This window comes from Bacteroides sp. AM16-24, assembly GCF_003471885.1.
GTDB lineage: Bacteria > Bacteroidota > Bacteroidia > Bacteroidales > Bacteroidaceae > Bacteroides.
Genome location: NZ_QRKI01000012.1, coordinates 57,672 through 115,342, shown reverse-complemented (window position 1 = coordinate 115,342; position 57,671 = coordinate 57,672). Strand labels below are relative to the sequence as shown.

38 protein-coding genes and 1 pseudogene (1 of these 39 only partly in view) are annotated in these 57,671 nt (G+C 42.3%); 7 read left to right on the top strand and 32 right to left on the bottom strand.

Annotated elements, in window-relative coordinates; genetic code table 11:
* A pseudogene (locus DW182_RS14690) lies at positions 1 to 547 on the top strand (hypothetical protein); it begins 26 nt to the left of the window's first position.
* Positions 548 to 686: 139 nt separating this feature from the next.
* Here the strand turns inward: DW182_RS14690 and DW182_RS14685 are convergent.
* Entirely contained in the window at positions 687 to 2,030 is a 1,344-nt protein-coding gene (locus tag DW182_RS14685) for a sigma-54 dependent transcriptional regulator (RefSeq protein ID WP_118295965.1), read from the bottom strand.
* Between the two features lie 290 nt (positions 2,031 to 2,320).
* On the opposite strand from DW182_RS14685, the gene DW182_RS14680 reads away from it, so the two are divergent.
* Entirely contained in the window at positions 2,321 to 3,658 is a 1,338-nt protein-coding gene (locus tag DW182_RS14680; RefSeq protein ID WP_199678587.1) for an aspartate kinase, read from the top strand.
* 10 nt (positions 3,659 to 3,668) lie between these two features.
* On the opposite strand, the gene DW182_RS14675 is transcribed toward DW182_RS14680, so the two are convergent.
* The 18 genes from DW182_RS14675 to DW182_RS14590 all read right to left on the bottom strand — a co-directional run bounded on the left by DW182_RS14675 (position 3,669) and on the right by DW182_RS14590 (position 32,300).
* On the bottom strand, positions 3,669 to 4,856 hold the full coding sequence (locus tag DW182_RS14675; protein WP_118296005.1) for an AGE family epimerase/isomerase: 1,188 nt from the start codon (positions 4,854 to 4,856) through the stop codon (positions 3,669 to 3,671).
* Between the two features lie 46 nt (positions 4,857 to 4,902).
* Entirely contained in the window at positions 4,903 to 6,288 is a 1,386-nt protein-coding gene (locus DW182_RS14670) for an MFS transporter (RefSeq protein ID WP_118295963.1), read from the bottom strand.
* Positions 6,276 to 7,451, bottom strand: a complete 1,176-nt coding sequence (locus tag DW182_RS14665; protein WP_118295962.1) for a glycosidase — start codon at positions 7,449 to 7,451, stop codon at positions 6,276 to 6,278. The genes DW182_RS14670 and DW182_RS14665 overlap by 13 nt, the downstream gene beginning before the upstream one ends.
* Before the next feature lie 14 nt (positions 7,452 to 7,465).
* Entirely contained in the window at positions 7,466 to 8,578 is a 1,113-nt protein-coding gene (locus tag DW182_RS14660) for a glycoside hydrolase family 26 protein (RefSeq protein ID WP_118295961.1), read from the bottom strand.
* 92 nt (positions 8,579 to 8,670) lie between these two features.
* Entirely contained in the window at positions 8,671 to 9,681 is a 1,011-nt protein-coding gene (locus DW182_RS14655; RefSeq protein WP_118295960.1) for a uroporphyrinogen decarboxylase family protein, read from the bottom strand.
* Positions 9,682 to 9,686: 5 nt separating this feature from the next.
* Positions 9,687 to 10,385 (bottom strand): vitamin B12 dependent-methionine synthase activation domain-containing protein, encoded by a 699-nt coding sequence (locus DW182_RS14650; protein ID WP_021967927.1) that lies wholly within the window; start codon positions 10,383 to 10,385, stop codon positions 9,687 to 9,689.
* 17 nt (positions 10,386 to 10,402) lie between these two features.
* Positions 10,403 to 11,041 (bottom strand): B12-binding domain-containing protein, encoded by a 639-nt coding sequence (locus tag DW182_RS14645; RefSeq protein WP_029429433.1) that lies wholly within the window; start codon positions 11,039 to 11,041, stop codon positions 10,403 to 10,405.
* Between the two features lie 24 nt (positions 11,042 to 11,065).
* The gene (locus DW182_RS14640; RefSeq protein ID WP_118295959.1) at positions 11,066 to 12,322 is read right to left on the bottom strand and encodes a uroporphyrinogen decarboxylase family protein; all 1,257 of its coding nucleotides are present in this window, start codon (positions 12,320 to 12,322) and stop codon (positions 11,066 to 11,068) included.
* Between the two features lie 5 nt (positions 12,323 to 12,327).
* Positions 12,328 to 14,772, bottom strand: coding sequence for a glycoside hydrolase family 3 N-terminal domain-containing protein (locus DW182_RS14635; RefSeq protein ID WP_118295958.1), 2,445 nt, complete (start codon positions 14,770 to 14,772; stop codon positions 12,328 to 12,330).
* The gene (locus tag DW182_RS14630) at positions 14,769 to 16,067 is read right to left on the bottom strand and encodes a cellulase family glycosylhydrolase (RefSeq protein WP_118295957.1); all 1,299 of its coding nucleotides are present in this window, start codon (positions 16,065 to 16,067) and stop codon (positions 14,769 to 14,771) included. Before DW182_RS14630 ends, DW182_RS14635 begins: the two co-directional genes overlap by 4 nt.
* A 28-nt stretch (positions 16,068 to 16,095) precedes the next feature.
* Positions 16,096 to 17,217, bottom strand: coding sequence for a glycoside hydrolase family 26 protein (locus DW182_RS14625; protein ID WP_007660325.1), 1,122 nt, complete (start codon positions 17,215 to 17,217; stop codon positions 16,096 to 16,098).
* Complete coding sequence (locus tag DW182_RS14620) at positions 17,214 to 20,429, bottom strand: carbohydrate-binding protein (protein ID WP_118295956.1); 3,216 nt, start codon at positions 20,427 to 20,429, stop codon at positions 17,214 to 17,216. Before DW182_RS14620 ends, DW182_RS14625 begins: the two co-directional genes overlap by 4 nt.
* Complete coding sequence (locus DW182_RS14615; RefSeq protein ID WP_233564165.1) at positions 20,426 to 22,216, bottom strand: hypothetical protein; 1,791 nt, start codon at positions 22,214 to 22,216, stop codon at positions 20,426 to 20,428. The genes DW182_RS14620 and DW182_RS14615 overlap by 4 nt, the downstream gene beginning before the upstream one ends.
* Before the next feature lie 120 nt (positions 22,217 to 22,336).
* Positions 22,337 to 23,443 carry a glycan-binding surface protein gene (locus DW182_RS14610; RefSeq protein WP_118295955.1) on the bottom strand — a complete coding sequence of 369 codons (1,107 nt, stop codon included), beginning with the start codon at positions 23,441 to 23,443 and terminating at the stop codon, positions 22,337 to 22,339.
* Between the two features lie 33 nt (positions 23,444 to 23,476).
* Positions 23,477 to 25,144: a RagB/SusD family nutrient uptake outer membrane protein gene (locus DW182_RS14605; protein ID WP_118216648.1), complete on the bottom strand. Its 1,668-nt coding sequence runs from the start codon at positions 25,142 to 25,144 to the stop codon at positions 23,477 to 23,479.
* A gap of 25 nt (positions 25,145 to 25,169) precedes the next feature.
* The gene (locus DW182_RS14600) at positions 25,170 to 28,307 is read right to left on the bottom strand and encodes a TonB-dependent receptor (RefSeq protein WP_118295954.1); all 3,138 of its coding nucleotides are present in this window, start codon (positions 28,305 to 28,307) and stop codon (positions 25,170 to 25,172) included.
* 342 nt (positions 28,308 to 28,649) lie between these two features.
* Positions 28,650 to 31,247 (bottom strand): glycoside hydrolase family 3 protein, encoded by a 2,598-nt coding sequence (locus DW182_RS14595; protein WP_118295953.1) that lies wholly within the window; start codon positions 31,245 to 31,247, stop codon positions 28,650 to 28,652.
* Between the two features lie 165 nt (positions 31,248 to 31,412).
* Positions 31,413 to 32,300, bottom strand: coding sequence for a helix-turn-helix domain-containing protein (locus tag DW182_RS14590; protein ID WP_007660335.1), 888 nt, complete (start codon positions 32,298 to 32,300; stop codon positions 31,413 to 31,415).
* Between the two features lie 216 nt (positions 32,301 to 32,516).
* Between DW182_RS14590 and DW182_RS14585 the strand changes: the two genes are divergently transcribed.
* From DW182_RS14585 to DW182_RS14575, 3 genes are all read left to right on the top strand, one after another.
* Positions 32,517 to 33,524 carry an aldo/keto reductase gene (locus tag DW182_RS14585; RefSeq protein ID WP_118295952.1) on the top strand — a complete coding sequence of 336 codons (1,008 nt, stop codon included), beginning with the start codon at positions 32,517 to 32,519 and terminating at the stop codon, positions 33,522 to 33,524.
* A 391-nt stretch (positions 33,525 to 33,915) separates the two neighbouring features.
* Positions 33,916 to 34,548 carry a DUF4136 domain-containing protein gene (locus tag DW182_RS14580; protein ID WP_007660340.1) on the top strand — a complete coding sequence of 211 codons (633 nt, stop codon included), beginning with the start codon at positions 33,916 to 33,918 and terminating at the stop codon, positions 34,546 to 34,548.
* A gap of 40 nt (positions 34,549 to 34,588) precedes the next feature.
* Complete coding sequence (locus tag DW182_RS14575; protein ID WP_117691817.1) at positions 34,589 to 35,218, top strand: outer membrane beta-barrel protein; 630 nt, start codon at positions 34,589 to 34,591, stop codon at positions 35,216 to 35,218.
* 119 nt (positions 35,219 to 35,337) lie between these two features.
* Here the strand turns inward: DW182_RS14575 and DW182_RS14570 are convergent, their stop codons facing one another.
* From DW182_RS14570 to DW182_RS14555, 4 genes are read right to left on the bottom strand one after another with little or no spacing between them, the layout of a single operon-like run.
* Positions 35,338 to 38,487 (bottom strand): glycoside hydrolase family 3 N-terminal domain-containing protein, encoded by a 3,150-nt coding sequence (locus DW182_RS14570; RefSeq protein ID WP_118296003.1) that lies wholly within the window; start codon positions 38,485 to 38,487, stop codon positions 35,338 to 35,340.
* 22 nt (positions 38,488 to 38,509) lie between these two features.
* Positions 38,510 to 41,512: a glycoside hydrolase family 3 N-terminal domain-containing protein gene (locus DW182_RS14565; protein ID WP_118295951.1), complete on the bottom strand. Its 3,003-nt coding sequence runs from the start codon at positions 41,510 to 41,512 to the stop codon at positions 38,510 to 38,512.
* Between the two features lie 29 nt (positions 41,513 to 41,541).
* Positions 41,542 to 42,444 (bottom strand): bifunctional UDP-sugar hydrolase/5'-nucleotidase, encoded by a 903-nt coding sequence (locus DW182_RS14560; protein WP_118295950.1) that lies wholly within the window; start codon positions 42,442 to 42,444, stop codon positions 41,542 to 41,544.
* A 44-nt stretch (positions 42,445 to 42,488) separates the two neighbouring features.
* A complete protein-coding gene (locus DW182_RS14555; protein WP_118295949.1) occupies positions 42,489 to 43,262 on the bottom strand; it encodes a 5'-nucleotidase C-terminal domain-containing protein in 774 nt (257 codons plus the stop codon).
* A gap of 362 nt (positions 43,263 to 43,624) precedes the next feature.
* Here DW182_RS14555 and DW182_RS14550 point away from each other — a divergent pair, with 362 nt between their 5' ends.
* Both DW182_RS14550 and DW182_RS14545 read left to right on the top strand, forming a co-directional pair.
* A complete protein-coding gene (locus DW182_RS14550) occupies positions 43,625 to 44,590 on the top strand; it encodes a GNAT family N-acetyltransferase (protein ID WP_118295948.1) in 966 nt (321 codons plus the stop codon).
* Positions 44,587 to 45,729: a DegT/DnrJ/EryC1/StrS aminotransferase family protein gene (locus DW182_RS14545; RefSeq protein ID WP_118295947.1), complete on the top strand. Its 1,143-nt coding sequence runs from the start codon at positions 44,587 to 44,589 to the stop codon at positions 45,727 to 45,729. Before DW182_RS14550 ends, DW182_RS14545 begins: the two co-directional genes overlap by 4 nt.
* A 108-nt stretch (positions 45,730 to 45,837) precedes the next feature.
* Here DW182_RS14545 and DW182_RS14540 read toward each other — a convergent pair whose 3' ends face one another.
* The 9 genes from DW182_RS14540 to DW182_RS14500 all read right to left on the bottom strand — a co-directional run bounded on the left by DW182_RS14540 (position 45,838) and on the right by DW182_RS14500 (position 57,495).
* Complete coding sequence (locus tag DW182_RS14540; RefSeq protein ID WP_370449817.1) at positions 45,838 to 47,532, bottom strand: glycoside hydrolase family 43 protein; 1,695 nt, start codon at positions 47,530 to 47,532, stop codon at positions 45,838 to 45,840.
* Positions 47,533 to 47,629: 97 nt separating this feature from the next.
* Positions 47,630 to 49,189, bottom strand: a complete 1,560-nt coding sequence (locus tag DW182_RS14535; RefSeq protein ID WP_118295945.1) for a glycoside hydrolase 43 family protein — start codon at positions 49,187 to 49,189, stop codon at positions 47,630 to 47,632.
* A gap of 341 nt (positions 49,190 to 49,530) precedes the next feature.
* Positions 49,531 to 50,628, bottom strand: a complete 1,098-nt coding sequence (locus DW182_RS14530; protein WP_118295944.1) for a glycosyltransferase family 1 protein — start codon at positions 50,626 to 50,628, stop codon at positions 49,531 to 49,533.
* A complete protein-coding gene (locus DW182_RS14525; protein ID WP_118295943.1) occupies positions 50,625 to 51,518 on the bottom strand; it encodes a glycosyltransferase family 2 protein in 894 nt (297 codons plus the stop codon). Before DW182_RS14525 ends, DW182_RS14530 begins: the two co-directional genes overlap by 4 nt.
* A gap of 75 nt (positions 51,519 to 51,593) precedes the next feature.
* The gene (locus DW182_RS14520) at positions 51,594 to 52,922 is read right to left on the bottom strand and encodes a TolC family protein (RefSeq protein ID WP_007660362.1); all 1,329 of its coding nucleotides are present in this window, start codon (positions 52,920 to 52,922) and stop codon (positions 51,594 to 51,596) included.
* A gap of 42 nt (positions 52,923 to 52,964) precedes the next feature.
* Positions 52,965 to 54,065, bottom strand: a complete 1,101-nt coding sequence (locus tag DW182_RS14515; RefSeq protein WP_007660363.1) for an efflux RND transporter periplasmic adaptor subunit — start codon at positions 54,063 to 54,065, stop codon at positions 52,965 to 52,967.
* Positions 54,066 to 54,146: 81 nt separating this feature from the next.
* Positions 54,147 to 55,391, bottom strand: a complete 1,245-nt coding sequence (locus tag DW182_RS14510) for an ABC transporter permease (RefSeq protein ID WP_007660364.1) — start codon at positions 55,389 to 55,391, stop codon at positions 54,147 to 54,149.
* A 27-nt stretch (positions 55,392 to 55,418) separates the two neighbouring features.
* The gene (locus tag DW182_RS14505) at positions 55,419 to 56,678 is read right to left on the bottom strand and encodes an ABC transporter permease (RefSeq protein ID WP_044532659.1); all 1,260 of its coding nucleotides are present in this window, start codon (positions 56,676 to 56,678) and stop codon (positions 55,419 to 55,421) included.
* A 100-nt stretch (positions 56,679 to 56,778) separates the two neighbouring features.
* A complete protein-coding gene (locus DW182_RS14500; protein ID WP_007660366.1) occupies positions 56,779 to 57,495 on the bottom strand; it encodes an ABC transporter ATP-binding protein in 717 nt (238 codons plus the stop codon).
* Between the last annotated feature and the right edge of the window lie 176 nt (positions 57,496 to 57,671).

Sequence of the window (57,671 nt, the reverse complement as noted above, 5' to 3'; positions counted from 1 at the left end):
TAACCTCTTGGCAGAAGCAGCCCATCTCGTTAGAAGAGAAAAAGAAGCAACAGGAAATGCTGAACCGCCAGAGGGATATAAGAGAGGGTAAATTGAAAAGCTGAAAGAGTTTGCCACTCTTAACAACTTATGGATCGACTTTAATACTCTTTCTTTATCTTACCTCAATAAAGGCGGGGAGAATGAAGTTTTCACCGGTAATGAAGATATTGTATTCAAATTGAATAACTTTGAATATGCAGGTGATGACCTTACCAACTTCTTCATCCGAATAGAAGCACATAACCATTTCTTCTACAATGTAGCTTACACTTTAGTAGGTTTTGCCTATAATAGTATGCATGAGTTTTGTGCTGTATTAGTTCAGCCTTATGTTAGGGCAAAGCGAGAAGCTACGGAAGAAGAAATAGCAGATTACATGGAAGCATTAGGCTTTGAGATGGACTATGAAGATGAATACCATAATGAAGAATATGAAGTTTTTGATGCTGTTCCTGATAATGTTCTTTATGGAATAGATAATAAACTAATACCCAAATCAGACTGAGATTAAGGCATATTGAGTGATATATAGCTTTTCCTCCTATTCGTTTATAATATAGTATCTTATCTCTTTCTTGTTAAACAATACAAAGATAGCAATGTTTTTCCGAAAAGCCCGTCTCGGCATGCCCCGAAATGCAAGCCTAAATCTTATATTCCTCCATCTTCCTGTACAGCGTTGTCAAGCCGATTTTCAACAGTCGTGCCGCTTCTGTCTTATTCCCTTTCGTATATTCTAGTACACGGGCAATGTGACGGTGTTCCATAGCCGAAAGCTCGAAGCAGCCGGGCATGCCGTCGTCCGATTGCTCGTAATGGGCATTCTGAATCTCCAACGGTAAATCTGCAATATCCAGACGATCACCTTCGCAAACGATGAGGCTGCGCTCTATCACATTACGCAACTCGCGGATATTCCCTTTCCAGGGTTGTTGTTCCAGTGTACTGAGAAATTCGGGAGTAATCTCATTAATGGCACGCGACAGTTGTGCTGAGAAGTTCCGTATAAACGCCTTTGCCAGCAGGCGGATATCTCCCGTACGCTCGCGCAGCGGCGGCAGGTGTACTTGAAATACGCCAAGCCGATAGAAGAGGTCTTCACGGAAACGCCCTTTGGCTATCTCTTCCGGCAGATTACGGTTGGTTGCCGCAATAATACGCACATTGACGCGTGTCGGTTTCGTATCGCCTATCTTGATATATTCTCCTGTTTCGAGGATACGCAACAACTTGGCTTGCAGTTCAAAAGCCATCTCACCGATCTCATCCAGAAAGATAGTGCCATGGTTCGCCTCCTCAAACAAACCCTTCTTATCTTTCAACGCTCCCGTAAACGAACCTGCCTTATGCCCGAACATCTCACTTTCCAGCAGCTCCTTACTGAACGAGGAACAGTTCACAGCCACAAAGTTCTGCTTTGCCCGCTTACTATTATAATGAATGGCTTGGGCAAATACCTCCTTACCCGTTCCCGTTTCTCCCGTCAGTAACACGGGAACATCGGTCACCGCAACCTTCCGTGCAAGCAATACCGCTTCTTTCAGTGATTTGGATTCTCCCAGAATGGACTCGAACGAATACGTCTGTCCCACTTTCTTTTCAAGCTTTTCCAAACGGACATTCATCCGCGCTTTCTCCATGGCACGGCTGATGAGGGGAATTATCTTATTATTGTCATCTCCCTTTGTGATATAGTCGAAAGCTCCGTTCTTGATGGCTTGTACGCCATCGGGAATATTGCCATGAGCCGTCAGGAGAATGACTTCCACATTGGGAGCCGCCTTTTTGATGGACAGCACCAGATCCACCCCATTTCCATCGGGCAGGAAAACATCACACAAAGCTACGTCGGGGGTTTGGAGTTCCAGTTGTCGTAGGGCAGCCCTGCAATCACCAGCCTGACAAACTTCATATCCTTCTAATTCCATCATACGCGCCAAAAGGGTACGGATTTGTACCTCGTCATCAACGATTAAAATCTTACTCATATCTTATTCGGATAAGTGTTTAAACTGATAATGGTAAAAACAGGGTGTGCAAATATAAAACTTTTCCGGAATACGAGCGGCACATCTTTTGAACTTTTATAATAGAGGAACGGAAAGCAACTGAATCTCCTTTATAGCTTAACTCCATATATACAAGGAGATAAGGATTCAGACAACCTCCACACCTTACGGACAAATCTCTTCCATTTTGATAAAATCACCCTGAAATGGAAAGGAAAAATAAACTTCCGGTAAGCATCATTCAATAAATAACTAAAAAAATGAAAAATATGGAAATCTACAAATTCAATGGAAATTCAACAGCATCCGTAGAAGGAATGCAACATGTTGCCAAACTGATTATGAACAACCAGCCTACGATAGCAATACTATCGGCAGCAGAGGATGTCACTAAACACCTGGACGAAATAGCCGCCTGCTTCTTCAACCGTAATACTGAGGAGGCGCACGAGAAGATCACCCGGCTGGAATTCTACTTCATTGACTTCGCCAATGAGCTCCTCACGGATGATGAAATCAAGCATCAGGCCATCCGGTGCATACTCGATAGTTTCCAGGCTATCTGGAAGTATTGCCTGGAACCCTTTACCTCAACCGACGAAAAAGATATTCTGGCACAAGGAGAACTACTCACCAGTACATTAATGAGTCTTTATCTTCAGGAACAGAAAGTCGATAATGCCATGCTTTGTGCATTCGACTTCATACGCGTAGGTACAAACCGGGAAGTGGATATCGAATACATAGAGCAAAAACTAGATAAGCAGCTGAAACTCTACCCTGGCACTCACCTGTTTATCACCCAGGGAAGTATCTGTAAAAATGCTTTTGGCGAAACCGATTACCTGAAACAAGGCGGCAGCGATTATACGGCGGCCCTCATTGGCGTGGCCTTGCATGCAAAAGAGATAAAGCTATGGACAAACTTTGCCATACGCAACAACGACACATTGGTCATAAAGGACGCTGGTACAATCCGGAACCTCAGCTTCAGCGAGGCAGAACGTCTGATCTATTTCAATCCGCAAATTCTGCATCCGTTCTGTCTTGCTACAGCATGGAAAGGAAACGTTCCTATTCATCTGCTCAATCCGATGAATCCGACGGCGGAAGGAACTTACATCTCCGATAATTTGCAAAATGGGGAAGCTGTAAAAGCTGTTGCAGCAAAGGACTCAGTGGTTTATATTCGCCTTGAGTCAAACCATACACTACGACCTTATCTGTTTATCAGTAAGATTATGGAAATCTTTGCCAAATACCGGACAAATCCCTGCCTGCTGACTTCATCCAATGATAATATATCGATTGTGACGGATAACAAGGAGTTCCTGTCCCGTATTCTGCGTGAACTGAACAGATATGCCCGGATATGGGTAGAGGACCGTATGTCCATTGTTTCGGTTGTGGGTAATATGAAGTCTTCGTGCATCGCCATGGAAAGCCGGATTATTGATGCACTGAAGAATATCCCGTTGAGAATGATTTCGTACGGAAGCGACGAGAATGATGTATCAATTGTGGTCAGGGGAACAGATAAAGCAGAAGTACTCCGGTTGCTCGATGAAAAGTTACTGAAACCGGAGTACTTCGGAAAAGCTTGTTAGAGGAAGATCTCTATGAAAAGCGTTCCATTATTTCCATACACATACGTCCATTATGGTACGGGCATTTCCAAAAACCCGCTTTATCATCGCCGGTATTTACCGTACCATCTGCACGTATACTCCAGTACCATTCACCATTCTGGGGGTCTATCAGATTCTTCTTGATAAATTCCCAGCAACGGAAAGCTTTCTGTAAAGCTACCTCATCATCAAAGTATTGGTAAAGGTTGATGTGTCCTACTACATTTTCAGCCTGTACCCACCAGTGACGGTCTGTATCCGTCCTTTGCTTCGTAAGAAAAGTTTCATAAACCATAGCCCCGTCAGGTGTCAGGCCTTCATCGGCAGCGGCAGCTATAAACTCAACCAATGGTTCCACCTTTTCCAACAGAGCCTCATCTCCCAGCACCAGCGCTGCTTCATGAATCAGCCAGGAAGCTTCAATGTCATGTCCATAGGAAACAATGCGATATTTACTGTTCCAGTTTTCATCAAAGAAAAGCTCCAGGTGTCCGGTCTCAGCATTCAATATCTTATCGATAAAAATCTCTATCAGGTTACGGAGCTGACTTTTCAGCGAATCATTTTTCCATACACGATAAAGATTAGTATAAGGCTCCAGAATATGCAGATGAGTATTCATGGTTTTACATTCATTCTCATCTTTATCGCTCAGACGCATATCGGCAAGTTCACTCCATCCCCGGGTAAAAGCTTCACAATACCCATTCTTTACGGAATCGAAACTATACCTTTCAATATCTTCAAACAGGCGGATAGCATAATCCAAGGCTTCCTTATCACCTGTAGCACGGTGATATTCACTTAAGCCATAAATTACAAATCCGATGGCATATATTTGTTTTTTAGTATCCAACGGATTCCCTTTATAATCAAGTGACCAATAGATACCACCAAATTCTTTATCATAAAAACGATCAATGATGATTCGCTTGGCGCGGGTTGCTATAGTCAGATATTCTTCATTTCTTAACAGGCGGTAAGCAGCCGAAAATGTCCAGAGAATACGTGCATTCAAAATGGCCCCTTTCTCTGCTTCCGGCATCAGGACGCCTGTTCCCGTAATACGGCCATAAAAGCCTCCGTTCACTTCATCTTTCATTCTGTTCATCCAAAACGGAAGGATGTTGTCTACCAACTCTGCTTCCATTTCTTTTCTTATACTCTTGATGTCCATCATTCAATTTGCAATTTAATCATTTACAAATACCGATTATTTCCCGTCACTCATAACTGGCAGCCCGTATCTTCTTCAGTTTTTCATCGACCTCCGCAACGCGTTTCGTCGTCAATGGATAAAAGTATACGACTATCATAGCCAAAACAGCCACGGCAGCCGGTATCCAACTCATCAACAAATTCAGTCCGGTCAATGCTTCTTCTGTCTGTGCTGCTCCCTCCGCTGTATTGTAACCGAATGCAGCCAGAATCCACATGACGGCAGCACCACCAAACGCACCGCCAAACTTCTGTGCCATAGACGAAGAAGAGAAAATGAGTCCTGTTGAAGCCGTTCCGTCTTTCAGTTCAGCATAATCCGAAACATCCGCATACATACTCCATACCAACGGGGATACAATACCTGTGCAAACAGATATGACGACTTGCATAACCAGCATCAACCAAAAACCTAATGGCGTACAAGGCAGGTAAAAGAACAAAATACTTAATACTGCCAAAGCACCCATAGTCGAAATATAAGTGGATTTCTTACCTAATGAACGGGAAAGGGGAACTGCTAATACAACTCCAATCATATTTGAAACTTCTCCGACACTCAGAAACAATCCGGCATAAAACAAGAGTGAAAAGTCACCCAAACTTAAGAATATGCCATCACCTATATAATCTTTGAAAAAGTAGGCAGCTGTAGCACCACGCACCGTGCTGAATAAATTAGAGCACAATGCCGCACCGATAAGCAGCCACCAAGGAATATTAGCGAGTAATGATTTAATATCTTTGCCGATAGAGACCGTAGAGACACTCTTTATGTATTCCCGCGTCATACTGAAACAAAGCAAGAATATAACGAAACAGAATACAGCAATCACAATCATGGAATACTGCCAACTTACGGTCAGCGAACCCGTCATTTCCTTAAACCAAGCACATAACGGTTCCCAGGCAAACAAAGCAATAAAACTACCACCATAGGCAAAGAACATCCGGTAAGAAGAAAAAACAGTCTTCGTGTCCGAATCATCCGTCATTACCCCCAACATAGCTCCGTATGGAACATTGATAGCTGTATAAACCGTCATCATCAGCATATAAGTGATATATGCCCAGACAAGTTTACCCGTTGCGCCAAAGTCAGGAGTTGTGAACAGCAACACACCGCAAACAGCAAACGGAAGAGAAATCCACAGTAAATAAGGACGGTATTTTCCCCAACGGGTTTGTGTCCTGTCTGCTATCACTCCCATCATCGGATCAGATACAGCATCCCAGATGCGTGTCGCCAACAACAAAACCCCAGTATCTGCTAAACTCAAACCATATATATTTGAATAAAATATGGGCAGATAGTAGGAGAATATCTTCCAAAACATAGAGGAAGACATATCACCAAAACCGTAACCTATTTTCTCTTTTAGTGTCGCCATATCTTCAGATTCTTATCAATGAGTTTCTTCAGAGTCTCTACGGAGGCGAAAGAAGACAAACCGTCAGCCGGCGTGTTCATACAGTAATCGACCAACTTATCCACTGTGGAAGTAGCCACATGCATCCGTGTATCCGAAGAAGCATAATAGATAAGCACCTTACCATCTTCATCGGCAATCCAACCGTTAGCAAAAAGTACGTTACTTACATCACCGATCCGCTCTTCTCCCACAGGTGCCATGAAGTAACCACCGGGAGCGGCAATAAGTTTTGTCGGATCATCCAAGGCAGTCATATACATATAAAGTACATAACGTAATCCGGCAGCACAAGCACGTACCCCATGAGCAAGATGCAACCAACCTTTCGACGTTTTTACCGGATGAGGTCCTTCGCCATTCTTCACTTCCTTAATGGTATGGTAATAGCGGTAATCTATAATCTTTTCCTCTTTCACTTCTGCATGGGTCATGTCGTCCACCAAAGCCCAACCAATACCGCCACCGCTTCCGGCATTGATAAATCCATCTTGCGGACGAGTATAGAGAGCATATTTACCATCTACAAATTCCGGATGAAGCACAACATTACGTTGCTGGCTTTTGGATTTCAGATCTGGCAAGCGCTCCCAATTCTTCAAATCTTTTGTACGGGCAATGCCGGCCGTAGCAGTAGCTGAAGATAAATCACCCAAAGGTGCATTATCATCATGGCGTTCGGCGCAGAAGATACCATAAATCCAGCCATCTTCATGGGCTGTGAGACGCATGTCATAAATATTGGTAGCCGGAATCAAGTCCTCAGGCATAGTTACGGGATAATCCCAAAAGCGGAAATTATCGATTCCATTCGGACTTTCCGCAATCGCAAAAAATGATTTCCGGTCGGCACCTTCCACACGTATCATCATCAAGTATTTACCATTCCACTTTATAGCACCTGAATTAAGGGTTGCATTAATGCCAATACGCTCCATCAGATAAGGGTTGGAATCTTCATTCAAATCATATCGCCAAAAGACAGGTGCATGTGCCGCCGTCACTACCGGATATTTGTAACGTGTGAAAATACCGTTTCCACCCTCTACCGGCTCATTCTTTCTTGTTATCAGCTCTTCGTGTTCCTGAAAGAGTCTCTTTACCTTATCACTAAAAGTTTCCATATTGATATTTTTTCTTATTTATATAAAGAGTTTACATCTGCCGCAAACAAGGTTTTAGGATGCTTATAGAATTCTACAAAATCATCAGTTGAAATCTGTCCCGGATAAGGGGCATAGAAATGAGTAACACGCTCGCGGGCATTGCGCCATACCAACACATAAGCTATCGGATATTTCTCAATGGCAGGTAGCAAAGTTCCGGTCCACCATTTCGAATCGGGAATACCCTCATATCCGGTTTCAGTGATAGCAATTACTTTATTGTGTGCTTTACCGATACTATCTATAATGGCAAGCGATTTTTCAAGATTAGCAATATAACTATCACGATCAAATTGATAAGTATCGAAGCCGATTACATCAACCAGTTCATCTCCCGGATAACGATTCAGGTATTGTACAGTATCTTGTGGCTCGGAACCGGGGGAGTAAGCATAAAGAGCATTATTCACACCATCTTCACGAAGAATATCCACCGTCATTTGCCAAAGTGCTTTATATTCTTCGGGAGTACAGAGCTTCTCACCCCACCAGAACCAGCTACCTGTATGCTCGTGCCACGGTCGGAAAAGTACGGGGACTTTTACTCCATCCTCTGTCTGCAGAGAATTAATAAAGGCAGAAACTTTACTTACCCAGCCGGTGAATTTCTCATGATTACTTCCTCCAGAAAGAACAGACTTCACCACTGTTGTATCTGATACATCCCATGAGTCTCCACCTGTCAGAGGATTACGTAAGTGCCAGCTCAAAGAAGACATTCCTCCTCTTTTATATTGGTTCAGTATTTCTTGACGAATCTTACTGAACGGAACATTATCCAGACTCACTGTATCACCCAGTTCTATATGTCCCAGATCGAAACTGATAACAGCGGGATAATCTCCGCACACGCTTTTTACGTCGGAGCGTCCCTCTTCACCATCCCAGCCTATACCATAGTTAGTATCATCATGATGTCCGAACATAATCCCTTTAGATGATACTTTTTTAAGGTTAGCAAGTAAATTCTCCGTTTCTGTTGTACGCATAGAAGACGAACTAAAATTTGACTGTTTCTGACCCGGTCCACATGCTACAAGAGCAGTAGTGGCCAATGTTAACGCAATCCCTTTAAGCTTATTCATTTTTATTCTATTTAGGTTCCCATTTATTTTACACGACAAAGATAGCTGACTGTAAACGGATAAACTGATACAATTTTATCTCTTTTTTGTCTTTATCTGCCACACTCATTATTATATCTCTCCACTGCCTGATAAAAAGCTTCAATATTGGCAAATGGAACTTCCGGAGGGGTATCACAACCACTTGAAATTACAAAATTCGGATATGAAGATGTGCGATTCAGAAGCTCCTCTGTCTGACGGGCAACTACTTCCGGCGAGGCCATCTTGAAAATACCAACCGGATCCAGATTACCCATAACCAATACATCTGCAGGACAAACTTTCAGCGCTTCTACCATATCAGCCTTATTTCCAAAATGATATCCTTTAGCACCGGTTTTCAACATGGCAGGAGTACAATGTCCTGTATTACCACAGTTATGAAGAATCACTGCAAACAAATCATCTTGTACCTCTTCAATGATCTGCTTTACATATAATGAAGAATACTGAAAACAATCTTCATCAGAAAGTAATCCCGCCGCTGGCTCTGCCATTACGACTCCGGCCACTCCTGTTGCCTTTATTGCCAGACAATAACTAAGAAGGAATTCCGTGCATTTTTCAAGTAATAAAGTAGCAGTCTGAGGTTCAGTATATATCGCCATCATTATTTCAGTCATATCAAACAACCGTCCGGCAAGTGAATAAGGACCTATACAACCGGCAAAGACAGGTTTATTTATTCCGGCAGCAGCCATAGCATTCGCCTTCAGATACTGGGGAACTCTGGCACTATCCAAAGAAGGAATCTGTAATGCGTTCACCTCTTCAAATGAGGTCAACAAACGGCCTGTAACCGTAGGAACCTCATGTTCACTCATACAGAGTTGACTCCCAAAAGCTTCAGCTTCTACAGTCAGGTCCATAATGGCAGTACATGCCATAGCCTGGGGAAAGCGCTCATTCAAAGCATGAATAGCTTGGAAATGAACTTCGCCATCAGTCACGGCATCCAGTACTTTCTTACCTAATAATTCAATACCCGGATGAGTCATGATAGGCATAGACAAACTTTTATCAGAAGTAATTATATCTTCAATCCATTTTGATATATTCATGGTAATCACTTTTTTAATTTGTTTCTATTCTTATAGCAGTCTGCTTTGCCACAAAGCTCACAGCCATATTTACGTTTCACGATTCTCTCACCTACAGCAATTACTCCACTTACCGATTTAATGGGAGACATTAGAGAGGACTCACTCAAACGAACTCCACAAGGTTGTTCCGGCAGTAAAGAAAATAAAAACTTTTGCTGTGTCACATGCCAACCGCAATATCCCGGACTATACGGATGACTTACACCATATCCCAGTGGCAAAACATAGTTTTCAACTTTACTACACACTTCGCGTACAACTGCCTCCGCAATTGCAGAGCCCAAGGAATCAAGCAAAAACTCCTGCAAAATATCACCGGAAGATTTTACTTCATGCTGGAACTGTTCGAACTCCTGTCCAGCAGTAGCTATAAACAGTACATATCGGTCAGCATCCAACAAATAGGGAGTAATAACTGCACCGGTATGTAGCTCCATACCATCTATGCCTATATGATTTTTAGTTGCCGGGCTGGCTTCAAAAAAAGCATAAAGGCAACGTGGACGACATCGAACAGCAATCTCTTTTTTCAAAAGATCAAGTTGCTTTAGCATCTCTTCATCCGGGACATAACCAACTCCCATTGAAAGATAAATATCTTCCGAATTAAGTTGAAGTGCATTCCAAGGTAGCTCGTATTGATAAATCTCCCTATTCATCATAAGATTCTTTTCAAAAATTAATTTGCAGCAATGAGTTTCTTGGCCATTACAACAGCAGCGTTGGCATTACTGGTATATGCATCGGCACCTATTGCTTTTGCAAAAGCATCATTCACAGGAGCTCCTCCAACCATAATCTTCACCTTTCCTTTCAATTCGGAAGCTTCAACGGCTGCAACTACTTCCTTCATATAGTTCATGGTCGTGGTAAGTAGAGCCGACATACAAATAATATCCGCCTTATTCTCCAGAGCAGCACTGATAAATTTATCACTCGACACATCAACTCCCAGATTAATAACTTCAAAGCCACACCCTTCAAACATGGAAGCTACAAGATTCTTACCGATATCATGCAGATCTCCTTTTACAGTACCTATCACAATCTTACCAATATAAGAATCGACTTGTCCCTGCATCAAAGGTTTCAGGACATCCAAAGCACCACGCATGGCACGGGCACTCATCAGAAGATTCGGAACAAAAACTTTACCAGCCTCAAAACGACTTCCGATTTCCTCCATCGCTTTAATCATGTATTGGTTTATAATTTCATGAGGAGTCATTCCTTCTTCAACTGCTATTTTGGTTACTTTTACTGCATCTTCCAGTTTACCTACCAAAATTGCATCATATAATTCATTCAGATTATTCATCATTACTTTTCTATATTTAGGTTATTAATTTCTAAGACTTTTCAAAGTATCAAATAAAGCAACTACATTTTCAATCGGAACATTAGCCTGTATATTATGCACTGCATTAAAAATAAAACCTCCATCACGCCCCAGGATCTCACACTGTCCTATCACATGACGACGGATTTCATCGGGAGTACCAAAGGGCAATATTTGTTGCGTATCGATTCCCCCACCCCAAAAAGTGAGTTGAGAACCAAACTCTTCCTTCAGCCTATGTGAATCCATATCTTTGGCATTAATCTGTACCGGATTGATAATATCGAACCCCGCCTCTATCAAACCCGGAAGGATAGGAATAATAGCCCCACATGAATGTTTGAAAACTTTCCATGTAGTATGCTGATGTATCCAGTCATTCATACGACGATAATGAGGCAACCAAAGTTCTTTGAACGTATCAAGAGAGCAGAACTGAGATTCCTGAGAACCGAAATCAGTTCCACAAGTCAGTACAACATCGATTTTATCTCCCAATATATTCCAAAGTTTTTCATAGTTGGCTATCGCGATATCAATCTCTTTCTCAAATACCTGATGGAGATAATCCTGACGCATAGCTGTCGACATATACCATTCTACGACACTACGGATACCTTTCGGTTCTTTCAATCCCATACCCGGAACAAATGCTACATCCCCTAAAGCCGTCCCTCCGAAACTGGCAACTACGGCTTTTCCTGAACCAGACACCTTATCCACTAGTTCTTTATAGTAAGCAAGGTCAGCATCCGTCAACAATGTAAACTCTTCAACATTATCTTCGGGATTCAATTTTTCTTCATCAATAGGTTGCTGTCTTTCAATGGCATTGATAAAATAACATCCTTTGGGCATCACAGCACTGGGAGGATATGTTTTATCACCACCGGCATAAACATAAACATCTCCCTGACTATCCGGCGTAAGATCCATACTCAAAGGAACTAATACACGCTGCCCCCACGGAGTGACCTGTTCATGAAGTTGTGTGGTATCCAGATCAAATATATCCTTCGCTCCACCAATACCTATACAATCTACTCCCAACAGTTCTGCAAGTTCCTCATCAACTTCACCCAACATTTGAAAAGCATCCACTATTTTCACAGGCTTAGACTCCAATCCATAATGATTTCGTAAAGCTTCTACAATACGGCAATGAATACCTGTCACTGCAGTAGAACCAAAATCTACCGGAACATAATCAGTATTCTGATGATTCAGTGCCTGGAGCACTCTATCTCTTGATTTACTCATGATATTTACATTTTAAAAGTATATCTTTTGGTTATCTCAATTTCTTTTTGCTGATAAATTTGTTCAGAAGAACCACCAAGCATCAATGTAAAACGACCGGGTTCTACAGCCCACTCTTCATTTTGCATATAGAGTGCCAGTGATTTCTTATCTAACCGGAATGTTATTTCCTTTGTCTCACCAACTTTCAAATGTATCCGTTGAAATCCACATAACTGCTTAAAAGGAGTAGTAAAGCTGGCCACTTCATCACGAAGATAAAGTTGAACGACCTCATCTCCATCCCGTGAGCCTTCATTCCGTACCTTCACTGAAATATTTACCAGGCAGCTATCTTCTGCTTCTACAACCTCCGCCTTCAAGTCCGAATAATTGAAAGATGTATAGCTGAGTCCATAACCAAAAGGATAGCGAGGTGTACCCTCTTCTTCTATGTATTTACTGCGGTTTCCTTTCCGTTTTGTATTATAATATACCGGAAGCTGTCCCACAGAGCGTGGTACTGAAATAGTCAAGCGCCCGGCTGGATTATAATCACCGAACAATACATCGGCAACTGCATTTCCTCCTTGCATACCCGGATACCAGGCGTCAACGATAGCATCGACTTCTGCTTCAATACCTTCCAGTAATAAGGGGCGCCCTTTAATCAATACCAATACAATAGGTTTATTTAATTTTCCCACTTCTCGTATCAGTTCCCGCTGTCTTCCCAGCAACTCAAGAGTAGAACGATCATAGCCCTCTCCACTCTCCATATCACTGATATGACTATCAGAGACTTTTGCTGCACCCGTTTCTTCATACTTTGAAGAAAAATCACGGGCACTGGAACCACCCATCACCATTACAACCACATCCGACTGCCGGGCTGCTTCTATTGCTTCCTGAAAACCCGATTTAGAAGAATCACGCACAGCACACCCTTTAGCATATATAATATGTGTATCATTGGAAACTTTCTGACGGATACCATCCAATACCGTAACTACCGAAGATTCACTTTGAGGTGCCGTATAATCTCCCAGCATATTGTATATATTATCAGCATTCGGACCAATAACCGCAATAGTCTTCATCTTTTTATTCAAAGGGAGCAACTCATTCTTATTCTTTAATAAAATGATGGATTGACGAGCTACTTCACGAGCCAATTCCAGATGTTCTGTTGATGCCACGACTTGTTCCGGTTCCCGCTCATCAACAAAAGGATGATCAAATAAACCCATATGGAACTTTAGAGCAAGTATCCGGCTGACAGCTTTATTAATCACAACCTCCTGCACATCTCCCCTTTTTACGGCATTTACCAATTGCCCGGCATAAACATTTGTTCCTAAATCACTATCCACACCCGCATTTACAGCTTTCACTGCTGCCTCATAATCCGTATCTGCAACTCCATGTTCCCGAAGCCCTCCGATTGCATAAAGATCAGAAACGACAAAACCTTTAAATTGCCAACGTTCTTTCAATAATCCGGTTAATAAATTAGAATTAGCAGTACAAGGAATACCATCGATTTCATTATAGGAGCTCATCACAGACAATGCTCCGGCAGCAACAGCTTCCCGGAAAGGGGGATAAATAACTTCTTCCATTTCCCGATTACCAACATGAGCACTTCCTCCATTATGTCCGCCTTCTGTCCAGCCATAAGCAGCAAAATGTTTTAAAGTAGCGATTACTTTACCTTTAGTTCTTGGAAACTCACCTTGGAAACCTTTTACTAAAGCAGCCCCCATCACGCCATTGAGATAAGCATCCTCACCATACGTTTCTTCTACCCTGGACCAGCGGGGATCACGGGCCAAATCAAGTACCGGACCATAACCGATATGCGCTCCCTGTGCACTTGCCTCAGTAGCAATAGCACGCCCCATTTTTCTGATTAACTCAGGATTCCAGGTACTGGCCTGCCCAATAGACGTCGGAAATACAGTTGTTCCGATAGCCATGTGTCCATGCGGACACTCTTCTGCCAAAAACAGGGGAATTCCTAAACGCCCATGTTCTATTGCATATTTTTGAAGCATATTTGAAGCCTTGGCTGCCAATGCAGGAGTTAACCCGGTAGTCAACGTACGTTGTGTCCATGGGTCAGCACGCATAAATCCCCAAAGCGAACCAGTGTGATACTCTTCAATCTCCCGAACCAATTGCTCAGTCAGGCGGATTGTATTCCCTTGGCGCTCATACATCGGCCATCCTAAAGAAGTAAGCATCTGGCCGACTTTCTCTTCTAGAGTCATCTGAGAGAGTAAAGCACGGACACGTTCTTCTACTGCAAAAGCAGGATTCTCATAGATATCAAGATGGCCGTTCTTATTCAGATCATAGTAGGATATTCCTGTTTTTTTATCTTTCTTCGGCTTAATATAATCTGCTCCTATTAATTGTCCAGATACCATCAAGCCTAACAAAACTGAGCATATGACTTTCTTTTTCATTTCATCTGAATGATTTGGTTTATTTCATTCACAATATCCGCAACAAGCTTCACTGTAGTGTCGATATCATATACAGAATTCAGCCCCTGTTCTTCTTGTCCCGGATCCCCCATATAGTCGTCTCCTTTTTGCCAGAAAAGATGTTGTGGTTGTGCAAATCCTCCCCAAGCCCAGAAGTTGCATCCTTGAAATACACTTTTTTGTATAGCATGTTCTTTTACTATTTCAAAAATTTCTTCATAGTACCGGTCTCTCAGAACTGTAGAACTCTTCCTATCAAACATCACGCTATCTCTCGGCAGTCCAAATTCTTCAAGAACTAACGGTTTATTCATTTTTTGTGCTTCCGCAACATGTACATCAATATATTCACGAGTATTTGCAATGGCTTTATCCAAGGTTCCCGGAATATCAGTCTTATCTATCCACCCCCAATTATTCGGCCAGATGTGAATCGTTGAATAATCTATATTGATATCCTGATGGAGTTTCACCCACAAACCCAAATCTCCTTCACAACCTGCCATACCTTCCGAACCAACGGAGATCAAGTGATTAGGGTCAATAGACTTAATCAGTGCAGCACATTCAGCTATCCATTTAGCAAAACTCTCCTTATTTTCCTCACCAAACGGACGGGGCTCATTACCTATCTGCCATGCCATGATAGCCGGATCATCACTGTATTTCAGCTTAGTATAGCGGTTGACACGACTCACCACCTGACGTACATGATTCTCAAATAATTTATGGGCTTTCTCTGATTTTGCATACTGGGCAACATAGTTTGAAAAGGCATTCCATCCTGCCACTTTAGGCATAGGTATTTCACCATGACCACTCCAATAGAGGTATTGTGAATATCCTCCGGACCACTCCCAACTGTTATTTAAGAACAGTACGGCGTGCATACCTCTTTTGCCCAACTCCGACAGGAAGAAATCTAAGCCATCAAAAATAGTATCATTATACACACCGGGAGCCGTTTGAAGCGCTGGTTCTGCTTTTGTCATAATTCCATCTATTCCATCTGCGCCAACTAATACACGCAAATTAGTAATACCATTGGCTTTCATGAAATCAAGTTCTTTAAGCAGACGTTCCCGATTACCGCCTTGCCCCTGTGATCCTAATATAGCGGCATACCAAAAATTAGTGCCAATATAATAATACGGTTTATCATTGACAGAGAAACGTCCATCAACAATCTTCACAAAATTATCTGTCTGCGTAGGTGCTTTCACACATGCTCCCAACAGCAGAAGAGTGAAAAAGAGAATACTTATCTGTTTCATGGCTATTTGTTTTTTCTATAATATTATTTCATTTGGTCAGAACATAAAAATCCGGTGCTTCATCAGCAAATAAAATCAAAGAGTCTTCTTTAAACTGATAAAAATCCGATGCAGCAGGATGTCCTTTATAAGGAGCAAAACCTGACCAGGTACACAAATAATTCAACTCTACTCCTTCAAAATATAAAATATTCAGTAGTTGTGAATACCATAAAGAGTCTCTAGTCTGCGTTCCAGTCTCAGTAATAGCAGACAGCTTATTATGTTCCTTGGCATATTTAGTCAGAATGCGAGATTTCAATACGACTAAACTTGTATCTCCACCATCCGGCCTAAAATCCCAATAATTATCCATACCTACTACATCCACATACTCATCTCCCGGATAGCGCTCCAAAAACTCCTTTTCAGTCGTAAATCCACAATCAGGAGAAAATGCATATAAAAAGTTATGTACTTGCAGAGAATCCCTTAAATAGGTGACAGTAAAACGGTAGAGTTCTTTGAACTCTTCTACTGTACAATGGTTCCTTCCCCACCAAAACCAATTTCCATCAAACTCATGCCAAGGTCGAAAAATAATAGGAATCAGTTCACCGGCATGATTCTTAGCATTATGGGCAAAGTCTGCAATAATCTTCAAATCGCTTTTAAATGTTTCATGACGTGATCCGCCAGGAAGAATATGTTTCACCACCTGCGTAGTATCATAGAAATTATTCCCCGTAACCGGATTATAGTAATGCCAGCAAAAAGTGAGCACATTTCCACGCTCATAAGCAGCATAAAATTTACTCTTAATATAATCCAGATTTTTCGTCTCCCAACTGACCGGATTCGTGAAATGCAGAAAATCAAAACTGGCCATGGCCGGATAAGCCCCTGTCACATCATAAGCATCACAACGATTCTGTTCATCACGCCAACGGCTGGTATCCGAATTAAATCCATCCATTTCATAATTGTGTTGCCCATATACTACATACTTTCCGGTCATTTGCTTCAGATTATGAAACAGAATAGCAGTTAAGTCGGTAGCGTGTTTATCCACTAAGCCCAATCTGGTATCTTCCAAAATCCGCTGACGAGAAGAGGTACATGCAGAAACTCCACATAGAGCAATCACTATATAAATATATACTCTTTTCATTTATAATCTATTTTAATGATTTCAGAAGCATTACTTTCCATATCATCACTGCTAACGGCCGTCACACGATAAAAGTAAGTTCCTTTCAAAGAAGTGCCGTCCAAATCTATCCCATTATCATAAAAAGAAGTTGTCTGTCCTCCTACAAATGTTATAAAGGAAGAAGCATCCGTTGCAAAATCAGAAGATTTACTACGATAAATCCGATACATATCCACATCAGGATTTTTTTCCCACTTTAACCGATTACTGGCAGTGAGTCTTACAACCGGAGAAGGTAATTTATTACTTCCACTGCCCGTCACAATAATTGTATGGAGTCGTGCAGGTGCGTCTGCCGGATACATAGCCACATTACGGGAATCAGAGGCAGTAATATAATATTCCATTCCTTGAATAGAAAACTCTTCAGCAGGAACAGTTACCGCAAAAGCAGCTCTTATTCTATGTTTAAACGGTATCTGCTTCCACTCTTTACAACCTATAGTACGATAATGAAGCACAGCAGAAAGATCTTCAACGGAACGATTATCAACCATAGACAGCTTTATGTTAACATCATGTCCCTGAGCAACCGAGGTCACTGGAGAAGGATTTACAATAACAGGAGCCTCATTATCGGCATCACCAGCTAAGCAATAATACGGAATACTAGGAAGACTTCTATTTCCATCCGTATCAATCACATATACTGTATAGGAGGCTTTTCCATTAAATGTATCGACATATTGATTAGCACTGATAGGTAGTGATGCAATTTCCTTACCATCCCGGCACACAACAAAAATGTCTGCTCCCGGTTCTTCATTACGCCATGTCACCAACGCTCCATTTTGCGTTCCTTTAGCAGTAACATGGGAAGGAGCTTTCACTCTTTGGTATTTACGTAATTTATTTATCTTCTCTACGTAATTCTGCTGTACAAAACGGTTCTGTGTACTCATAATATTTCCAAAAGATGAAATGTCATCAATACGGTACAAGAAACTACGAGCCCAACTATCCATTTGACCCGGCAAATCAGTCCATTGGTATTTTTCAAACTCAGAATTTAGTGCAATATGGTGTTTAGCACCTGCAATACGTGCACGTAAATGAGATAATCGTTTCTTCTGCCCTAAATTAGTAACCACAGCCATGCAACTATCAATCGTATTCAATTGCTTTTCAGCCAATTTATTAGCCTGTATTATATCGTTGAAAGGATGAAAACTAACATAAAGAGAATAAATTCCTTTATCTATTTTAACTGGAACAGTCAAGCTTTTCCATGTCTGCCACCCTTCTGTGTTTTTTACATCAATCGAAGCAATAATAGGTCCATCAAGCTTCCCTACCGAAATAGTAATAATACCTCCATTTGAAGCAGAAGCAACTCTGAGGGATATGAAAGAAACATCATCCTTAAAATGAACCTGATCATATTTCAACCAATCACCAGCCATTATATAACCTACACATTCTCCTCCCTCATCACTTGGCGCATTTTTTGTTCCTTTCTTTTCCTGAAAGTTTACTGCATCTATCTTCATAAGTTCACCATGTTTTCCGGCAAAGGATAACGACTGAATATTCATTAAAGGATAAGTATTTACAACCTCATTAAAACCCGGTGTCGCCTGACACTCTGCAAAATCTGTAGCAAATGGTTCATTTTGATTTATAATGGCAGTAATCGGTTTAGCAACAGACTCTCCATAATTTGTTTTAGCATAGTCTCCATAAACTTTTTCCGAAGAGTTCAATTCTTCAGCTTCATACCAAGGTGCTTTACTTATATACCACATTTTAGGAGAAACTGCATCCGTTAAACGCCAAGTTAAAGCATAAAATCCTTTCATATTCTCCGAAGCTTTCTCATAAGCATGAATTGTTTCTGATAAATCCACATTATAAGGATAATAATATTGTGAACTACTCCAATCTCTCTCTAACCATGGACATCCCCAATATTCACGCTCTCCATATATATTCCCCGGTTCAAACGCTGCGGAATAATAAGATATCGGAGCACAAATAACATCTTTCGGTAGGCGAGCAACAGATTCCGCCGTCATTCCCCAACCTGATACAACAATGTGAGTTGACGGTGAAAGCCGCTTCATATCTTCATAAAAACCATCAAAAACCCTCTGCCATTTAGCATAGAAAATAGAATCTTTGCTCCCCTCTGATTGAAAACAGAACAAATAGTCCAAATATGGATATTGCTTGGCTAACTGTGCTGTTTGCGCAGCAATTACACCGCGTTCATCAGCAGATACTTGATATTCAGGAAGAATCACATCAATGTCAAGTCCTAATCCAATCTTTACTCCGCGCTGATGTGCATAATCTATCACCTTACGAAAAACGGTTTCACCTTTTTCTTTTATCTGACTATTAGTCAATGTCTCATTATGAAGTCCATAATCTGCTCCAAAATCATAATCATCATAAATTTCAGAAGCCCCAAAACGGTATTCATTAATATCCCATCCCGGACACAACCAGCCATGTCCTGTTTTTATAGTCGGCATCCACCCTCTGGATAAATAGCCATTATATTCAAAATTATAAAAAGTTTCATTATGCCCGCAAAAACCATTATAATTATGAATCATAATAAAATTCATACGCATTTTTGCCGCTTGATCAATAACATACCTCCAATCATTCCAGGAATAAATAGTAGCTGATTGCGGGAAATTGGTCCATGGAAGAAATCCTCTAATACGCATTTGAGGAGTACGTACATCGCTTATCACAGGAAGGTGACCTCTCATTCTTTTTTCAGGCAAGATATCACCACTCATATAAAAACGCACTCCCAAATGATCCTCGAGTAAGCCATATACTCCATAAAGTAACCCGCAAGGATCTGTTCCGGCAATCAATAAAGTACGACGACCTGCATTCTTTACTGTTTGAAGTATATACCCTTGTTCTCCTGGCTTCTCTTTTAGCTTAAGTATACCTTTCTTTTGCCAATCATCCACTAATGGATTATCTAATGTAGTTAATATAAAATCTGATTTTAGATTTGTCGAGGCTGTCCTCTCGATATTCAAAAGTTTACCGGATAGCTGATAATAGTATCTCTGCAGTTCCGATGCTGCATAGTTTTCTAATGAGGTTCCACTACCTATTTGTAAAATCTGTGCTTGAACAGGTAGAACTAAAACAGCTATCAGGCAATATCCTAATAAATATTTCTTCCAATCTTTCATCATCTCTTCAATTTTGTTTCAAGATAAGACTTCAAATCATTGTATTCTCTCCATAAACGCTGGTTTAAAGAGCTTAACACACCTAATTCTCCACGAGAATGAATTCTTTGCATATAAGTCTCAAACATATCTTTCACCGGAGCCGCTATAAGGCTACGATAAGCCTCTTCATATTCTTCGAACGAACTGGCCGCAACGCCCTGTCTGTCATTCTTCTTAAGAATAAATGCAGGCATCATAGCTTTATCAACCTCTCCCAATAGCAATTCAAAACGGAACATTGCAATGAAACGTTGCAAATTATCTCGCTGGCTGCCCTCTGTTTTTTTCAGTACCTGTTCAGCAGTCCGAATCAAACTTTCCCGCAGTTTCACATTTTGATCATCCAATAATCCCCATTCAGGAGTGAAGGCATAAAATTCTGGTGAGGGGACATTCCATTGTATTTGTTTAATATCCATTTGTGCCAACAGAGGAGCCAATAGTTTTGCAACCTTATTACCCATATCCTCAGTCAGATATTCTTCATATAACTGTTCTACAGTCTTGTTGTCTGTCTTATTTGAAGCAAAATGAGCAAATGTTCTAAAATTAAAACGAGGCTCTTCCGTACGCCAGTGAATAGCAATCACCCCATCCAGATTCTGCTTTGCAGCAAGTTTCACATGATCACGCATCATTTCTACACGTGGTTGAAAATGCCAAAGCTGATGATCTCCCTCTAACCAAGGTACTGCCCACACAGTTCTGTTCTTAGCTATATCAGACAAGAATTCAGGCTGTGGACTTTTTCCTAAATCAGGATTTAAACAACTGAATATGATATCCTTTGGCAGAGCTCTGTCCAGTCCTTTCAATAAGGAAGGTAATTGATGACCGCCTCCCCATCCTCCAAGAATTACTTTTGCATTCGAACCTTTAGATTTCAAATAGTCCGATGTCAATTTCATATATTCAAGTGCCCAAACTCCGACAAAACGGGCTGCACTATCAGCTGCCTCTTTAAAATAACCTTGTCCGGCGTTATATGCTTCAGCAAAAGAAGCATTCTCCAAAGCTTTCTCTATATTCACTCCCATAAATGAGTGTTCATTCAACCATAACCAGACATAATCAATATCAGGATAGGTTTCCAAAACATTATCAAGCGCTGCATAATGTATCTCTATCGCTATCTGACTTTTTGGATTCGGAATCATGTTAGACTCCCCAGGCCAGTAAAAACAGTCGCCCGCTACATTCAAAGAAAAATATTCAGGAGGAATTACTCCAAATTCAAATCCCATTGCCATACGTATACCACGTTCATGAGCCATGCTCAAAACATCACGCATCAACGTCTGCGATTTCTCATAATGCTCTCGTGGAGTAGAAGAAGTTACAGAAGCATCACTACCAAAAGCCTCCGCACCTTCCGGCAAAGAAAATACACGGTCAGTACCGAAAGCATAATCTTTCACTTTCATGGGTAAATACCCCCAACGTGCAGTAAGAGAATTATCAAAACAAGCTTGAGGAAGAATATCCTTATATTCTATCTTGATCATCGGTTCCACATAAGTGGCATAACGTTCACCCCCACCGGTATAATTATGAAATCCAATAAAATTAATACCATATTGCTGACATTCGTCCAGATAATCCCGATAGTCTTCCAAATTCCAGCCCGTAGGACCTGAAAGAAAGTTATGCCAAGGAAGTACTCCTCTAATATTAAATTTCTCTTGTGCCAACAAACTGACAGGTAAACATAATAGAATAAATATATATTGGATTTTTCGTATCATCATTCAAGCTTTTTTAAAGGATAAAAGAGAGGTAGCCCGTTTTTCATAACTGCCTCTCTTTTGAAATTATACTCTCATCTGAAAAACTGTTCTTTTAACCTTATAAAAGGATATAGCCAGTACTTAGTCTTTAGGCACAATACGGAAATTGTCAAAACTGATATCGGTATCTTCTGCATAACTGTTACCCATGATCTGTAGAACACCATCGGCAGGAACACTTCCCTTCCACATTGTACCCAATTCAAGAGTTACTGTCTGCCACTCACCATTTGTATTTAAAGCAAGTCCTGAAGCAAAAGGTTCCCAGTCATAATTTATCTGAGAGAAATAGAAGCGAATCTGACGCTTAGTCAAAGGCTTCAATGTATTCACTTCAAACTTCAGCAAGTAATTATTTTGATTGGCCAGTACTTCCGGGAAATACTCAACAGCAAGTTGTGAGATACCAGTCACTGAATTCCAGTCCCAATCATTTGCATCGCCTTTGGCTATATTGAAGCGGCAATATTGTCCGCTAATAGCTACCGGGGTAGGACCACTACTCAGATATTGTCCACCTCCCCATCCTGTAAATGGGTCATAATCACATAGCATATTGCCCTTTTCTTTATATTTTCCAGGAACCATTACCTCTCCTGCAACCGGACTGACAATTTTAACTTTAGCACCAGCTACAGCATCAGCAGGAAGTTTGAAATATAAAGTATCCTGTACCGCTCTTACAATTTCCATCTCACGGTCACCAAAGTATAACTTACCCGATTCAGTAGTTATCTCATACAGATCAAAATAGTCTCCCACAATTTTCATCATTTCGCCTGCAGGAGTGAATTCATTATACATACCATCAATCCGCAAATCCGGGACAAAGACAGAAAGAGGTGTGGTTACCGTTGCGCTACCAGTTGACAAGGTTATCAGATTATTTACATTTTCAGGAATCACCCTCGGAATAGGAAATGTAATTTCATTGGATGTTATGTATGCCTCTAACATGTCTACCGGAACATCATTCACTAAAATAGATGTAACAGCATTCAACCCAGTACCTTGCACAATAATATATTGTGCAAGATTAGCTTTATCAATAGCTTCCTTACGGTCAGTCACCGTAGACACCTTTGCTACACTTAAGGGAGCAATCGCTTCATCATCATCAGAGCAGGATGAGAATGCACCACACCCTAATATCGCCAAAACTAATAAAGTATATTTTAATGTTTTCATTGTTTCTTCATTTAAGTTTATACAGAATACTCATTACCAACCCGGATTATTAGAGTCAATCTTATCATTGGCATTGACTTCACTAATAGGCAGCGGATAAAGCAAATTACGTTCCAAACGACGTTTAGTAACATTATGCTCATCCATATCAATAGCATTCATTACTCCCAAATAAATACCCCAGCGGAATAAATCGTACCGACGATCTGCTTCATACGCCAACTCGCGGGCACGTTCTTCAAGTACAGCAGAACGGAACTCATTCTGATTCATGCCAGAGAACGGAGTCGCATTTGCACGTGTACGGATTCTATTAACCTGATTATAAGCCTCAGCATCCGGTCCACCATTCAATTCATTCACAGCTTCCGCATAAATCAGCATAATATCCGGCAAACGAAGCAGTGGAAAATGGAAATCACTGTTCTTTTGTTTACGATCTGTCACAAATGTAAATTTAGTCAACTTTGCTAATGTCCAACCTTCGCCTTCCTGATATACTTCCGTACCATCAAATGCATTGCCTTCACTATCATAAACCTCTTTATTGGCTACTTTATCAGCATACCAACGTGGATAATAATTATAAATCACCTTTCCATTAGAAATACCACCAGAAGCATACCGGTGTATAACTCCGTCTACAGCACGCTTATCTTTCTCTTCAAAAAGTAAATACCAGTGGTCACGCATTCCATACCAGTTACCTTCCATCGTACCGTCTTCCTTAAAGATACCTACATAGTCCTGGCAAATCGTATTACCAAAATCAGCATCAGCACTTTTAGCCTGAGCCATCCAGATATGTTCCCCCTTATTACGGTTAGCAATGGACCACACATCCATATATTTATCAAACAAGGTATACTCCTGTATTACTTCCCATGCCTTATCACGTGCCAGCTCATAATACTTTTTCGAATCAAAACTTTCATATCCGGCCACAGTTTGTGCGGTATGCGTAATTGCTTGTGGTTCCGGATTAGAAGGTTTTCCACCTTTAACAACAATGGGTACTCCGGACATTGCCCCTGATGCCATTGTTGCATAAACTTTTGCTAATAGTGCTTTTGCTGCACCACTTGAAGCATGTCCTTCGATAAAACCCGCATCATTTTTAGAATACATATTCTCTGCCTGATCCAGTAGTTCAATAATATGTGCATAAACATCAGCTACGGAAGAACGAGCCTGATGCATATCTTCACCTTCTGATATAGATTTTCTGAAAATAGGTACCGGACCATAATTTCTGACCAGATTAAAATAAGCCCATGCTTTCAGGAAACATAATTGTCCTAAAGCATCTTCCTTACTTTCAGGGGTTAGATTGTTCATTGCAGTAATCTTAGAAGTAGCCAAATTAGCACGATGAATCAAAGTATAACACCCTTGCCACATGTGGTCTATTCCCCAAAATCCCTGCGGATTACCAGCTCCCACATTACCAAATGCCCATGAAGCACCAGAAGCATAGTCACAATCCATATTCGTGAGATATAGATAAGAACCCGGAGCAATAAAATTGGTAATAATGGTATTGTAAGCTCCTGTTACAAGTTGTGAAGCAGCGCTTTCACTGTCTCCCAACTGCTCAGGAGAAACAAAATCGTATGCTTTCTCTTCCAACAGGTTGTCGCAAGAGCATGCAGCCACAGCCGCCCACAACAATATGACTGATTTTAATATAATCTTTTTCATAACTTTCTTTGAATTGAATTAAACGTTAGAATGTACATTGCAAACCGAATGAAAAAGTACGGCTACTTGGATAAGAGAACATATCCACTCCACGACGTGAAGAATCGCTACCGAAAGAGTTTACATCCGGGTCAAACCAACTATAACCGGAGATTGTAAATACATTGCTTACAGAAACATATAGATTCACTGATTCTATCCCTTTAAATGAAGGTATCCATTTATAACCCAAATTAATATTTTTCATTCTGAGGTAAGATCCGTCTTCTACATAACGATCAGACAATTTCATAGTTCTACCATAACCAGCATAAGCTTTCGGCCATTTCGCAATCGCTCTGTTCTCTGGAGTCCACCGGGTATTATACATTTCCTGTGGAATATTACCGATACCGCTCATTGTTACTTCCATCAAGTTAGCATTGAAAATATCACCTCCCACACATCCTTGCAGAAAGAAACTCAAAGAGAAGTTCTTATAAGAGAAATTATGCGTCATACCAAATGTAAAATCAGGATTGGTATCTCCAATAATCTGGCGGTCAGCGTTTGTAATACCGGCTACACCATCAAGGTCCTTATATTTCACTTCACCAATCATAGCTTTACATACAGCATCCGATTCATTGGCATAGAAAGGATCTGATCTCACCTCTGCAATGTTATCATAGAATCCGTCTTCTACAAAACCATAAATTGTACCGATCGGCAATCCATTACGTTGCAAGAAAACATTATCAGCTTTACTCCATCCTTGTGCAAACTGGTCACCGGGAAGTCCACTAATCTTATTACGGTTGAAAGAGATATTTGCATCGAAATCCCAATTAAAATCCTTTGTTGCCACTGCATAGAACTTACCGGAGATTTCAAGCCCCTTATTGGTTACATTACCAAAGTTCGTAGTCATGTTAGAAAAGCCTGTACTTTGAGGAATCTGTATATTCTGCAACAAGTCTGATGTCTTCTTATAATAAAGATCAACTGTTAAGTTTACTCTGTTCTTAAAGAATCCCATATCCACACCCACATTATATTGACTGGTTGTTTCCCATTTTAAATCCGGATTTGCCGGACCTCTCCAGGTTAGGTTGGCAAAACCACTGGCAAGCGCACCATTAATAGGATAATTGGCCACAGTCAAATAGTCGCGTGTAGCATAAGCACCAATAGCCTGATTACCTGTCTGACCATAACTTGCACGTACTTTCAGGTTACTGAAGATATTCAGTCTCTTAATAAATTCTTCTTCCGAGGCACGCCATGCAATAGCACCTGATGCAAAGTTCGACCATTTATTACCAGGAGCAAACTTACTGGAACCATCGCGACGGAAAGAAGCAGTGAACAGATATTTGTTCATTAAACTATAATTGGCACGTCCCAGGAAAGAAACCAAAGAAGTCATGCCGCGCCCACTGGTCGGCTTACCCGGATTAACGGCTGCACTCATATCATAATCTTCTGTTATATCTTGCGGAAAACCGGTGGCAGTCATGGCTTTATTACCATAATCACCTTTTTCATAAGAAAAAGCAATCACTGCATTCAAAGAGTGATTCTTATTAAACTCTTTATTATAAGTAGCCATTGTTTCGAGTACCAGATTCTTTGCCCAGTTATCAGCTTTAGAAGCATAGCCGTTCACCGGGTCCTTACCCTCCACAGTCTCACGGTTATAATACACATTACGTTCGTTTCCATTATAAGAGAAACCTACATTCTGACGAAGTTTTAAATCTTTAATCGGAGTAATTTCCAGATAAGAAGAAGAGAAGAACGTATTAGTAGTCAATTCATCTTTTGCTGCACGCGTATAAACATACGGATTGGAAGAGAACCAGTTCAACTGAGCATTATTCGTTTCATCATCTAAAGGAGCAGTAGCTGGATAAAACAAAGTTCCACGAATAATACCATCACTTACAGAGTTTGTCTTTGCCAACTTATTCAATGAATTAGTGAAACTCATATTAGTTCCGATTTCAATCCACTCATGTACTTTACGAGCTACATTTGCACGGAATGTATAACGCTTATAACCAGAGTTATTTATAATACCCTCCTGGTCCAATATGTTACCGGAAATTGCGTAATACCCTTTATCACTGGAGCCACTGACACTCAAGTTATATTCCTGAGAGAGAGCTGTTTCAAACACTTCATCCTGCCAATTTACACTTGGATACTTACCAGTTCTGTAATCGTCCGGTCCCGGAGAGTATATCGCTTCTCCTGTAGCCGGATCAACAGTGGATGTTCCCGGATAAGGTATTTTTTCATTTGCCCCATCATACTTATTAAACATCTCAGCAGCCTCATTACGATATTTAGCATACGTATAGCCATCCAGCATATCCATCTTCTTCACCACTTTTGAGATTCCGAAATTAGCACTGAAGCTAATATTATCTTTGCCTTTAGCACCACGTTTTGTCGTAATCAGTACAACACCGTTGGCACCACGTGAGCCATAGATAGCCGTAGCAGAAGCATCTTTCAGGATTTCAATAGATTCAATATCTGCCGGATTGATGGCAGAAAGCGGATTGGTCGTTTGAAGCATACCATCCTTACCGGTCCCCGGAGTACCACTGGTTGTGAAAGGAATACCATCCACAATATAAAGCGGTTCCGTAGATGTAGAGAATGAGTTTGCACCACGGATCTGAATACTTACACCTGCTCCCGGAGCACCATCATTCTGATTAACCTGTACACCAGCAATACGCCCCTGCAAGCTTTGATTGATACTGATCGGATTGGTTTTCATCAACTCATCACTCTTAATACTGGTGACCGATCCCGTTAAATCACTCTTCTTCATCGTACCGTAACCAACTACCACGACTTCATCAAGCAATTCCGTATCCTCTGCCATTCTTACATTCAGAGTTCTCTGTCCAGGTTTCAAGGTTATCGTTTGTTCCTTATAACCTATACATGAGAAGACCAGCACATTTTTCCCTTTAGGGACATTCACGCTATACCGACCTTCCGTATCAGCAATGGAACCTATCCCGGCATCCTTAACCAACACATTGGCTCCAATCAATGGAGAACCATCGTTAGCATCAGTAATAGTACCGGTAACGATGGATTCCTGAGCCATCACATGACTACTCATTAAGAGCGTCATCAGAAACAACATAATGTTTTTCATATATAACACTGATTTAAAATAATAAATTCTTCAACGTTGCAAATATAGCTGCCGTCTCCATGATAAACAAGTACAATTTTATCATTAACTAATACTATTCCGACACTATGCAATAAGTATCTGATTAGAAGGCATACCCCATTCAAACACGTTATATAAAACGAGTTGAAGAGTTTTTACCTAATATAGTTAAAAGTTAAATTAATACATTTCAAGAAAAGTATTCCTATATTATATTATCCCAATATAGGAATAAAAAAGTATCATGCCGCAGACTATAAATTATCCATTAAAACAATCCTTTGCCCTAAAAAAAACACCTATATCCTGACTCAACTAACCTTATTCTACCCTTATTTCAAAATTCCTATTTATTCCTTTCGATAGTCCTTCCTGACCACTTCCCACAAACAAGGAATATTTCCCCGGAAGCATCTTCCATATTCCTTCCTGCCATATAGAAAGCTGGCGGGGAGCAATTGTAAAAGTAACCGTTTTACTTTCACCCGGTTTCAGATCCACTCTCGCAAAAGCCACCAATTTCTTTAACGGGAAAGTATAAACCGGAGTATTTTCACGGGAAATATATACCTGAACAACTTCTTCTCCTGCTACATCACTTATATTTTTAATTTCAATAGAACATTGCAAAGTACCATCCGGACGAACCACACCATCACTTTGCAAATGTGTATACTCAAAGTTCGAATAACTTAAACCGTGTCCGAATCCGTAAAGAGGCTTGCTTGACAAATATTGATAGGTACGCCCTTTCCAAATATCATAATCCAAAATATCCGGCAACTGCTCTTCCGATTCATAAATAGTCATCGGTAACTTACCCGATGGATTTTCTGAACCAAACAAAATGCCAGCCAAAGCCTTACCTCCCTCTTGTCCCGGATACCAAGCTTGAAGAATAGCAGGGACATTTTCTGCAGCCCATTTTGAAGTTAACGGATTTCCTGTGTGGAGTATCAAGGCAGTACGAGGATTCACTTTATAGATTTCTTTTAGCAGCAATTCCTGTGTCATAGGTAAATAAATGGAAGGCAGGTCACGATTTTCACGAGCCAACTTTTCATCATTCCCCAAAGCAACCAATACTAAATCCGCCCCGGATACAAATTCTTTCACCTTATCTATTTGATCTGAATTTCCAAAATCAGAAACCAACATACAAGCAGCCGCACCCGTCTTATTTATATATTCTATTTTAACTGGCATTTTTCTGCCTGCCTCAAACGGAACCTCTACAGAATAAAACTGTAAGCCACGAGCATTCCATTTATCCAAAACTAAACGATCATTCAACCAAATACGCACTCCACCATCCGCATACATACCAATAGTATGTTTGCCACTTACCGGAGCTTTCAGATATCCACTCCATCTGACAGAATAATTATTTTTAGTTAAACGTTCATCCGGCGTACCATCTCCCCAGTCAAAACCCACAGTCTTATCAATTCTTGAAAACAAAGGGATATTACCCAGATTGTGCCCACTTATATAGTCAGCAGTAAGTCCCTGGCTCACCCCATCAGAAGCTACCAAATACTCCGAACCAACCGGAGAAATCACGGAAGTGCCTTCCATGTATGAAACCTTCACTTTTTTACCTACTAAATCTTTAACACCCTGAAGCAAAGAAACGTTATGAACAGGTTTCCCACTATATCCGCCCAGATAATTATTATCAGCAAATGGACCGACGATAGCAACAGAACGTATCTTCTTCTTATCTACAGGCAAGAAATCATTGTCATTCTTTAAAAGTACGATGGATTTAACCGCAGCTTCATAAGCTAGCTTCCCAAATTTTTCTCCTGCAAGTAACTTTTTATCATAATGATTATAGGGAACAAGTTCAATAGGGTCGAATTCACCTAATTTAAAACGTGCTGTTAATACACGAGTCAAAGCCTTATCAATAGCTTGTTCTGAAACCAATCCCATCTTTACAGCTGCTACCAGTTTCTCGCGATAGGTTCCCCCACATTCCAAATCACAACCACTATTGATACCTAAAGCAGCAGCTTCCTCCAATGAGTTTACAACCCGGTGCTGCCAGTTCATGACTCCAATAGCTCCACAATCAGAAACAACAAATCCGTCAAATCCCCACTCTTTTCTCAGAACATCTCCTAAAAGCCAGGTTGAGCCACTCGGAGCCACTCCGTTAAAGGCATTATAAGCAGTCATTACAGATTGCGCATCCGCTTCCTTTACGCATGCCTCATAAGCCGGAAAGTAATATTCATACAACTGCTTGGTGGGTATCTGTGAAGAACTGGAGAAACGGTCATTTTCTTGGTTATTGGCAACAAAATGTTTTATTGTAGCAACCGTCTTCAGATAATCGGGATGATCTCCCTGTAATCCCTTCACAAAAGCTACCCCCAAACGGGAAGTCAAATAAGGGTCCTCACCATAAGTTTCCTCATTCCGTCCCCAGCGGGGATCACGAGCCATATTAATAGTAGGAGACCAATAAGTAAGCCCCTTTCCTATTTCCAAATATTTCAGGCGAGCCTCTGTAGAGATGGCAGAAGCTACTTTCTTAATTAATAATGTATCCCAGGTAGAAGCCAGATTAATAGCTTGTGGAAACACAGTCACTTCACCCGCACGAGCCACTCCATGCAGGCATTCATTCCAATAATTATATGAGGGGAGATTCAGGCGCGGTATGCTATCTGTTTCATTAGAAAGCTGAGCCACCTTTTCTTCAAGTGTCATCTTGCTGATGAGATTCTCTACACGTGCAGATATAGGTTGAGATAAATCGCCAATAATTCGCTCCTTCACTCCACGCACTTCCACTTTTCCACTTGCATTGAAAGCCGGACAGTCATCACATCCACCATTGTCCTGGGCCTTCAATGAAATATTTGCTAATATAAATGCTCCAACTAATAAAGACTTTCTCGCTTGCATATTTTCCAATAGATTAGAATATGTTTTTCTATTTGCAAATGTAGCGATATCCTAATACTCCAACTGATATTATTTTATCCTTTCATTGTACAATTCTTCGTTGAGTAGGGAAATACCTCTTTTAAGAGTAAGACAAACGATATGCCAAATACTAAAAGTTCAAAATCAGATCACTATCTTCTTCTTTCTATAATTCTCCCGGAACTCTTTCGGCGAACAATCCTTCTTCCGTTTAAATATCCGGTTGAAATTGGACAAGTTATTAAAACCACAGTCATAACATATCTCAGCAATCGTATGTGCAGAGTCCACCAGTAAACGGGTAGCAAAACCAAGACGGATATCTATGATATAATCAGAAAGCGTCTTCCCCGTACGCAACCGGAAAAAACGGCTGAATGAAACAGGCGTCATGCCTACCATATCCGCCAAAGTATTCAAGCGAATATCCTCCTGATAATGATCGGCAATATACTTCTGCACTCTTTGCACGCGACGACTATCTGAGAAAGTTTCTATTTTAGCAAAAGAAGAACTGGACAATACTTTCGCATCATCATATTGCGATAGCTCATAAAGTATTCTCAAGAAATGCATCACTGCATAAAAACCTTGTTCCTCCGAAGCCAGTCGATCCAACCAATTATATACTTTCATAATGGCCTGCATAGGAAAACTAATACCGCACTGAGCTTTCTCCAGCATACAACGAATACTATCGAACTGGTTCTTATTCATAAAGTTCTTGAAAAACAAGTCGGGCGAGAACTGAATTGTAATCTCACGGATTTCTTTAGAGTCACATTCATGCTGTTCCCACACATGTTCCAACTCTTTGCCGGTTATCAACACCAGATCATAATCTCCGATAACTTCGGCTGAATCTCCTACCACACGGCGGACACCGGCCGCATGCTCTGTAAAGTTGAGTTCAAACTCAGCATGACAATGAATAGGATAAGTAAATTCTGTCTTACGACGATCGGCAATATAAAAACAATCGCGATCGGACAAGGGAGTAATTTCCCTCATGATGTAATTTGAGCTTTCCATATTGACTGGTTAAAAAAGTATCATGTTGCAAATATAATCATTCTTTATTAATACAATAATTAATAAGCCTGATTTTATTTGCAATCTTCACAACGCTCCTATTCCGACATCTTTCACTAAGAAATCCGCTGTGCTTTGCTATACTTTTCGACAGTACAATCTGTTCTTTTCCGATAAAATCACTTACTTTTGTATTCTCACTTAAACTTAATAGCAATGATAAACCCCATTTACTCTCCCGACAGCAGTCGGTACGACAACGGCATGAAGTATCGCCGTTGCGGACGAAGCGGCATATTGCTGCCCGAAATATCATTAGGTTTGTGGCACAACTTCGGCGACGTCAATACTTTCGCTAATTCACAGGCAATGGCACACCACGCTTTCGACAAAGGGATTACCCATTTCGACCTTGCCAACAACTACGGTCCTTCCTACGGTTCAGCAGAAGAAACTTTCGGAATGATCATGAAGAAATCGTTCATGCCTTATCGTGACGAACTGTTCATTTCCACGAAAGCAGGACATGATATGTGGCCCGGCCCTTACGGCGAATGGGGGTCCAGAAAATACTTGATGACCAGCCTTAATCAAAGCCTGCGACGCATGAATCTGGATTATGTGGATATCTTCTATTCACACCGCTACGATCCCGACACTCCGTTGGAAGAGACTCTGCAAACCCTCGTAGATATTGTGCGGCAAGGCAAGGCCCTGTACGTCGGTATCTCAAAATATCCGAAAGCAGCAGCCGAATTTGCCTACCGTTACCTGGCAGAAAGAGATGTGCATTGCCTGCTTTATCAGGGAAGATATAACATTTTCAACCGCGAACCGGAAGAAGAAGGTATCCTGCAACAAGCTAAGGAAAACGGTACAGGCTTCATTGCTTTCTCTCCTCTGGCACAAGGTCTATTGACAAACCGTTACCTGAACGGTATTCCCGACGACTCACGCATTGCCAAAGGTGGGTTCCTGAAAAAAGAGGCATTGACTGACGAAACGCTGAAGAAGATAAAAGCCCTGAACAAAGTTGCCACGCAACGCGGACAAACTCTTGCAGAAATGGCTCTGGCATGGCTGCTGAAAGATGATATGGTTACCTCAGTCATTATCGGAGCAAGCTCTGTAGCACAGTTGGATGACAATCTGCAAAGTATCAAAAATACGAAATTCACAGCAGAAGAATTAGAAAAGATCAATCAGATAGATAATCTGAAATAAACTGATAATAAGGACTTGTTTTATCGTCTACAGGCAGGTAAATCAGTTCCTTTTAAGAGTAACGAGCGTTTCCACGAAAGGGAACGTTCGTTTCCATTAAGGAAAACTCCAGTTTCTACATGAAGAAACAGGCGTTTTTACGTGAAGAAACAGACGTTCCTACGTAAAGAAACAAGCGTTCCCACGGGCAGGAAACTCCAGAACATTAATTTCCAATAAGATACGAACCAGTATTCTATCCCAAAAACTCACTTTCTTAAGACTTTCTTCACCAAGAATACAATTTTAACACACCCCTTTCTGAACCTTTTATTTTTTATCTTGTTCATGTACCAAAAGCCTGAGGTACCAGGGCAGGATTTTTTATATATAACCTAAACATTATAAAAGTATGAAGAAATTAATTCCCCTATTATTGGTGGTCTTAACTTTCGCAGCCTGCGAAAAAGACCCTGACACGGATAAGCTGGACAACAAATATCTGGTTTATACTAATTATGACTCGAAAGCCGATTTCAAAGCTTTCCAAACGTACTACATGCCGGACAGCATTCTTGTCATCGGCGATAAGAAAGAAGCCGAATATTGGAAAGATGAAAGCGCTCAGGAAATTCTGCAAGCCTATGCTACCAATATGAATAACCGTGGCTTTGTCCGCGTAGACGACCGTGAAGAAGCCAACCTCGGTTTACAGGTCAGCTACATCAAGAGCACTTACTATTTTAATGACTACGGACGTCCCGAATGGTGGTGGAACTACCCAGGTTATTGGGATGCACCTTACTGGGGCAACTGGGGCGGATGGTACTATCCGTATGCTGTGACTTATACTTATAGCACGGGGTCATTCATTACCGAGCTCCTAAATCTGGAAGCCACACAAGGCGAAAAAGAAAAGCTGCCCGTACTCTGGACAAGCTATATGAGCGGATTACTTAGCGGTTCCACATCTGTAAATACCAAACTGGCTGTTGAAGGCGTAAACCAAGCTTATGCTCAATCTTCATATCTGACTAATAAATAATTAGTAGTAAGTAGTTAAGTCGTTTAAAACAATAACAAGTATGAAAACAATAAAATATATTTCTATGAGAGTACTGGCGGTTGCCGCTCTGGCTCTCGTCTTCGCCATGCCGGCAAAGGCACAATTGACCGATAACGGTTATGCCAATATCGATTGGCAATTCAACTTCCCCCTGAGCAACCATTTCGCTGATAAAGCCAGCGGATGGGGTATGAGCTTCGAAGGTGGTTACTACGTCACTCCAAACTTTGCTCTCGGTGCTTTCCTTGCTTACCATAGCAACCACGAATACTTCGGACGCCAGACACTTCCGGTAGGTGAAGGTGGTAGCATCAATACCGACCAACAGCATACACTGTTCCAGTTACCTTTCGGTCTGGCAGGTCGTTATACTTTCGACCGCGGTAGCGCTTTCCAGCCTTACGTTGGTGTGAAGGTAGGTCCTCAATACGCTGAAATGAAATCAACTTTCAATGTTTACGAAGCCAACAAGAGTACTTGGGGTTTCTATGTATCACCGGAAATTGGTCTCAACATTTACCCATGGGCTTATGGTCCGGGGTTGCACATTGCCGCTTACTATAGCTATGGCACGAACAAGGGCGACCTGTTCACTTATAGTGTAGACGGTTTAAGCAATTTCGGTCTGCGTCTGGGTATTGCATTCTAACATAATTTGCATTGCAACACAGATAAGTTTGACTGGTATTAATTGATTGTTTCAAGACGTGAAAAAGGGAATAACCGGCCGCGTGAGCGGGGGGCTATTCCCTTTGTTGTAGCTCATAACTATTCCACCGCTTGATACATCACCTCCTGTATTCGTGTACGGATATCCATCTTCATCAGTTTCGTATTCCATACATCCGGATAGATGCGATTGCAAAGGAAGACGTAAACCAGCCCATTCGTCGGATCAACCCAGGCACAAGTACCTGTAAATCCAGTATGCCCATAAACTGTAGCAGGCGCAGCCGTGGCACAAGGACTCTTTGCCGGATTCTGCCGGTCAGGTTTATCGAAGCCCAGACCACGACGACTGATGCGGGATACAGTAGTAGTAAATACACGGCAAGTTTCCGGACTCAAATAACGCTTACCATCCAACTCTCCCCCATTCAACAACATTTGATAAATCTGAGCCACTTCCGTTGCATTGGAGAATAGACCGGCATTTCCTGATACACCGCCTTGGAAAGCTGCCGACTCATCATGCACGAAGCCCTGAAGAACCGTCTTCCGCAAGAATGGATCCACCGAAGAAGGTATGATTTCCGCTTTCGGTATAGGAGTATGCTTACCGGATACAATGCCTGCATACGTTGTTCCTGCTGTAGCAGCGCCCTTTAATGGCAAATATCCCGTACGTTTCAACCCCATCGGAGCATAAAATTCCTGTTCCAGGAAAGCATCCATCGACATGCCCGTACGTGTCTCAACCAACTGCTGCAACAGGATGAAACCTACACAGCTATACCTATAACGGCGATCGCGCAACGGTGCCTTCACAATCGTTTGTTGATAGACTTCTTTAAAGGAACGATTCAGCCATAAGCTATCGGCAACTTGTAAGGTATGCTCTGCCGTCCGCACTTTAGAAGTCAACCCTTTCTGGAACCTAAACTTCGGATTAGCCCAGGTACGAACACCTATCTGCACAGAATGTGCGGCATCCGGTCTTGCTTTGAAAAGAGTTCCTGCATAGCTTTCTTTATCAATGGCTTCCTGATAGAACAACAATGTAGAAGGTAATCCGGATTCATGCAACAGCAATTGGCGGACCGTGATATCTTTTTTATCCGTATCTTGCAGCCAGGGCAGATAATCCGACACACGATCGGTAAGATTCAAACGTCCTTTGTCATACAGCTTCATGACAGCAAGCAATGTTGCCGTAGTCTTTGTCAGCGAAGCCAGATCATAAACATCTGTCGGAGATACCGGTAAAGCAGCGCCGGGGATATTGGTCGTAGAAAGTTTTTTGGCAGAAGTACCCATAACCCCTGGCCAGGTATGTGTTCCAAAAGCCTTATTATACATTTCCTTTCCGTCTTTCAATATCACAATTTGACAACCGGGATAAGCTCCTTCTTTAATGCCTTCTCTCGCTATTTCATCAATGCGAGTCAACAGACGGGAATCCATTCCATGTTCATCGGGCACAAAGTGACGCGGTGTTTTCGGAGTAATGGTCCGTCCGTCCCCCGCCGCAAACAAGTCACTGATACTTGCCGACAGACGTCCGTTTGCCGTTGCATCGGCATACAGTATTCTGGCTACCTGACACTGTACGTCGTCATTCGATGAATGTGCAAGTACTACAGCATTAGCAGCTGATACCGCCCGACGTATCTGCAACATTTGCTTACCGGGTATAAAGAACAGATAAGCTGTTGGAACATCAGGAACAAATTCTCCAAAGAAGGTCTGATAAGGTGACAAGCGGTGTTCCGTCACACAAACAAGGATACGTTTATACTGTGACAGTGAATCACGCAACTGCTTACGTGCAGCCGCCGGCAACTCTTTCTTCAATTGAAAGACGGCGGGTACTCCTTTTAAACCGGCAGGATGGATATATTCGGAGAGTTCTTTCAGGAACGGTTGTATTTCTTTTGCATCACCTACATTGAGCACAGCTATCTCCCGGATATCTGTATCCAACGGAAGCACATCGTTTTTATTCTTCAGTACGGTAATCGCCTCCTGATTCAGACGCCTTATCAGGTCACGAGTGTGTGCTGTATTGATACGGTTACTTAACCCCGAAAGACGCACAAAAGGTTTCTTTGATAATCCAAGAGCATATTTATAAGTAAGTACCTTCCGGCATTTTGCCTCAATCTCCGCCTCCGTCAATTCACCGTTTTTCACAGCATCCAGTATAGCATCCACTTCTTCTTTAATTCGTCTGGGCACAAGCAACAAATCATGCCCCGCTTTCAATGCCTGCAAACAAATACTCGCGTTATTGACAGAAACACCTTTCATAGCCAACGCATCCGTAAATACCAACCCTTGGAACTTCATCTCTTGTGTCAGCAAATCATGCACCACGCTACGGGAAAGTGAAGAAGGCACTCCTCGTTTCGATTCAAGTACCGGTACCTCTAAATGTCCCACCATCATACCGGATAGCCCGGCCTGAATGGCTTTCTTAAACGGATATAACTCCACGCTATCCAAACGTGCACGAGAAAAAGTCAACTTCGGCAACGAATGATGCGAGTCCACATCCGTATCACCATGACCTGGAAAATGCTTGCTCACGGAAAGTACGCCACCGTCTTCCAGACCACGGGCATAAGCTATTACTTTATCGGCCACATTAGCAGGATTTTCCCCAAACGAACGGGTATTGATAACCGGATTCTTCGGGTTGATATTCACATCCGCCACCGGAGCAAAGTTAACCTGCACACCAAGTTCCCGACATTGCCGGGCCATCTCGCGACCATATTCATAAAGCAGACTGTCGTTTTGTATGCAGCCCAGAATCATATTTCGGGGAAATACTGGTGTACCTCGCAAGCGCATGGAAAGTCCCCATTCGCCGTCAAAGGTTATCATCAACGGAACATCTGCCATCTTCTGTGCTTCATTGGTCAGTATCGCCTGGTTTTCCATCAATCCACCGGAAAAAAGCAGGCCGCCCACTTTGTAGCCATCCACAACTTTACGTAGCAAATCCCGGTTTGCCTTATCTTGCTGAGGAGCAATAGTATAAATGAATAATTGTCCGATACGTTCTCTCAGATTCATCCTGTTGAGTACCGAATCCACCCACTGCCGACATCGTTCATCATTGGAAACAGATCGTATCATAATAGGTTCAACAGAAGGTACAGGAGATTGTGGCACCGGCAGATGATGCGCCTGAGCATCAAAGCGGACACAACAACTGTATATCATCAAAAAGAATAGGAATAGTTTTTTCATCATCATTATTTCTATGCCCAGACTATTTCAGGCTTTTATAAATCGCTTCTTGTATATTTGTACGGATATTCATCTCAGTCAGTTTTGTATTCCACACATTGGGGCACAAGCGGTTACTGAGGAAAACATACACCGTCCCATGTTCAGGATCTACCCAAGCACAAGTACCCGTAAAGCCGGTATGTCCGTAAACAGCACCGATAGCCGAAGGAGCACAAGGACTGTTCTTCAAATCCTTCAAGTTAGGTTTGTCAAAGCCTAATCCTCTACGGCTGATAGCAGAGGTCTCCGTAGTGAATAAACGACAAGTCGCCTCACTCAAATAACGTTTGCCATTCCATTCTCCCCCATTCAGCATCATCTGGTATATCTTCGCAACTTCCGTAGCTGTAGAGAACAAACCTGCATTACCGGAAATGCCACCCATACAAGCGGCAGTCTCATCGTGCACATAGCCGCATAAATCCTGACGGCGCAGGAAATCATTTGCGGCCGTAGGCATAATCTCTTGTTTGGAGTACCTTAATAAGGGCAGATACATGGTACGTTGTAACCCCATAGGTGCATAAAACTCTTTAGCCAGATAAAGGTCCATTGGCAACTTAGCTATAGCCTCTACCACCTGCTGCAACAGGATAAAGCCAAGATCACTGTACACATACCGCTTGCTGTCCATATCACACCGGGCAATCTTTTGCAAGATGGTATTCTTAAAACTCTTGTTCAGCCACATTTTGTCAGCTACATGCAAGTTGTAAGCAGATGATTCTTTTTCAGCTACCAAGCCTTTCTTAAACTTAAAGCTTGAACAATAATAGCTATGTTCACTGACCTGCGTGCGATGCCACTCATCCACCCAACTTTGAGCATACGGGCCATGCACCGAATTCGGGTCGATGGCCTCCAGATAGAAACGAATATAAGGAGGCAGACCGGACTCATGAAGAAGCAAATCCTTTATTGTAATATTCTTCTTATTAGTATTCCGCAAGATCGGCAAATACTGGGATGCTTTATCCGTCAGCTTCAACTTACCCGTATCATACAGTTTCATCACGGCAAGCAGTGTTGCAGTAGTCTTCGTCAAAGAAGCAAGGTCGAACATATCTGTAGGGCGTACAGCAGTGGTGTCTTTATCTGAATGAGTACCGAAACACTTATCATATACCGTCTGACCATCTTTCAACACCAGCACCTGACAACCGGGATAGGCTCCGGCAGCCAATCCGCCCTTGACAATCGCATCGATACGGTGCAACTCATTAGACTTCATTCCCAAATCTTCAGGAATAATACGTCCCGGCTTCATCCCCGGAGTAATCACACTTCCCTCACCGGCCTGATAGAGATTACCGATGCTCATGGAAAGCTTTCCCTGAGCAGGGACTTTAGCAAATATCACACCCGCTACATATTGCTGAATATCCGCTTCCGACGAATGTCCCAACACCACAGCACTGGCCTGATTCAAAGCAGGAACTAAAGGTTGCATAGCACGATAGGACGTAAAGAAAGCATATATTATGGGGGCGGGTAAATTCAATCCTGCCAGAAAATCGGCATAAGCAAGTGCATCTGTATCTTTACCTGATATACTGATTACAACCCGACGATAATTCGCCAGTTTGCGTGCCAATTCATGGAGTTCATCTTCACCCATCTCCCCCGTCAAATGAAAACACTCTACAGGAACAGGTGATAATTTCTTCATCTCAGCAATGAAGATGCTGTCTTTACCTTCGACCACACTCAACAGTGCAATCGGAGTGTCGCCGACAGGTGTCAACGGTAATGCTCCAAAATGATTACCCAGCACCGTAACAGCAGCCTGGCGAAGTCGCGTTACCAGTGCCTTGGCTTCATCTGTATGGATACGATAACTCATTCCGCTAACCTGCAACTGCGGACGCGGCTGACGTAAACCCAACAGATATTTATAAGTAAGTATCTTACGACATTTCTCTTCTACAACCTTCTCCGAAAGAACACCGTCTTTCACCGCATTCAGCACCTCCTGCACAGCATTTTCAGTATTATACTGCACCAGCACCATATCATTTCCTGCAAGCAAGGCTTTTGTAGTAACTTGGGGCACAGATGAAACTCCCTTCATATCCAATGCATCCGTAAACACCAATCCCTGAAAGCCCATTTCATTTTTCAATAATCCGGTCACCACATTTCCGGAAAGTGAAGAAGCCGTGATAGCATCCGGTTCCAGCACAGGTACCTGCAGATGACCAACCATTACCCCACCCAAGCCGGCACGTATCATTTCCTTAAAAGGATACAGTTCCACACTATCCAGGCGTTCGCGGTTATAACATAGTGACGGTAATCCTTTATGCGAGTCCACATCCGTATCTCCGTGCCCAGGGAAGTGTTTGCTCACGGACAACACACCGCCACTTTCCAGTCCACGACTATAAGCGACCACCTTTTCAGCCACCTTCTTCGGGTCTTCCCCGAAAGAGCGTACATGAATTACCGGGTTCAGAGGATTGGTATTGACATCCGCATCCGGTGCAAAATTCACATGAACACCCAGCTCACGAAATTCCCGTGCCACTTCACGCCCGTATTCATAAATCAGATGGTTGTCTTCAATACAGCCAAGTGCAGCATTCTTCGGGAAATAAGGCGTACCTTCCAGGCGCATAGAGAGTCCCCACTCACCATCGAAAGTAATCATAACGGGAACTTTAGAATTCTTCTGGGCAATATTCGTCAGTATAGCCTGCTCTTCCGGTGTACCTTCAGCAAACAGCAGACCTCCTATCTTATATTTCTTAACCAGATCGCGTATCTGTTTCTTCTTCTGTTTATCCACTTTGGCAGGAAAGGTGGTAACAATCAACTGTCCTACTTTTTCCTGCAGATTCAAACCGGAATATACAGAATCTACCCACTGTTTGCAACGGGCATCTGCCGCTGAAGGGAGAAAAGATACCTCTGCCTGGGCATGAAGCAATCCTGCGCCCCCCCACAAAAGGGCAACAAACAATAAGAGAATAGGTCTCTTCATTTTTTTTACTATTTAGATGATTGGGATATTTATTCTTCCGCAAGTGTTAGTTTCAACATACCAACATAAATTCCATTTTTCCCGGCATGCATCACTGATACATTCTGGCCGTCTTTATTCAAGTAAACAGCCGGTTCCTTCATAAAGGTATGAGTATGTCCGCCCAGAATGGCATCAATATGGTTCGTTTTCTGTGCCAGTTCTTCGTCACAAGGAGCATTTTTAAGTTGATAACCGAGGTGCGACAAACAAATGACTACATCACAACCTTCCTCATTCTTCAGCAAGTCCGCCATTTTCTGTGCTGCTTCTATCGGATCATTATAAACCACACCTTCACATTTATCAGCCTGCACCAAGCCTTCCATCTTCGGAGCAAGACCAAATACACCTATCTTCAACCCATTGCGGTAAAAGGTAGTATAGGGTTTCACCAAGCCTTCCAGCACTGTACCTGTCACATCATAATTGGAACATACCACCGGGAAATTTGCCATGCGGAACAGACGTGCCATATTTTCCAGGCCGAAATCAAATTCATGATTACCTATTGTCATGGCATCATAGCCCATAAGATTCATCATCTTTACTTCAACTTCTCCCTGAAACAAATTGTAGTAAGGAGTTCCTTGGGAAATATCTCCGCAATCAAACAGTAACAGGTTGGGGTTTATTTTACGCGCTTCCTTAATAAAAGTAGCCCGGCGCACCGTTCCACCCATACCGGCATAGCGGTCGGCAGCATTCACAGCAATGGGTTCAATGCGGCTGTGCGTATCACTTGTTTGCAGAATCACCAGTTGTTTGGTTTTCTGGACAGAATCAGGAGCTACCAAACAGAGAGGCTCTTCAACTATCTCTTTGATCGATTGCTGTGCGGATACCGGAAATAGGCAGTAAACTGCCATTAATAAAAGAATATATCGTTTCATAATTTCTGATTTATAATTTCTGATTATGCTCTTGCAAAGCTGGATTACTCATCTTTCACAGTTATCCTGCCTTCCATACGGGAAGTAATCTTCTTTCCGGCAGCAGTCTGTTGTTCCACATAGTCCATAAACAAGCCACGCAAAGTAGCCCCATCCGGACATTCACGTTTCTCAGCCTGCGGCAGGGCAGTCATACCATCATTTCCGTCTGCCAGGTAATCAATGGTAGCAATTGTATAAAGCTGTTCATCTTCTATCGGACGGCCTGCAACCGTGCCTTCCAATAATTTTCCGTCTTTCGTTATCAGAAGCTGCATCCCACTGACACCTTGGCCGTGACATGCTGCAATATTATTGAACAATTCTTTCAGATAAACTCCTTTCATGGTCAATACACAAAGAGAATTCTCGAAAGGCAATATCTCATAAATATTTTCGCAAGTAATAGGACCTTCAGTCAACACATTACGCAAGCCACCCATATTTATTAATCCCATATCGGCAGGCTTACCCAATACTTGTCCGGCTGCATTACGTAGAACATCCGCTACCAGATTAGAGAGCAGACTTTCGGGTGCTCCTTTGTCCATGCTCACTTCTGCAATACCTACCACACGGAGCATGATGCTGTCAACCTTTGCCTTATAGGGAGCAAGCAATGCCATTGCTTCAGAATCAGGATTTACATCCCAGGTAGAATCAATCGCCACCATCGTACCCTCCGCCTTCGTCACCTTATACGCAGGATGACAAGAGCTTAGCAAGAATACAGCTATCCAAAGTACACCGGGAATAAATTTCAAAGTCATTCTTTTCATTTCGTTTGTTTTTTTAAATTGCTACAAATATAACGAATTGTCTTTCTTATCCCATCCTGACGGGAAGAAAAAGAATGAGCTTTTTCATTTTCAGGCACATTTTTAAGTTTCGAGATATTTTCACGTCAAACAGATTACACTTCTTCAGGCTGTACACGAGATATACTTGCTCCGTACCAAATCCGGGATTTCTTCGGTCAGAGATACTTCTGACTGGAGAAAGTATGGAGCAAGTAGGGTTGAGATACGATTGAGATACGGTTAAGGTACGGTTTATGAACCATCTTCACACTGAATATCCCCAAACATATAATAAACCAACGAAATTTACGTTACTTATCAAGTATTAAACAAGCAGATACATGGGAATAAGCATGGTAACCGATCAAAACTGGCACATAGTCCGCTACTCGGCAGAAGAAAAAGAACACTGGGACCGCTTCGTGCGCCATTCCAAGAACGGTACATTCCTGTTACAACGCGACTATATGGACTATCATGCCGAGCGTTTTCAGGATTGTTCCCTACTGATTTATTGCAATCAGAAATTAACAGCCTTGCTTCCCGGCAACCTTTCCGGTGATTGCTTTTATTCCCATCAGGGACTGACTTATGGAGGAATACTCCTCTCCGCCTCTATTACCTTAGTACAAGCCGAAAGTGCGTTCCGCACCGCCCTGAATTATTTACATACGGAGTGCGGCGTACAATCAGTGGTGTATCGGGCTATTCCGCACATTTATCACCGCTATCCGGCGGAAGAAGATTTATATATCCTCGTTCGTCTGGGCGCACAACTTACAGCACGTAGCATCTCATCCGTAATTCCACTGGACGACCGTCTACCTTTCCGCACCCTGCGCCGTCGCCAACTGAAAAAGGCACAAGCCTGTGCATTGACAATCACAGAAGACGAGGACTTCGCCTCTTTTTGGTCGATATTGGAAGAAAACCTACATGAACGATATTGCGTTGCCCCGGTACATTCACTGGAAGAAATCACCCGACTGCACAAAAACTTTCCCCGTCAGATTTCCCTTTTCCGAGTATGCGACGGAACTGAAACACTGGGCGGTTGCGTAATATACGAAACCGAAAAAGTGGCCCACGTGCAATACATTGCCGCTTCCACACAAGGAAAGAAATGCGGAGCACTCGACCTGCTTTTCCACAAACTGATATACAGCCGCTATGAACAAAAGCGTTACTTCGACTTCGGCATTTCCACCGAACAAGGCGGACAAATATTGAATGAAGGATTACTTTTCCAGAAGGAAGGTTTCGGTGCAAGAGCAATCATGTATGACGTTTACGAATTGAAATTATGATAAAGTATTTAGACCTGCAAAAGATCAATGCTTCCTTTGAGCCTGAACTGTCGGATGCCTTACTACGTGTTTCCCATTCGGGATGGTACCTGTATGGAGAGGCGACGGCTCGTTTTGAGCAAGAATTCGCAGCCTACTGCGGTACAGCTTATTGTATAAGTACAGGAAATGGCCTGGATGCTCTTACATTAATATTTCTTGCTTACCGTGAATTGGGAGTCATGGATGCCGGAGATGAAATAATCGTCCCTGCCAATACATACATCGCAACCATACTCTCTATCATCCGTGCCGGACTGAGACCAGTGCTCTGTGAACCTGCCTTTGAAACATGCAACATAGACCTCACCTATGCAGAATCACTGATTACCCCTCGTACGCGTGCCATATTACCAGTCCATCTATATGGACGTTTAGCCGATGTGCAAGGAATATACGATCTGGCTAACCGCTACGGACTAAAAATCATAGAAGATGCCGCACAGGCACATGGTGCCATCTGGCACAAAGGCTTACCGGGAAAAGGAAGCCCGGTCTTGCGAGCCGGTAATTTAAGTGATGCCGCAGCCTTCAGCTTCTATCCGGCCAAGAACCTGGGTGCCATGGGAGACGGCGGTGCTATAACCACCCATGATGCCGAACTTGCCACCACCGCACGTTCCATTGCCAATTACGGTTCCACAGAAAAATATGTTCATTTGTACCAGGGCATAAACAGCCGATTGGACGAATTGCAGGCAGCAGTTCTTTCCATAAAGTTATCCCGCTTAGATAAAGATAATGCCCGGAGAAGGGAGATAGCACAATCCTATAAAGAAAACATTGACTGGCAACGCTTGGGATTACAAAGTACTGTCCATACGGATTACATCGATGAAGCCAATGTCTTCCACATCTTTCCCGTCTTTTCTCCCCGCCGGGATGAATTGCAACGTTATCTGGCCCAATGCGGCATTTCTACCCAGATTCATTATCCCATTCCACCTCATCGCCAGGAAGCGTTGAGAAAAGAATATGGAATGCAACAACTCCCCATTACAGAACGTATCCATAATGAGGAGTTAAGTCTCCCCATCTCTCCATTACTCACGAATGAAGAGACAGAGTATATAATAAACTGCATCAACGCCTTTATTTAAAGGCGTATGAATATGAATCCTCACTCTCTCAGACAACACTTCCTTTAATACCCAATCACCTTTTCATCATAGAACATCCTATAGTGAAATGATCAGCATACGCATCCTTTAGATTTTCACCTGAGTGTCATTCGCAGAAGTAGCATACAAACCTATCAGACAACCGGTGAAACCGCCTGCCACATTCGTTGAAAGAATATCACCGGGCACGGTATTTCCCAACTGTACGAAGTTGATTCCATCCGTTGAATAATAAAAATCATAGCCATCTCCCTCACCCTTTACTTGCAGTTGAATAGGATTCTTCACATCTACTTTCGCACTTGCAACAAGTCCGGATTTACCTCTTACTGTTCTTTCCAGCACCATATAGAAATCTTTATCCTTTTTTGTCAAGCCAAAGACATAATTGAATTTTTCACTCTGTACGCAAGTGATACCTGCCAGATCTTTCTCTGTCTTCGGGACATACTGCAATGTAGTAGTAAACGAGAAGTTATTATGTTGCTGTCTGTAGAAGAGAGTTGAAGTAGGCTTCACCTCTTTTATGTTCACCGGGAAAGGAGTAATCTGCAATCCTCCGTCTTTCAGTACTGAAATGAACTCTTCACGAGGACCTCTCAAACCAATCCAACGGTAATCCAGTTGTGGAGATGTGAAATTTTCAGTAAAGGTAAAATTGCCATTGGGGAAGTAACCATCTTGTCCGGTTTTGTTCTCTACTCCTTTAGGTGTTTTCAACTTCGGCTCCATCGGTATCAATCCGTTTTCAAAGACAGGGAATTCCCCCGACCAGTCAACCGGCAGGATAAACGTTTCACGGCCAATGTTCACTCTGCCCTTCTCATTCGGACGGATAGCCAGGAATACACCATAATATTTACCATCAGGACCTTCTACCAAATCGGCATGTCCCGCCCAATCTACCATGTTCTTCCGGTTATGATCCAAATATCTCTGACTCAGGATAGGATTATTGGAAGCCGGAATAAAGGGACCTTTCGGACTATCGCTCACAAAGATAACTTCACTATGCCAGTCTCCAGTACCACCTTCAGCACACATCAGATAGTAGCGTCCGTTCTTTTTATAGATATGCGGAGCTTCAATCCAGATAGGCTTCTTGGACAAATCTACACCACCATTCACAATTACCTGATCCGTACCGGGAATCACCTGATCGTTTTCCACATCATACTCCCAGATTTTAATCACACGGTGTCCGTTATAGAGTTCTTCACCACGCTTCGGTCCATCGTTATGAACCACATACGCCTTGCCGTTATCATCAAAAAAGATAGAGGGGTCGATACCGTCAAAATTCAACTTGATAGGATCACTCCATCCTTTGAAAGGATCTTTCGATTTTACAATGATATTCCCGAATCCCCCTGCAAACTGAGTGGTAATCATATAGAAAGTATCATTATTGGGGTTATACTTGATGGCCGGAGCATACACACCGGCACTGATACCCGTATCATGTACCTTCAACTGTGAAGTACGGTCCAGCACATGGCCGATCTGCGTCCAGTTCACCAAATCTTTCGAGTGGAAGATAGGCACACCGGGAAACATGGCAAATGATGAACACACCAGAAAATAGTCATCCCCTTTGCGTGTTATGGAAGGATCGGGATAGCAACCCTGCAGAATAGGGTTATAGAATTCACCGGGCAACAGAGTATTCTCACTGTACACATGATCATTGCCCTGATAGACCACCTGCGAGAATACCGGAACACCCTTCACCTTTTTACCTTTAGCTCCCTGGCTAAATCCTGTTACTGAAAATATTGCCATACAAACTGACAACAAAATGATGCGCTTCCCCACAGAAAGCGTCGATTTCATCTTTCTCATTTCTATATAAATTATCGATTTATAATTACGAATCGCTTTATTTCTTATCGTTGATACGGAAATAGTCAAAGTCCACATACCCCCCGGAAGTCTTGGTAGCATAATTGAATAGTCCGAAACGGTACCCCATAAAATGTGGGAGGGTATAGGCCATTTTAAGCTGACTACCTATTTTAATCCACTTCTTGCCATCCAGGCTATAGTAGAAGTCTGCCATATCTTTCCTATCCGTGAAGTTACATTCGGCTTTCAAGAATACTGTATCCTGGTTCAGTGGCAGACTTTCCACCTCTTCCGGCTTATCAGTCTGCGCACTTACCATTACAATCTTCTTTACCCCGTTTTCATACATTACACCTACGAATCCATATTTTTTCTGAAGAAGTGCAAGACCTGCAAAATCTCCCTCTTTCATATTAGATACATCCATAGAAGTGGTTCCCGAACATACCGGACCAACCGTTCGCTGTGTCAATGTATTTCGTGCAGACAAGAAATCAGCATCCACCCGTCCGGTTTTAAGGCGCAGATACCCCTTTCGTTCACCAACCGACCAAAGAGAATTATCCGGGTTGTGATTCCACTGCCAAACCAGCGGCAAAGCTGCATCTTTTTTCTTGCGTATAAACTCATCCGAAGCTACAATACCCGGTATTAAGCCTTTACTTGCCGGTAGATCCAATGTTTCCGGAACTTTTCCATTTATTCCAAGAACGGGCCAGCCATCTTCCCATTTTACCGGAACAAGGTAAGGAATACGGCCTACCGCACCATTATCACGGAAAAGATAAGCAAACCATCTGCCATCAGGCGTATCTATCAAGCCTCCTTGAGCCACACCTTTATCCTGCAAAGCTACCCTACCCTCCCAAGGGCCATTCATATTATCAGCACGGTGAATAACCACTGTACGCATTCCTCCCCTCGGCCAGGTTATATTAAATAAATAATACTTCCCATTCACCTTAAATAACTGTGAACCCTCGGCGGGCAAACCGACATTATCCCCTGACAGAGCACTGGCATTCTCTATAAAAATACGTTCAGTGCCTTCTTTGATGCCGGATAAATCGGGCTTCAACTCCGCTATATGCAGTTTACCACCTCCCCAGATGATATAAATACGACCATCATCATCAAAGAAAACCGTATGATCATGATAAGAGGGAGTAAATGTGACTGTTTTCCAAGGACCTTTTTCTATATCTTCCGTAGCATATATATAGGTCTTCCCGGTAGTGCTGGAGAATGTCGATACATAATACATATTATTATGATAGCGAATACAGCTTGCCCATGTTCCGCTTCCATACGCATTTTTTCCATTATTCAGGTTCAGCGCATCCACATCTGCCAGAATATCATAGCAATAATTCACCAATTCCCAGTTTACAAGATCTTTCGATTTCATAATGGGGACTCCCGGAGCCATGTGCATGGTCGTACTACTCATATAATAGGTATCTCCTACCCGAATCATCGACATATCGGGTACATCGGCATAAATCACCGGATTTCCGGCTGAGCTTCCCTGGCTCAGAGCTGTGCAACTATACAGGATGGTTACCAGCAAGAAAAGATAAAAACGTCTTTGCATACTATTTCTTTTTTGATATTTCTTTGCTTGTTTCTTTCGCAGGGAAATCTCCCTGCAGCAAATATACAACATAGACATCAAAAGGCACCTACAATCATTTTACACAAACTTTCGCTGATATTACATCTTTCTGCAATAACATTTCATTTTCTTTCACTCATGTTACATCCGAAAGATACAGAAGGTATTCAAGGGCAAATACAGGCTTAAAAAGAAGAAAAAGGTAGGAGGTAATTGTTGCACCATCTGAAATGAAAAGTTTCAAGGCTTGAAATAAACAGTTTCATCGCTTGGAGCAAGCAGTTCCATGCCGTGAAACAAATGATGAGTTATAAAGGGCATTAATGCTGCTCCCAAAAATCGAGGTATTGCCGGGCAACTTTGATACGATCGTGATGTTTGGCTACGTATTCTACACTTTGCGCCGATAATTCCGGAATACGTTCTTTATGAAGAACAATCTCTTCCAGTTTCCGGTAAATGTCCTGTTCATCAGGCAAGACATTGATAATAGGGCGAAGCTCCGTTTCATTTAATATCTCGTAGTTTTCCGGTTCACCGCCTCCCACAACAGTTACTCCTTTTGCCATGGCAAGCAGTGAATTCATAGAAGGAGTATATGAATACAACTGGTCTAACTGGACATCCGCATCATCCATCAACTGTTGATAACGGGCATAAGGCACATCATGCACTTCGGTAATCCGGCAAAGGTCGGGATACTTGCGTTGCACTTCTTGCAACACAGGCAGCATGACATCAGTACCTTTTAAATTACTACGGGCAGATTGAATACCAATAAAGAAATTCAGCTTCTCCGGCACACAGCGAACGCGCGATGTTATCTTCTGCAAATCAATAGGCAAAGGAATAAAGCCCGTTTTCTCAGGGAAGCTAGGTTGATAAGAAACGTAATACTCCCATAAGCAAGCAATAATGCCATTACATGTTTCAGCTATAGCCTGAGTGGCACGAGCTGCCCCACCATAATACCAATCCTGAAGAGTGCTCTGATTAAAAGCTGTATCACGATACCGGCTTCCGATCTTAAAATCCGAATAGTGGAAAACATCTGTTTCCATACAAGCGCGAATATAATAATAATCGGTCCCAAAAGCTCCCAAGAAGACCTTGCCATTATGCCGCTGCAAATAACGGTAAACTGGCAAAGTGCGTTCGCTGCGTAAGCGCAAAAAATAAGGACTGATAATCTGTACAACATCATATTCCCGAAAACTCGGTAGATGGCGCAGTATGCGGAGAATACAGAAAATGCCATCACGCAAACTATCCGTCGGCCGGTCAAGAGCTATGTTGCGCGGGTAATTTCTCCAACCACAACCATCGGAAGCAACACAAACATCGTGCCCTAATGCCCGAAGCCCTTCCGCAAGATTCCAATGCAGCCCGCTAAACTCTCCAAGTAACAATATCTTCATATAGCAAAACGGATATAAACATTAATAACAGGACAAACCAAACAATACTTCCAGGAATACTTTTTAGAAGGCAAAGGCAGTAATCCATTTTGTTTCAGGACAGTCAATTGTTGTTTTATCTCTTTCATACTACATTTATTTCTCCACATCTGACGAATATAATCAATAACAAGAAAATGGATTCGTCTATCCAATGCTTCCAAACGTTCAATAGAAGTGGCAGACTGGCTAAACGCTTTCAATCGAAAAAGCATTTCCCTGAAGGCTAATATTCTCTCACGACACTTTTCATCAGCAGTCATTCCCGTCAAAGAAGACGAGGAACGGTAATAACCATATACTTTATAAGAAGTCACCAACATTTTTCGGGCAAAGAGGTAAGCTTTGGCAACAAACTCTTCATCCTCAAAAAAGCTCGTCTCACTGAAATAAAGAGAAGACGTTTCCAGCAAACTCCGGCGGAAGAAATGCGTCCAAACAACTCCTGTAAAGTTGTTGAGTACCATAAAGTCAGCACCGGATGGGTATTCCACATAAGACAGCGATTGATTTATCAGGTTCTGTCTCTCTAACGAAAAATAGCAAGTTAGCTCCTGAAAACCAAACTTCAGGATATCAGGCGAATACAGTCTCAATAGAGACAAACAAGAAGGCAGTGTATTCGGCAATAAGACATCATCTGCATCTACAAAAAAAAGATACTCACCATGTGCTTGTTGCATTCCATTATTACGCGCTCCTCCCGTAGTCTGACTCTCGTCATCCGCTACAATTATCTCATAGCTTCCCTCTTCCATCCCTTGCCGGCGGATAGAATCAAGACAACGTTGCAGCAGCACCGGGTCTGCCGTACCGTAAAAGGGAATAATTATGCTGATAAAAGGACTCATGCAGCAAATATACAGAAAATCCTCCCCCAGCCCTACAGCCGGAGAAGGATTTTCAAGAGAAAGACACTAAAAAAGTTATTCAATCGGTATTCCTTTATAGAAGTCCAATATCTTTGTACGGAACAGATATTCATATTTAGCCTGCAATTCATCAGATTGGGCTTTCATCAGATTCTGTTTCGCTTCGTTATACTCTACAGCGGTTGCTTTACCATTGTCATACTTTTCACTCATCAGTTTGAAAGACTCTGCACTGGCATTGGTAGCTGTACTACTACTGGTATATTTGCTCTCGGAAGCCAATGCATTGTACCATGCCTGCTGTATTTCCTTATAGAGCGTCTTCTTTACATCGTCCAACTGCAAAGAATAATTCTCCTGCTGCAAGCGGGCAGTACGTACACGATTGCGAGTGGCAAAACGGTTAAAAATAGGCACACTAAGACTGAGTCCTACGTACTTGCTAAAGTTATCCCGCATTTGCTGACTGAAATTACGATCGAGAGTAGAATAATAATTCGTACCAAGACTACCATTCAGATTCAATTTAGGATAAAAAGCACTCTGAGCAATACGAATACTGTGTTCACTGCCTTCCAGACGATATTTTGCAGCCTGAACAGCAGCTTTACTTGTCAATGCCGTCTGATAAACCTCATCCGGCGGAGTAAGAGGAAGCAGGTCCAATTTTACCGCAGGAGCTGATAAAGAAAACCCTTCCGGAGTTTCCAGCTCTATAAGCTGGCTAAGATCAAGTAAAGCAAGCTGGTAGTTATTATCTGCCTGCACAGCTTTCATCTCATCTTGTGCCACGCGGGCCTTAGCCTCAGCAACCTCGGCAGGAGATGCTTTACCCAGTTCGGCAAGACGTGCAATACGTGCCAACTGTTCTTTACTCAATGCCACCTGACTGATGGCTACCTGATATAGCTCCTGATCGAATAGCACCTGCAAATACGCAGAAGCAATATTAATGGAAATATCCTCCTTAGCCTTTTCCAAATCCGCAATAGCGGCTTTCAGATTCAATTTAGACAAAGCATACTGATTGGGAATTTCCAGACCGGAAAATAAGGGAACACTGGCAGACACAGACATATTGGTGCTGTTACTACTTGTATTGACATAAACCGTAGAATAATCACCAGTGGCTTCATTCTTTACAGCCGTTTGCGTACGTCCCCAGTTCCAGCTTTGCCCGGCACTACCATTCAGATTCGGTAGGCGTGCCCATTTAGCCGTGTTCACACTCACGGCACTTTGTTCCGCAGCATTGGCAGTCCGGCGGATGCTAATATTATGTTCTATAGCGTAGTCGATGCACTGGCGCAGCGTCCAGCCCTCCTGAGCCTGTACTGAAACAGCAAAGACGGCCATGCATCCCATTATTAAGTTCTTCTTCATAATCTGTTATTATTGAATTATACAAGGTTACTCCAACGGTTTTTATTTATCCTTCTTTTCTGCACCACGTACTTTAGACTTACCGTCTACACCGTCTTTGATAACAATCTTGATACCATCGCTCATGCCAACTTTCACTTCTTTACGTTCAAACTTCTGGGTAGGCACACTATCCGTCATCACATATACGAATGTGCTGTCCCCACTGAATTCGATTGTACTCTCAGGCAAGGTAAGTGCCTGCTGTGCACGTTCCAGTACAATTTCCGCATTAGCAGAATAACCCGAACGGATCATCACCGTATCCGGTACCTGGATAGCCGCTTTTATTTCAAACTGATTGGCACCATTCTCCTCCACTCCCTTCGGAGAAATATATTCCAGTATAGCATCGAATGAAAGATTCTGCAAAGCGCCGATTGTCAGCTTCACCGGCATTCCTTCATGCACACGTCCTACTTCCGTTTCGTCAATCTTACCTCTAAAGATGAGATCGTTCATGTTAGCAACCGTAGCGATTGTAGTACCATCATTGAATGTATTACTCATAATTACCGAGTTACCGGCCTTTACTGGTACATCCAGAATCAAGCCGTCGATTGTAGAACGGATCAGCGTACTTGAAAAAGAAGCACTGTTCTTTGTAATACCCTCCTTCACAATTTCCAGATTATCCTTAGCTGTTTGCAACTCCTCACGTGCCTGTTTCACACTAACCTCAGCTTTTTCATAGTCCTCACGGCTAACCAGCTTGTCCTCAAACAATTTCTCTACACGAGCGAAGTCAGTTTCACCCTGCTTCGCATTGAGTTCAGCCAGACGCACACGGCTCTCGGCAGAGTTCAGCGTACCCAGTTCGGGAATTACTTTCACTTTAGCAATCACTTCACCCTTACGTATCGTTTGTCCGGCTTCTTTATACAGCTCGTCAATGATACCCGATATCTGAGGCTTGATAAGGATCTCGTCTCTCGGTTCCACCTTTCCGGTTGCCACCGTTGTTTTCTCCAGATCAGCTACTGCCGGAGTAATTGTCTCATAAACCGTAATCTTCGGTTTAGACTTCTGATAAAGGAACACGAACGTGAAGATGAAAATGGCAGCTACAACTACCAACAATGCGATTTTCAGATACTTTTTCATACTATTATTATATTATTGTTTTTCTATTTTAATTTTTACCTTACTGTCTGTAGGGCTTCTCTAAATATTCAGATACCTCAATTATTCATCCCTGATAGCCTCGATAGGCTTGATCGCCATGGCACGATAAGCGGGAGCCAGCCCTGCTAGTACCCCCAAACCTATCAGCAACGCACATGTACCGATAGCCAGCCCGAATGAAACCTGGTAATGCGTAGTTATATGCCCCGGATCATTGGCAGCAACCTCCAATACCTGCAACACCAATACGGCAAAAGAAATACCTGCCATACCCGCAATCGTGGTCAGCACCATACTTTCCGAAAGAATCTGTTGCAGAATATCCCGTGGACGTGCTCCAATAGCGCGTCGAATACCGATTTCCGTAGTACGTTCGCGCACCGTTACCATCATAATGTTCGATACACCAATTGCTCCGGCAAATAAAGTACCCAAACCTACCATCCAGATCAAAATCCGGACACCAGTCATCAGATTATCCACCATAGAGAACATAGCCTCTGCATTCAGCATCATCACTGCCTGCTTATCATCCGGAGATATGTAATGAGCCGCCTTTACAATGCGCTCTACCTTATCCTGAATATCCGTTACCTTAATATTCGGTTTCACTGTAAAACATATCACATGTATCCGGTTACCCAGATTATATGCCTGTTTCATGGTAGTATAAGGCAAAGTCACAGCCTCCGATGCTTGTCCCTGGATATTCATATTCCCCTCGGACGAGCACATACCGATAACCTGGTAATAAATACCGTCTACCCGAATATACTTTCCACATGGATCTTCTCCCGGGCGGAATAAGCTTTCATACACACGTTTACCAATCACACACACTTTACGCGCCTCCTTAATATCCACATCATTAATAAAGCGTCCGTATGCCATCTCTTGATGCTCTATATGTTCATACTCGGGATACAGTCCCTTTACACTACAATCATATTTTTTATCTCCGTGTATGGCTGTTCTTCCCCAATAAGCGATGGACGGTGTAATGACATCTATTTCATTCACCCCATGACGCAGACGCTCAATGTCCGATAGTTCCAAATCCCACCAGCGTCCTTTGCGGAAACCTTTATACGCTTCCCCCGTCTTCTGCGAAACCAGAAAAGCAGAATTCGTGGCAAAGCCCTCGAACTGGGAACTCATAGCCTGCTGCATCCCCTGGCCACCACCAATGAGTGCCACCAGCATAAAAATGCCCCAGAATACACCAAAAGCCGTCAGTAAGCTCCGCGTTTTGTTTCTTGTAATCGTGATGAGGATTTCCTCACAAGAGTCTATATCTATTCTCATAATTTCTATTTACGATTTACGTTCGACTTAATCCGCTCTCAATGCTTCTATCGGACTGATACTCACAGCCTTCTTCGCAGGGAAGAATCCTGCCAGTGTGCCTGCGATAATCAAGGTGAGCGTAGCCTGAATGGCAATCCCCAAATCTACTGTCGGGTTCGAGAACATGGTTTGCTGGAACATTCCCGCATCCATAGTCTGATTACCAAAGGCTGAGTTCATCCATTCCGTGACGGCAATGCCGGCCACCATACCTATATATCCGAACAGAGTAGTGATAGTGACACTCTCCACAATTATCAACCAAAGGATGGATAACGGCTTCGCTCCAAGTGCCTTACGGATACCGAATTCACGAGTACGCTCCTTCACTGTAATCAACATGATGTTCGAAACTCCTACAATACCGCTCAGTAAAGTAAAGATACCAATTACCCAGATAGCTGTACGCAGCATTCCCATTGCATTTTGCGTCCGCATATAATCCGTGAAGCGGTTCCATATCCAGATAGCACTGTTATCCTGAGGATCGAAACGGCGACTGGCACCAATTACCCTACGATAGTTTGCCTCAAAAATTTCATTGCTCTCTATCGTTTCCAGATTCTTAGTCGTAAAGATGATATTGTTCAGCTGTTCACCTTTATTATAAATGGTCTGCAAAGTAGAGAAAGGGATATAAGCCTCACTGGCTTCACGGTCTCCCTGGTCGTTATAGATACCAACGATCTGATAAGCCACTCCACTTGCATTAACAAACTGTCCGATAGGTTCAGTATGAGTCTTACCGAATAGAATTTCAGCAGTTTTCTTATGTATAACCATCACTTTCCGGCGCTCCTTCAAGTCATTCTGGTTGATAAAACGCCCGTCTGCAGTCTTCACAGTCTCCACCTCCGTATAGTTAGGATGTACCCCCATCAAAGAGATATTAACATACTCCTGCCCAAAACTGACGTTTACATTACTCTGCCGTACAGTAGCACCGGCACTGATGACATGATCCGGAAAAAACTTTTCGGTAGCTTCCAGATCATTATTCTCCAAACGGACACGGCGTCCCTCTTTCAATCCCGCATAAGGCTTGGAAGTCCATCCCGGAAAAATGCGGATAGAGTTCAATGCGCGTTCCGAGGAAGATTGGTCGAAAGCATGGATAATACCGTTTCCGGCACCCAGCAATACGATAAGCATAAAAATGCCCCATGCCACGGCAAACCCTGTAAGGAACGTACGCAATTTGTTCCGTTTGATGGTTCCGTATATTTCTTGCCAAATATCAAACATATATTCATTTACTATTTGACAATTTACAATTTACAATTTGCCTTCCGGAATGTTGGCAAAGCTTCAATTGTACGTTGTAAATTGCACATTGTACATTCTTTTATTTCATGAATCCGTCTTTTCCGAATGGAGAAGCATCATGATTCTGATTTTCTTCAATACTGCCGATAATACCATCCTTAATATGAATAATCTTATCCGTCTGATTGGCTACACCGCTTTCATGCGTAACCACCACAATAGTCATACCTGTCTTGTGCAAATCTTTAAGAATCTGCATAACTTCCACGGAAGTCTTACTATCAAGGGCACCGGTAGGTTCGTCAGCCAGGATAATCTGCGGCTGAGTGATAAGAGCACGGGCAATGGCGACACGCTGTTTCTGTCCGCCGGACATTTCGTTCGGCATGTGATGCGCCCAATCTTTCAACCCCAAGCGATCCAGATACTCCAGTGCCAGGGCATTGCGTTTGCGACGGCTCACTCCCTGATAGAAAAGGGGTAGTGCCACATTCTCCACTGCATTTTTAAAGGAAATCAAGTTAAAAGACTGGAAGATGAATCCAATCATACGATTCCGGTATTCAGCCGCCTTGGTCTCACTGAGATTTTTGATCAGCGTACCATTCAGATAATACTCACCGGTATCATAATTATCCAGAATACCTAATATATTCAGTAGAGTGGATTTACCGGAACCCGAAGCTCCCATAATGGAAACGAACTCCCCCCGTTTAATTTCGAGGTTGATGCCTTTGAGCACATGTAGGGGTGCCCCGTTGTTGTAGGTCTTGTTAATGTCTTTCAGCTGTATCACGAATCTCTCTGTTTTTAGTCTGTTTCTTATTAATTTTCACTATTAGACGCAGCTATGTTACGAAAAGTTGCAAATGAGGTGAAGTTTTTTTCAAAAAGATTTTGAAGTATCATTTTTCTTTGTGTAATTTGTAACCATAAAACTAATTAACTAACCCTTTAAACAAAACATTAATA

Coding starts and splice junctions, on each gene's coding strand:
- DW182_RS14635 (WP_118295958.1), bottom strand. CDS start 14,772: ATGAAAAAGAAAGTCATATGCTCAGTTTTGTTAGGCTTGATGGTATCT.
- DW182_RS14595 (WP_118295953.1), bottom strand. CDS start 31,247: ATGCAAGCGAGAAAGTCTTTATTAGTTGGAGCATTTATATTAGCAAAT.
- DW182_RS14575 (WP_117691817.1), top strand. CDS start 34,589: ATGAAAACAATAAAATATATTTCTATGAGAGTACTGGCGGTTGCCGCT.
- DW182_RS14640 (WP_118295959.1), bottom strand. CDS start 12,322: ATGAGTAAATCAAGAGATAGAGTGCTCCAGGCACTGAATCATCAGAAT.
- DW182_RS14505 (WP_044532659.1), bottom strand. CDS start 56,678: ATGTTTGATATTTGGCAAGAAATATACGGAACCATCAAACGGAACAAA.
- DW182_RS14620 (WP_118295956.1), bottom strand. CDS start 20,429: ATGATGAAAGATTGGAAGAAATATTTATTAGGATATTGCCTGATAGCT.
- DW182_RS14565 (WP_118295951.1), bottom strand. CDS start 41,512: ATGAAGAGACCTATTCTCTTATTGTTTGTTGCCCTTTTGTGGGGGGGC.
- DW182_RS14590 (WP_007660335.1), bottom strand. CDS start 32,300: ATGGAAAGCTCAAATTACATCATGAGGGAAATTACTCCCTTGTCCGAT.
- DW182_RS14535 (WP_118295945.1), bottom strand. CDS start 49,189: ATGCAAAGACGTTTTTATCTTTTCTTGCTGGTAACCATCCTGTATAGT.
- DW182_RS14685 (WP_118295965.1), bottom strand. CDS start 2,030: ATGAGTAAGATTTTAATCGTTGATGACGAGGTACAAATCCGTACCCTT.
- DW182_RS14630 (WP_118295957.1), bottom strand. CDS start 16,067: ATGAAACAGATAAGTATTCTCTTTTTCACTCTTCTGCTGTTGGGAGCA.
- DW182_RS14560 (WP_118295950.1), bottom strand. CDS start 42,444: ATGAAACGATATATTCTTTTATTAATGGCAGTTTACTGCCTATTTCCG.
- DW182_RS14650 (WP_021967927.1), bottom strand. CDS start 10,385: ATGATGAATAGGGAGATTTATCAATACGAGCTACCTTGGAATGCACTT.
- DW182_RS14665 (WP_118295962.1), bottom strand. CDS start 7,451: ATGGAAACTTTTAGTGATAAGGTAAAGAGACTCTTTCAGGAACACGAA.
- DW182_RS14570 (WP_118296003.1), bottom strand. CDS start 38,487: ATGAAAAAACTATTCCTATTCTTTTTGATGATATACAGTTGTTGTGTC.
- DW182_RS14660 (WP_118295961.1), bottom strand. CDS start 8,578: ATGAATAAGCTTAAAGGGATTGCGTTAACATTGGCCACTACTGCTCTT.
- DW182_RS14670 (WP_118295963.1), bottom strand. CDS start 6,288: ATGGCGACACTAAAAGAGAAAATAGGTTACGGTTTTGGTGATATGTCT.
- DW182_RS14680 (WP_199678587.1), top strand. CDS start 2,321: ATGGAAATCTACAAATTCAATGGAAATTCAACAGCATCCGTAGAAGGA.
- DW182_RS14515 (WP_007660363.1), bottom strand. CDS start 54,065: ATGAAAAAGTATCTGAAAATCGCATTGTTGGTAGTTGTAGCTGCCATT.
- DW182_RS14625 (WP_007660325.1), bottom strand. CDS start 17,217: ATGAAAAGAGTATATATTTATATAGTGATTGCTCTATGTGGAGTTTCT.
- DW182_RS14615 (WP_233564165.1), bottom strand. CDS start 22,216: ATGATGATACGAAAAATCCAATATATATTTATTCTATTATGTTTACCT.
- DW182_RS14580 (WP_007660340.1), top strand. CDS start 33,916: ATGAAGAAATTAATTCCCCTATTATTGGTGGTCTTAACTTTCGCAGCC.
- DW182_RS14585 (WP_118295952.1), top strand. CDS start 32,517: ATGATAAACCCCATTTACTCTCCCGACAGCAGTCGGTACGACAACGGC.
- DW182_RS14645 (WP_029429433.1), bottom strand. CDS start 11,041: ATGAATAATCTGAATGAATTATATGATGCAATTTTGGTAGGTAAACTG.
- DW182_RS14520 (WP_007660362.1), bottom strand. CDS start 52,922: ATGAAGAAGAACTTAATAATGGGATGCATGGCCGTCTTTGCTGTTTCA.
- DW182_RS14525 (WP_118295943.1), bottom strand. CDS start 51,518: ATGAGTCCTTTTATCAGCATAATTATTCCCTTTTACGGTACGGCAGAC.
- DW182_RS14655 (WP_118295960.1), bottom strand. CDS start 9,681: ATGAATATATCAAAATGGATTGAAGATATAATTACTTCTGATAAAAGT.
- DW182_RS14675 (WP_118296005.1), bottom strand. CDS start 4,856: ATGGACATCAAGAGTATAAGAAAAGAAATGGAAGCAGAGTTGGTAGAC.
- DW182_RS14530 (WP_118295944.1), bottom strand. CDS start 50,628: ATGAAGATATTGTTACTTGGAGAGTTTAGCGGGCTGCATTGGAATCTT.
- DW182_RS14540 (WP_370449817.1), bottom strand. CDS start 47,532: ATGGCAATATTTTCAGTAACAGGATTTAGCCAGGGAGCTAAAGGTAAA.
- DW182_RS14545 (WP_118295947.1), top strand. CDS start 44,587: ATGATAAAGTATTTAGACCTGCAAAAGATCAATGCTTCCTTTGAGCCT.
- DW182_RS14550 (WP_118295948.1), top strand. CDS start 43,625: ATGGGAATAAGCATGGTAACCGATCAAAACTGGCACATAGTCCGCTAC.
- DW182_RS14600 (WP_118295954.1), bottom strand. CDS start 28,307: ATGAAAAACATTATGTTGTTTCTGATGACGCTCTTAATGAGTAGTCAT.
- DW182_RS14510 (WP_007660364.1), bottom strand. CDS start 55,391: ATGAGAATAGATATAGACTCTTGTGAGGAAATCCTCATCACGATTACA.
- DW182_RS14605 (WP_118216648.1), bottom strand. CDS start 25,144: ATGAAAAAGATTATATTAAAATCAGTCATATTGTTGTGGGCGGCTGTG.
- DW182_RS14555 (WP_118295949.1), bottom strand. CDS start 43,262: ATGAAAAGAATGACTTTGAAATTTATTCCCGGTGTACTTTGGATAGCT.
- DW182_RS14610 (WP_118295955.1), bottom strand. CDS start 23,443: ATGAAAACATTAAAATATACTTTATTAGTTTTGGCGATATTAGGGTGT.